General features: G+C 70.8%; 47 protein-coding genes, 1 pseudogene and 1 riboswitch (2 of these 49 only partly in view). Of the genes and pseudogenes, 30 read left to right on the top strand and 18 right to left on the bottom strand.

All coding sequences use genetic code 11. From position 1 onward, the window contains the following. On the bottom strand, nt 1–35 hold the beginning of the coding sequence (locus MFF64_RS11195) for a protealysin inhibitor emfourin (RefSeq protein ID WP_133123049.1). 295 nt of this gene lie to the left of the window's left edge; only the first 35 of its 330 coding nucleotides appear in the window; the start codon lies at nt 33–35; its stop codon lies off the left edge, out of view. Nucleotides 36–45: 10 nt separating this feature from the next. Then, the gene (locus MFF64_RS11190; RefSeq protein WP_238190782.1) at nt 46–1,323 is read right to left on the bottom strand and encodes a M4 family metallopeptidase; all 1,278 of its coding nucleotides are present in this window, start codon (nt 1,321–1,323) and stop codon (nt 46–48) included. A gap of 533 nt (nt 1,324–1,856) precedes the next feature. Here MFF64_RS11190 and nudC point away from each other — a divergent pair. Genes nudC through MFF64_RS11175 form a run of 3 tightly spaced genes read left to right on the top strand, consistent with a single transcriptional unit; the run spans nt 1,857 to nt 4,533 of the window. After that, the gene (gene nudC / locus MFF64_RS11185; protein WP_438823064.1) at nt 1,857–2,771 is read left to right on the top strand and encodes an NAD(+) diphosphatase; all 915 of its coding nucleotides are present in this window, start codon (nt 1,857–1,859) and stop codon (nt 2,769–2,771) included. Between the two features lie 2 nt (nt 2,772–2,773). Further along, on the top strand, nt 2,774–3,673 hold the full coding sequence (locus MFF64_RS11180) for a dihydrodipicolinate synthase family protein (RefSeq protein WP_238190780.1): 900 nt from the start codon (nt 2,774–2,776) through the stop codon (nt 3,671–3,673). A 53-nt stretch (nt 3,674–3,726) separates the two neighbouring features. Next, nucleotides 3,727–4,533 carry an inositol monophosphatase family protein gene (locus MFF64_RS11175; RefSeq protein WP_099903809.1) on the top strand — a complete coding sequence of 269 codons (807 nt, stop codon included), beginning with the start codon at nt 3,727–3,729 and terminating at the stop codon, nt 4,531–4,533. Nucleotides 4,534–4,541: 8 nt separating this feature from the next. Here the strand turns inward: MFF64_RS11175 and MFF64_RS11170 are convergent, their stop codons facing one another. From MFF64_RS11170 to MFF64_RS11140, 7 genes are all read right to left on the bottom strand, one after another. After that, nucleotides 4,542–4,877 carry a DUF3325 domain-containing protein gene (locus MFF64_RS11170; RefSeq protein WP_099903807.1) on the bottom strand — a complete coding sequence of 112 codons (336 nt, stop codon included), beginning with the start codon at nt 4,875–4,877 and terminating at the stop codon, nt 4,542–4,544. After that, nucleotides 4,874–6,433 (bottom strand): PepSY-associated TM helix domain-containing protein, encoded by a 1,560-nt coding sequence (locus MFF64_RS11165; protein WP_099903805.1) that lies wholly within the window; start codon nt 6,431–6,433, stop codon nt 4,874–4,876. The genes MFF64_RS11170 and MFF64_RS11165 overlap by 4 nt, the downstream gene beginning before the upstream one ends. Continuing rightward, nucleotides 6,430–6,753: an iron transporter gene (locus MFF64_RS11160; protein ID WP_099903803.1), complete on the bottom strand. Its 324-nt coding sequence runs from the start codon at nt 6,751–6,753 to the stop codon at nt 6,430–6,432. Before MFF64_RS11160 ends, MFF64_RS11165 begins: the two co-directional genes overlap by 4 nt. 9 nt (nt 6,754–6,762) lie before the next feature. After that, complete coding sequence (locus MFF64_RS11155) at nt 6,763–9,123, bottom strand: TonB-dependent siderophore receptor (RefSeq protein ID WP_438823063.1); 2,361 nt, start codon at nt 9,121–9,123, stop codon at nt 6,763–6,765. A gap of 632 nt (nt 9,124–9,755) precedes the next feature. Next, nucleotides 9,756–11,489: a ubiquinone-dependent pyruvate dehydrogenase gene (gene poxB, locus MFF64_RS11150; protein ID WP_099898687.1), complete on the bottom strand. Its 1,734-nt coding sequence runs from the start codon at nt 11,487–11,489 to the stop codon at nt 9,756–9,758. 457 nt (nt 11,490–11,946) lie between these two features. Continuing rightward, on the bottom strand, nt 11,947–12,222 hold the full coding sequence (locus MFF64_RS11145) for an adenylosuccinate synthase (RefSeq protein ID WP_099898685.1): 276 nt from the start codon (nt 12,220–12,222) through the stop codon (nt 11,947–11,949). Nucleotides 12,223–12,236: 14 nt separating this feature from the next. After that, nucleotides 12,237–12,491 (bottom strand): hypothetical protein, encoded by a 255-nt coding sequence (locus tag MFF64_RS11140; RefSeq protein WP_099898683.1) that lies wholly within the window; start codon nt 12,489–12,491, stop codon nt 12,237–12,239. 265 nt (nt 12,492–12,756) lie between these two features. Here MFF64_RS11140 and MFF64_RS11135 point away from each other — a divergent pair, with 265 nt between their 5' ends. Beyond that, nucleotides 12,757–13,134 carry a hypothetical protein gene (locus MFF64_RS11135; RefSeq protein WP_133122949.1) on the top strand — a complete coding sequence of 126 codons (378 nt, stop codon included), beginning with the start codon at nt 12,757–12,759 and terminating at the stop codon, nt 13,132–13,134. Between the two features lie 64 nt (nt 13,135–13,198). Here the strand turns inward: MFF64_RS11135 and MFF64_RS11130 are convergent, their stop codons facing one another. Then, on the bottom strand, nt 13,199–15,313 hold the full coding sequence (locus tag MFF64_RS11130) for an ATP-binding protein (RefSeq protein WP_238190779.1): 2,115 nt from the start codon (nt 15,311–15,313) through the stop codon (nt 13,199–13,201). 630 nt (nt 15,314–15,943) lie between these two features. Between MFF64_RS11130 and MFF64_RS11125 the strand changes: the two genes are divergently transcribed. The 3 genes from MFF64_RS11125 (at nt 15,944) to MFF64_RS11115 (ending at nt 19,762) form a co-directional block, all read left to right on the top strand. Further along, on the top strand, nt 15,944–16,873 hold the full coding sequence (locus MFF64_RS11125) for an AEC family transporter (protein WP_099898681.1): 930 nt from the start codon (nt 15,944–15,946) through the stop codon (nt 16,871–16,873). Nucleotides 16,874–17,048: 175 nt separating this feature from the next. Further along, nucleotides 17,049–18,884 (top strand): aminopeptidase P family protein, encoded by a 1,836-nt coding sequence (locus MFF64_RS11120; RefSeq protein WP_099898679.1) that lies wholly within the window; start codon nt 17,049–17,051, stop codon nt 18,882–18,884. 371 nt (nt 18,885–19,255) lie between these two features. Continuing rightward, nucleotides 19,256–19,762: an SgcJ/EcaC family oxidoreductase gene (locus MFF64_RS11115; RefSeq protein ID WP_099898677.1), complete on the top strand. Its 507-nt coding sequence runs from the start codon at nt 19,256–19,258 to the stop codon at nt 19,760–19,762. A 37-nt stretch (nt 19,763–19,799) separates the two neighbouring features. Here the strand turns inward: MFF64_RS11115 and MFF64_RS11110 are convergent, their stop codons facing one another. After that, entirely contained in the window at nt 19,800–19,970 is a 171-nt protein-coding gene (locus MFF64_RS11110) for a hypothetical protein (RefSeq protein ID WP_165795485.1), read from the bottom strand. A 505-nt stretch (nt 19,971–20,475) separates the two neighbouring features. Here MFF64_RS11110 and acmB point away from each other — a divergent pair. Beyond that, nucleotides 20,476–21,690, top strand: a complete 1,215-nt coding sequence (gene acmB, locus MFF64_RS11105) for a methyl acetate hydrolase AcmB (protein ID WP_099898675.1) — start codon at nt 20,476–20,478, stop codon at nt 21,688–21,690. On the opposite strand, the gene MFF64_RS11100 is transcribed toward acmB, so the two are convergent. Further along, on the bottom strand, nt 21,677–22,927 hold the full coding sequence (locus MFF64_RS11100; protein ID WP_099898673.1) for a NupC/NupG family nucleoside CNT transporter: 1,251 nt from the start codon (nt 22,925–22,927) through the stop codon (nt 21,677–21,679). The genes acmB and MFF64_RS11100 overlap by 14 nt on opposite strands. 154 nt (nt 22,928–23,081) lie before the next feature. Here MFF64_RS11100 and MFF64_RS11095 point away from each other — a divergent pair, with 154 nt between their 5' ends. Then, nucleotides 23,082–25,460 (top strand): caspase family protein, encoded by a 2,379-nt coding sequence (locus MFF64_RS11095; RefSeq protein WP_238190778.1) that lies wholly within the window; start codon nt 23,082–23,084, stop codon nt 25,458–25,460. A 170-nt stretch (nt 25,461–25,630) separates the two neighbouring features. On the opposite strand, the gene prfB is transcribed toward MFF64_RS11095, so the two are convergent. The 4 genes from prfB to MFF64_RS11075 all read right to left on the bottom strand — a co-directional run bounded on the left by prfB (nt 25,631) and on the right by MFF64_RS11075 (nt 33,159). Continuing rightward, a protein-coding gene (prfB, locus tag MFF64_RS11090) for a peptide chain release factor 2 (protein ID WP_238190777.1) occupies nt 25,631–26,759 on the bottom strand; the annotation gives its coding sequence in 2 pieces (ribosomal slippage) (nt 25,631–26,689 and nt 26,691–26,759; 1,128 coding nt in all). A 90-nt stretch (nt 26,760–26,849) separates the two neighbouring features. After that, the gene (locus MFF64_RS11085) at nt 26,850–29,108 is read right to left on the bottom strand and encodes an HAD-IIIC family phosphatase (RefSeq protein ID WP_238190811.1); all 2,259 of its coding nucleotides are present in this window, start codon (nt 29,106–29,108) and stop codon (nt 26,850–26,852) included. 100 nt (nt 29,109–29,208) lie between these two features. After that, nucleotides 29,209–31,635 (bottom strand): penicillin-binding protein 1A, encoded by a 2,427-nt coding sequence (locus MFF64_RS11080; protein WP_099903830.1) that lies wholly within the window; start codon nt 31,633–31,635, stop codon nt 29,209–29,211. A gap of 192 nt (nt 31,636–31,827) precedes the next feature. Next, nucleotides 31,828–33,159 (bottom strand): N-acetylmuramoyl-L-alanine amidase, encoded by a 1,332-nt coding sequence (locus tag MFF64_RS11075; RefSeq protein ID WP_238190776.1) that lies wholly within the window; start codon nt 33,157–33,159, stop codon nt 31,828–31,830. Nucleotides 33,160–33,929: 770 nt separating this feature from the next. On the opposite strand from MFF64_RS11075, the gene MFF64_RS11070 reads away from it, so the two are divergent. The 7 genes from MFF64_RS11070 to MFF64_RS11040 all read left to right on the top strand — a co-directional run bounded on the left by MFF64_RS11070 (nt 33,930) and on the right by MFF64_RS11040 (nt 42,113). Further along, nucleotides 33,930–37,196, top strand: coding sequence for an Rne/Rng family ribonuclease (locus MFF64_RS11070; RefSeq protein WP_238190775.1), 3,267 nt, complete (start codon nt 33,930–33,932; stop codon nt 37,194–37,196). Nucleotides 37,197–37,500: 304 nt separating this feature from the next. Beyond that, a complete protein-coding gene (locus tag MFF64_RS11065; RefSeq protein WP_099905227.1) occupies nt 37,501–38,820 on the top strand; it encodes a methyl-accepting chemotaxis protein in 1,320 nt (439 codons plus the stop codon). A gap of 101 nt (nt 38,821–38,921) precedes the next feature. Further along, nucleotides 38,922–39,317, top strand: coding sequence for a YciI family protein (locus MFF64_RS11060; RefSeq protein WP_099905229.1), 396 nt, complete (start codon nt 38,922–38,924; stop codon nt 39,315–39,317). Continuing rightward, on the top strand, nt 39,318–40,589 hold the full coding sequence (locus MFF64_RS11055; protein WP_238190774.1) for an RNA polymerase sigma factor: 1,272 nt from the start codon (nt 39,318–39,320) through the stop codon (nt 40,587–40,589). A gap of 82 nt (nt 40,590–40,671) precedes the next feature. After that, nucleotides 40,672–41,097, top strand: a complete 426-nt coding sequence (locus tag MFF64_RS11050; RefSeq protein WP_238190773.1) for a VOC family protein — start codon at nt 40,672–40,674, stop codon at nt 41,095–41,097. Nucleotides 41,098–41,153: 56 nt separating this feature from the next. Next, nucleotides 41,154–41,618, top strand: a complete 465-nt coding sequence (locus MFF64_RS11045; RefSeq protein ID WP_238190772.1) for an SRPBCC family protein — start codon at nt 41,154–41,156, stop codon at nt 41,616–41,618. A gap of 18 nt (nt 41,619–41,636) precedes the next feature. Then, nucleotides 41,637–42,113 carry a VOC family protein gene (locus MFF64_RS11040; RefSeq protein WP_238190771.1) on the top strand — a complete coding sequence of 159 codons (477 nt, stop codon included), beginning with the start codon at nt 41,637–41,639 and terminating at the stop codon, nt 42,111–42,113. A 6-nt stretch (nt 42,114–42,119) separates the two neighbouring features. On the opposite strand, the gene MFF64_RS11035 is transcribed toward MFF64_RS11040, so the two are convergent. Then, nucleotides 42,120–42,470: a gamma-glutamyl-gamma-aminobutyrate hydrolase family protein gene (locus MFF64_RS11035; RefSeq protein WP_238190770.1), complete on the bottom strand. Its 351-nt coding sequence runs from the start codon at nt 42,468–42,470 to the stop codon at nt 42,120–42,122. Nucleotides 42,471–42,523: 53 nt separating this feature from the next. Between MFF64_RS11035 and MFF64_RS11030 the strand changes: the two are divergent. The 8 genes and pseudogenes from MFF64_RS11030 to MFF64_RS10995 all read left to right on the top strand — a co-directional run. Beyond that, nucleotides 42,524–43,022 (top strand): annotated as a pseudogene (locus MFF64_RS11030) (helix-turn-helix domain-containing protein); the annotation flags it as partial. Nucleotides 43,023–43,105: 83 nt separating this feature from the next. Then, the gene (locus tag MFF64_RS11025) at nt 43,106–44,521 is read left to right on the top strand and encodes a sulfatase family protein (RefSeq protein WP_099905319.1); all 1,416 of its coding nucleotides are present in this window, start codon (nt 43,106–43,108) and stop codon (nt 44,519–44,521) included. A gap of 139 nt (nt 44,522–44,660) precedes the next feature. Continuing rightward, a riboswitch (TPP riboswitch) is annotated at nt 44,661–44,759 on the top strand. Nucleotides 44,760–44,856: 97 nt separating this feature from the next. Continuing rightward, the gene (locus MFF64_RS11020) at nt 44,857–45,933 is read left to right on the top strand and encodes a LuxE/PaaK family acyltransferase (RefSeq protein WP_099905326.1); all 1,077 of its coding nucleotides are present in this window, start codon (nt 44,857–44,859) and stop codon (nt 45,931–45,933) included. Nucleotides 45,934–45,938: 5 nt separating this feature from the next. Next, nucleotides 45,939–47,384, top strand: a complete 1,446-nt coding sequence (locus tag MFF64_RS11015; RefSeq protein ID WP_207768175.1) for an acyl-CoA reductase — start codon at nt 45,939–45,941, stop codon at nt 47,382–47,384. Further along, complete coding sequence (locus MFF64_RS11010) at nt 47,374–48,165, top strand: ABC transporter ATP-binding protein (protein ID WP_238190769.1); 792 nt, start codon at nt 47,374–47,376, stop codon at nt 48,163–48,165. Before MFF64_RS11015 ends, MFF64_RS11010 begins: the two co-directional genes overlap by 11 nt. Continuing rightward, the gene (locus MFF64_RS11005; RefSeq protein ID WP_238190767.1) at nt 48,162–48,911 is read left to right on the top strand and encodes an ABC transporter permease; all 750 of its coding nucleotides are present in this window, start codon (nt 48,162–48,164) and stop codon (nt 48,909–48,911) included. Before MFF64_RS11010 ends, MFF64_RS11005 begins: the two co-directional genes overlap by 4 nt. A gap of 7 nt (nt 48,912–48,918) precedes the next feature. Beyond that, entirely contained in the window at nt 48,919–49,908 is a 990-nt protein-coding gene (locus MFF64_RS11000; protein WP_099904564.1) for an ABC transporter substrate-binding protein, read from the top strand. After that, on the top strand, nt 49,905–50,672 hold the full coding sequence (locus MFF64_RS10995) for an SDR family oxidoreductase (RefSeq protein WP_099904562.1): 768 nt from the start codon (nt 49,905–49,907) through the stop codon (nt 50,670–50,672). Before MFF64_RS11000 ends, MFF64_RS10995 begins: the two co-directional genes overlap by 4 nt. Nucleotides 50,673–50,816: 144 nt before the next feature. Here MFF64_RS10995 and MFF64_RS10990 read toward each other — a convergent pair whose 3' ends face one another. After that, on the bottom strand, nt 50,817–51,725 hold the full coding sequence (locus MFF64_RS10990; protein WP_099904560.1) for a LysR family transcriptional regulator: 909 nt from the start codon (nt 51,723–51,725) through the stop codon (nt 50,817–50,819). Between the two features lie 241 nt (nt 51,726–51,966). Here MFF64_RS10990 and benA point away from each other — a divergent pair, with 241 nt between their 5' ends. From benA to MFF64_RS10960, 6 genes are all read left to right on the top strand, one after another. Continuing rightward, the gene (gene benA, locus MFF64_RS10985; RefSeq protein WP_099904558.1) at nt 51,967–53,295 is read left to right on the top strand and encodes a benzoate 1,2-dioxygenase large subunit; all 1,329 of its coding nucleotides are present in this window, start codon (nt 51,967–51,969) and stop codon (nt 53,293–53,295) included. 129 nt (nt 53,296–53,424) lie between these two features. Then, nucleotides 53,425–53,916 carry a benzoate 1,2-dioxygenase small subunit gene (benB, locus tag MFF64_RS10980; protein ID WP_099901284.1) on the top strand — a complete coding sequence of 164 codons (492 nt, stop codon included), beginning with the start codon at nt 53,425–53,427 and terminating at the stop codon, nt 53,914–53,916. A 22-nt stretch (nt 53,917–53,938) separates the two neighbouring features. Next, nucleotides 53,939–54,952, top strand: coding sequence for a benzoate 1,2-dioxygenase electron transfer component BenC (gene benC / locus MFF64_RS10975; protein ID WP_099901286.1), 1,014 nt, complete (start codon nt 53,939–53,941; stop codon nt 54,950–54,952). After that, nucleotides 54,949–55,743, top strand: coding sequence for a 1,6-dihydroxycyclohexa-2,4-diene-1-carboxylate dehydrogenase (locus MFF64_RS10970; RefSeq protein ID WP_238190765.1), 795 nt, complete (start codon nt 54,949–54,951; stop codon nt 55,741–55,743). The genes benC and MFF64_RS10970 overlap by 4 nt, the downstream gene beginning before the upstream one ends. 33 nt (nt 55,744–55,776) lie before the next feature. Next, nucleotides 55,777–56,733, top strand: a complete 957-nt coding sequence (gene catA, locus MFF64_RS10965; protein ID WP_099901413.1) for a catechol 1,2-dioxygenase — start codon at nt 55,777–55,779, stop codon at nt 56,731–56,733. A gap of 275 nt (nt 56,734–57,008) precedes the next feature. Then, nucleotides 57,009–57,505 carry the 5' portion of a muconate/chloromuconate family cycloisomerase gene (locus tag MFF64_RS10960; protein WP_099901076.1) on the top strand. 673 nt of this gene lie beyond the right edge of the window, so the window shows 497 of its 1,170 coding nt (coding positions 1–497); its start codon is at nt 57,009–57,011; its stop codon lies beyond the right edge, outside the window.

The raw sequence follows: 57,505 nt of genomic DNA, 5'->3' as shown, positions 1-57,505 counted from the left end.
GCACCTGTGGATAGTCTCTCGAGGGTGATGCGCATCACATCTCCATCATCGGCCTGAACCATTGGACGTGCTCGAACTTGCATCGCCGTCACGTCCACCACGTTGTGCTTCGAACATGCGCGCAGGTTGTCGGCTGGATCTGGTCGTCACGGCTCTCGTCGTCTTCGGAGCAACCTTTTCCAAAACGCCCACCTCGGCCCAGGCCTCGGCGATGGCTTTCTGCTCGATGGGACCGCAGCCGGGAGTCCGCAACGCGGTCGCGACGGTGAGGTTAGCGAATTCCTTGAACTTCGTGTCCTGCTTGACCCGCTTGCTCCTTATCGTCTCGTACCACACGCGCCCGATCTTCTCCCAGGCGTAGCCACCGACCGAGGTGGCGGCGAGGTAGAAAGCCCGGTTCGGTATTCCTGAATTAATGTGAACGCCACCGTTGTCGGCATAAGTTTCTTCGTAATCATCCATATGGCCTGGCTGAGGATCTCTTCCCAGCACCGGATCGTCGAAGGCGCTTCCAGGTTTCTTCATGGAGCGCAACGCTTGTCCCTTCACGCCATCGGCCAGCAGGCCGGCACCGATCAGCCAATCTGCCTGATCCGATGTCTGTCTGAGATACCATTGCTTGATCAACGAACCCCACACGTCAGAGAGATGTTCGTTCAATGCGCCCGATTGGAAGAGATACACCAAGCCGGTTTCATCCTCGGTGACGCCGTGCCCGAGTTCGTGACCGATCACGTCGAGCGCGATCGTGAAGCGATTGAACAGTTCCCCGTCGCCGTCACCGAAGACCATCCGCTGGCCGTTCCAGAACGCATTGCTGTATCTGGGCCCGTAATGAACGGTGGCGTTGAGCGGCATCCCCTCGTCGTCGATGGAATTCCGGTCGAAGATCTCCGAGAAGAAATCGAAGGTGTGACCGAGGCCGTCGTATGCCTCATCAACCGCGACGTCGCCGGATGGTCCGGCCCCCTCGGTGCGAACCGCCTTTCCGGGGAGCGTCTCGACGTTGTCGGCTGTGTAGATGGTTCGCTGTTTGGACTGGGCAGGTCCCAGAACCCTCCGCTCCCTCTGTGCCGGCGAGACGGCCGCCGTCAGGTTGAGCCGAACGGACCGGAAGGTGCTGTCGACCGACAGCGTGTTGATCGCGGCCTCAACCTGCTCCTTCGAGCCGTTCTTCTGAATCGATTTGAGGATGTAGGGCGGCAGGACGCAGAAAATCGAGTGACGGTGCCGACACGTACACATGGCGCAATCCTCCAGCCAGGTTTGACTGTGATCTGCATGGTTACCATGAATTTTGATTAATGCACAGATTTCAGCCATTTGCAAGATTTAAGTACAACAAAGGAGGCAGCATAGTATCAAATATCAATTAGGAATAAAAATTCAAAGATAAATCAAATACAATGCAAAACTCGAACGATCGTCGAAACCAATGATTTTTTTCCTTGTACCTCTGGCGCTTCACATGTCATTCTTGAGATCGCAGCTGTAAGACCGCCAAAATCATCCTCGTTCAGTCTGTGGAGAACCGGCCGATTTTCTTGGCGCCGCCCCCTCCCTGACACGTCGTCCGCGAGAGTTCTGCAGCACGGCACGAGGACACCATCACATCTCCAGACATCATCGATGTCCGGACAATCCCGGTGAGCACGCGACCATACGCGCAGGCGGAAGCGGATCAGGTTCCCACGTGGCAGTCGAAGGAGTGCCGGATCCGAGCGGCGCAAATGCGCCGAGAGCAACCCGCGTCCCCCACCCGCCGCCTTGCTTTTGCATCATTTTGCCTGCCCATGCTCCCTTCGACGCGAGGGGCCGCGCCGGGCTCCGCACGATGATGCATGAGGATCCCCGCCTTGCCCTCCTCCCTCGATCGCCTCGGCTACGCCCAGAGCCTGCTCGAGCGCCACTCCGCCGAGCGCAGCGGCCCGACCCCGACGCTGGCGGACACCCCCGACGCCAGCCTGCTGCTTTTCTGCGGCGACGTGCCGGTGCTGCGGATGACGGAGGGCGGGGCCACCTGCCTGCTGGCACCCGAGGATGCGGCCCGGGCCGGCCAGCCTTCGCCCGAGCTCTTCCTCGGCCGGGTCGGCGGGCGGCCCGCCTTCGCGGGGGCGCTGCCGGCGGATGCGGCGGCCCTGTACCGGGACGATCCGGCCTACCGGGTGCTCGATGCCCGCGCCGTCGCGGTCGAGGGGGCGGTGCCGGCACCCGAGATGGGGGTGCTCGCCACCGCCAAGTCGCTGCTCGGCTGGCACGCCCGGCACGGCTTCTGCGCCAATTGCGGCAACCCCACCACCCTCTCCTGCGGCGGCTTCCGGCGCGATTGCGGGTCTTGCGGTACCGAGCATTTCCCGCGCACCGACCCGGTGGTGATCATGCTGGTGACGAACGGCGACCGCTGCCTGCTCGGCCGCCAGGCCCGGTTCGCGCCCGGCGTCTATTCCTGCCTCGCCGGCTTCCTGGAGCCCGGCGAGACCATCGAGGACGCGGTGCGGCGCGAGACCTTCGAGGAGGCCGGCGTGCGGGTCGGCGCGGTGCGCTACCACCTCTCCCAGCCCTGGCCGTTCCCGTCCTCGCTGATGATCGGCTGCGAGGGCGAGGCGGAGGGCGACGCCCTGGTGCTCGACCGGACCGAGCTGGAGGATGCCCGCTGGTTCACCCGCGACGAGGTGCGGCAGATGCTAGAGCGCCGCCACCCGGACGGCCTGATGACCCCGCCGCCGATGGCGATCGCGAACGCCCTGGTCCGCAGCTTCGCGGAGCGGTGACGATGGCGCGGTTCGAGGGCATCATCCCCTACCTCGTCACCCCGCTCGATCCGGAAGGGCGGGTCGAGGCCGGGGTGATGGCGTCGCTCTGCGACGACCTGATCGCCGCCGGCGTGCACGGCCTGACGCCGCTCGGCAGCACCGGCGAGTTCGCCTATCTCGACGAGGCGCAGAAGCGCGAGACCGTAGCGGCGGTGGTCGCCGCCGCCGCGGGCCGGGTGCCGGTGCTGCCGGGCGTCGCCTCGACCGCCATCCGCGGTGCAGTGGCCCAGGCCAGGGCCTGCCGGGCGGCGGGGGCGGACGGGATCGTGCTGATCCTCGACGCCTATTTCCCGCTGACGGAAGGCGAGATCGAGCGGTACTTCCTGACCGTGGCGGACGCCACCGACCTGCCGATCATCCTCTACACCAACCCGAACTTCCAGCGCGCCGACCTCTCGGTCGCCTCCATCGCGCGGCTTTCCCGGCACCCGAACATCGTCGGCATCAAGGACGCCTCGACCAATACCGGGCGCCTGCTCTCGATCCTGAACCGCGTCGGCGGCGACCTCGACGTCTTCGCCGCCTCCTCGCACATCGCCGCGAGCGTGATGATGCTCGGCGGCAAGGGCTGGTTCGCCGGCCCCGCCTGCGTCATCCCGCGGGAATGCCTGGCGCTCTACCAGCTGTGCCGGGAGGAGCGATGGGGCGAGGCGGTGGCGTTGCAGAAGCGGGTCTGGGCCTTCAACGAGGTTTTTGCCCGCTATAACCTCGCCGCCTGCGTCAAGGCGGCGCTGCAGATGCAGGGCTACGCCGTCGGCGATCCGGTGCCGCCGCAGAGCCCGGCCTCGCCGGAAGCCCGGGCCGCCATCGCGGCGGCGCTCGCCGACGTCACCGGCGTAGGCATCACGTCGCACAGCTGAGACAACCGGCCGTGTAGGACGGCCGCCGCCATCCGTTCGAGGAAGTCACCGTCATGACCACCGACACCACCCGGGCCGCGCGCGCGCGCCGCGACCACGCCCTCGCGATCGCCCGCGCCGCCGGCGAGACCGCCCTCGGGTACTTCAACGCCCGCGACGAGCTGGTGATCGAGCAGAAGAGCGGCGCGCAGGACCTCGTCTCGCAGGCCGACCGCGAGGTCGAGCTCCTGATCCGCGCCCGCATCGCGGAAACCTTTCCGGAGGACGGGGTGATCGGCGAGGAGCACGATCCGGTCCCGAGCCGGTCGGGCTATACCTGGGTGGTCGATCCGATCGACGGCACCAGCCCGTTCCTCAACGGCCAGCCGAACTGGTGCGTGTCGATCGGCGTGCGCGGACCCGAGGGGCTGGTCGCCGGCGTGATCGAGGCGCCGGTCCTGCGCGAGACCTATGCGGGGTTGGCGGGCGAGGGCGCGACCGTGAACGGCCGGCCCCTGCGCATCGATTCCGCGACGGTGCTCACCTCGGCCAATATCGGCTTCGGCGCCACCCAGAAGACCCCCGCCGCGGAGGCCGCCGCCTTCGTGCACGGCCTCTACCGCGAGGGTGGGGTGCTGTTCCGCAACGGCTCCGGCGCCCTGATGCTCGCCTACGTCGCGGCCGGGCGGCTCGCCGGCTACTACGATCCCGGCCTCAATGCCTGGGATTGCTATGCCGGCCTCCTCCTCGTTAGCGAAGCCGGCGGCGTCGCCGAGTATCTCGGCTCCGACGACATGCTCACCGGCGGGCTGCTCTATGCCGGCACGCCGGCGGTGGTGGCGGACCTGCGCCGGCTGGGGGAGGCGTCGCGGCGGGGGTGACGCCGCCCTCAAACAAGCGACCCGAGCGCGGCCACGAGGGCGATCGCGGCCGCGACCGGGGTCATCCAGAGGAGCGCCCGCGGCCGGTACGACTGGACGACGATCAGGAGGAGACCGGCCCCGATCAGCGATCCGAGCCAGTCGACCGGGCCGACATTCCAGCCGTCGAACCGGATCGCGGCGGCGAGGGACAGGGCGATCAGCCCCCAGCCGGCGGCGCGCAGGGTGAGCGTGCGGTGCCGGTCCGGCGGGCCCGACCACACAGCCTGGTGGTGCCGGGCCATGCTCAGGCACAGTGCGGCGAACCCGAGGAAGCTCACGCCCAAGCTGACGAGGAGCGTCATGCCCGTCCCATCTGTGGCGCGGCAGCGGGCGCCTCCATGACCCGGCGCATCCGGCGCGGGGCTGCGAAGCGGGCGACCTTGTGCGAGACGAGGGCGAAGCCGGCGGCGAGCGCCAGCAGCGCGGCGTCGAAGCCGAGGAACCAGGCCGGATCGTCCCACAGGGCCCGGGCGGTCGCGACGTCGACGATCACCACCGCGACGAACAGGGCCGCGACGAGGGCGAGCGCCCCCCGCCAGGCCCGGCGCGGCGCGGGCCACAGCCCGACCAGAGCCACCGCGAGCCAGGCGCCGAAGAACACCCAGACCTCGCGCTCCGCTCGGGCTCCAAGGTCGAGGGGGAGCAGCCGGTTGGCGAGGAAGTAGGCCGCGATGCCCGCCGGCAGGCCCGCGATCGTGCCGAGATTGAGGGCGTGGACGAGGCGCCAGCCGAATCCCGTTGCGACCCCGGCCTTCGGCAGCCGCGCCACGGTCCAGAGCACCAGCCCGCTCCCCACCATGGCGCAGCCCATCAGCCCGCACAGGAAGAACAGCACCCGCAAGGCCGCCCCGGCGAAATGCGCCTCGTGCAGGCCGACCATGGTGGTGAAGGTCTTGGCGGCGGGTTTCAGCCCACCGGACAGAACCTCGACGACGTCGCCGCTGGTGCCCGCGAAGGCGACCTGCGGGTGCTCGTGCGAGAGGCCGTGCGGCTCCTCGAACACCGCCACCACGGTGGAGTTCGCGTCGCGCGGGTTGACGATGGTGAGCCGTTCGAGCGGTTCGGGGATGGTCGCGAGCGCACGGCCGACCATCGGCCCGACCGGGGCGAGAGTGCCGGGCTGGCCGGCGGCCGGGCGGGCTTTCGTGATCTGCCCGGTCTCGGCGAAGTAGGCGAACTGGTCGCCCTTGTAGGCCGCAGTGACGCCCCAGGGCATGTACATCAGCGCGAGCGTCACGACGCCCGTATAGGTGATCATCAGGTGGAACGGCAGCGCCAGCACGCCGCTGACGTTGTGGGCATCGAGCCAGCCGCGCTGCGCCGCCTTGTCCCGACGCAGGGTGAAGAAGTCGGCGAAGATGCGCCGGTGGGTGATGACCCCGCTCACCAGGGCCACCAGCATCACCATCGCGCAGATCCCGACGATCCAGCGGCCCCAGAGCGGGGCTAGGTTCAGCTCGAAGTGGAAGCGGTAGAAGAAGTCGCCGCCGCGGGTGGCCCGCATCGCGGCGGGCGCGCCGGTCTGTGGATCGAGCAGGACGTGGCCCGGCGGCGTGCCGGGCTTGTTGCGCCAGAACAGCTCGACGAGGGGCCGTTCCGGCGTCGGCAGGGTGACGAACCAGGTCCGCGCCGCCCCCGCATGGGTCTGAAGGTGGACGACCGCGAGGTCGGCGGCAGCCGCCAGGGCCTCGGGAGTGACCTGCGCCTCGCGCTTCAGCTCCGGCTGCATCCAGCGCGAGATCTCGGCCCGGTAATAGCTCGCGGTGCCGGTGACGAAGACGGCGAACAGCACCCAGCCGACGACGAGGCCGGACCAGGTGTGCAGCCAGGCCATGGACTGGCGGAAACCCTGCTTCATGGGGAAGGTCCGATTGGCGACGATCCGATGGAGAGCGATCCGGTGACGAACCAGAGCGCGACGCCGAGCACGAGGGCGAGGCCCCCGATGATCGCGGCGGCGCGCCCGAGCGAGCGGGCCGCGAAGACCACGACCACGATGCCCACCATGACGGCGAAGCTCAGGAGCGTCGCCGTCGTCACGGCCTCCGCCCGGGGCATCGGCAGGGTCAGCGACAGGAGGGCGGTGGCGAGGCCGGCGACCGCGTAGCCCCCGCCGGCGGCGAGGACGACGCGGCCCGCCACCGCGGCGCGGACCTGAAGCGTGGGCGCGCGGGTCATGTCGCCCCCTTACCAGCGGTACCGCAGGGTCGCATAGACCGTGCGCGGCAGGCCGTAGAAGCAGGTCGCGTAGGAAAAGCAGCCGGTCACGGTGCGGTCGTCGAGGAGGTTCTGGGCGTTGACCTGGAGGTTGAAGCCCTCGAAATTCGGGTTCAGGTGCTTGAGCTCGTAGCTCGCCACCGCGTCGACCAGCACGGCCTCGGGCACCCGGAAGGTGTTGGCCGGATCGCCCCAAGAGCCGCCGAGGTAGCGCACGCCGCCCCCGAGGCTGAGGCCGAGCAGCGGGCCGGACTGGAAGCGGTAATCGACGAACAGCGAGGCGGTGCGATCCGGGATCGCGGTCGGACGCAGGCCGACGATCGGCACCTGCTGGCCCGTGACCTGGTTGAAGGTCGTGGCGGTGTCGCGGGTGTTGCGCACGTCCAGGAACGACACGCCGCCGATCAGGTTCAGCCCCTCGGCGAGGTTGGCGCGGGCCTCGAACTCGACGCCCTGCACGCCGATCTCGCCGGTCTGGAGACTGAAGGTCGGCCCGTTCACCGGGTCGGCCGTTAGGGTGTTCGAGCGCTTGATGTCGAAGGCCGCGGCGGTGAGCAGGATGTCGGTGCCCGGCGGCTGATACTTGACGCCGGCCTCGTACTGGCGGCTCGAGATCGGGTCGGGGATGCGCCCGGTCGAGCCGAAGGCCGGATCGTAGATGCGCCCGTTGGTGATCGGCTCGAACGCCTCGCTGTAGGAGACGTAAGGTGCCACGCCGCTGTCGAACAGGTAGAGCAGGCTCGCCCGGTAGGTCAGGGCATCGGAGGGCACGTCCTGGAAGGTGACGGCGCCGGTGGCGAGCGTCCGGGTTGGCCCGGTCTGCCGCGCGGTGTCGTAGCGCCCGCCCAGCGTCAGGACGAGGCGGTCGAACTTGATCTGGTCCTGAAGGTAGACGCCGGTTTGCTGGGCGGTGATGCGGGCATTGCTGGTGAAGCCCGGAACCGCGATGTTCATGTCGTAGTTCGGCGCCAGCGCGTTGAGGTCGGGCGCGGCGGGGAACGGGGTCGCGAGCGTCCGGGTCTTGAGCGTCTGGTGATCGACGCCGAACAGGGCCGTGTGGGCGAAGGGGCCAGTGTCGAACTTCGCCTCGAAGTAATTGTCCATCGTGTAGGCGTCGATCGCCACGTCGGTGGCGATGCGCGAGCGGTTGATCAACAGCCCGGAGGTCAGCGCCGAGAGCGTCGAGATCGGCGTGGTGGAGCTGAAGGCGCCGTAGACGCTGCGGTACTGCCCTTCTGTTCGCAGGAAGCGGCCGGAGGAGTGAAACCGGAAGGCGTCGTCGAAGCGGTGGTCGAGGATGTAGGTGACCGCGGCTTGCGTGCGGTCGGATTGCTCGAAGTTGCGGTCGCCGTCGTAGAAGTCGACCGGCAGGCGCCCGACGATGCCGTTGCCGAAATTGCGCGGGAAGACCGTGCCGAAAGCCGGGAAGCCGCCGTAGAAGCCGGAGAACGGGTCGCGCTGGTAGAGGCCGAGCACGGTGAGCGAGGTGTCGGCGGAGGGCCGCCAGGTCAGGCTCGGCTGGATGAAGGCGCGCTCGACCCGGGTCGTCACCGCCGGCCCGTCGCCGTTCCATCCCAAGCCCGTCACCCGGAAGGCGAATTGCTCCGTCCCCGGCACCGTGGTCTCGGAGGTGATCGGCCCGCCGACGTCGAAGCCGCCCCGGACCTCGCTGAAGCCGCCGCCCTGGACGAAGACCTCGCCGTGGCGGACGAATTGCGGCATTTTCGACGTCAGGTTGACGATACCGCCGGGACCCGACTGCCCGTAGAGCACCGAGGCCGGGCCCTTGATGATGTCGATGCGCTCGATCCGGTAGGGATCGACCGACGGGAAGGCGTCGCGGGAGGTCGGCAGGCGCATCCCGTCCAGGAAGAGCGGCGCGGTGAAGCCGCGGATCGAGAACTGCTCCAGCCTGGTTCCGCCGGCGCCGCCGCGCTGCTCGGTCGTCACGCTCGGGCTGTAGCGCAGGGCCTGGTTGATGGTGAGCGCGTTCTGGTCCTCGATCTGCTCGCGGCCGATGACGGTGATCGATTGCGCGGTCTCGAGGATCGGCGTGTCGGTCTTGGTCGCCACCACGCTGCGCGAGGCGACGTAGCCCGGCACCGGCCCGCGGGCGCCGCCCGGCTGCGTGCCAGCGGCCGTTGCGGTGACCGGGCGGGCGGCGCCCTCGATGTTGATGGTGTCGAGGGCGATCTCGGCGCCGTCCTGGGCGCGCACGCCCGCGGCCATGCCGGCGGACAGCACCACGCCCGACAGCAACGACCAGGTCAACCGACGCCGTCGCCCCACGAGCGAGAGGTGGGGAACGCGACGCGACGACGGGACAGACATGACGGGATCCAGGGCGAGCGGGAAGGCTGATCGCGGCCAGTACAACGTGGGTCAGATCACGGCTGGCCGCGGCTGGAAACCGAATGGCAAAATCGATGAGCCCTAACAAGCGCTATGTTTTATAGCTATTATAATGAAAGTATTGTCGGTCGCCCGGTCTCGATCGCTGCGAAAATCTATGGGGGCAGCCGTTTGTCGGAGTCAAGTTTGCGCAATCAAACTTGAGGACGGCCGTCAGAGACGGGCGTCGAGGAACTGTCGCAGGCCCTTCCTCGACGCAGGGTCATGCCAGATCCCATCCGAAGAGATTAGGCCGAACGATATATGGATTGCACCGTCCGTGCGTGCCGCCGGTCCGATCAGGGGACGGAACACCCGCTGATCGGTCCAGGAGGATCGGCGCGGTCCTCCATCCGAGCAAACAGGGTGTCGTCCCGCGTCACGGATGCGACGGAACCCACCCGCCGATCCCGCTCTCCTGCCAAGCCGATTGTTCACTCTTCGCGGAGCCGCCCGGGATTATTGCCAAGGCTCCGGTCGACTGCCGCTCTCGGTGACCGCCCGGTCGATGACCTCGTCGTGTGGATGAGGGACGGCGCGCCGGCGCCGCCCCGGTCTCCCAGCGGAATCGCTCACCGGATCAGGTTGGACTTGGCGAGGTCGAGGATCTCGTCGCCGCGGCCGTTCATCACCGCCCGCATCACGTAGAGGCTGAAGCCCTTCACCTGTTCGGCCTGGATCCGGGGCGGCATGGCGAGCTCCTGGCGGTTCGTCACCACGTCGAGGAGGGCCGGGCCGTCATGGGCCAGCATCTCGGCAAGCGCCCCCTCCAGCTCGCCCGGATCCTCGACCCGGCGGCCGTGCAGGCCGGCGGCGCGGGCGATGGCGGAAAAGTCGGGGTTCTGGAGCGCGACACCGGTATCGAGATAGCCGGCGGCCTTCATCTCCATCTCGACGAAGCCCAGGGTGCCGTTGTTGAACACCACGACCTTCACCGGCAGCTTCTCCTGCACCAGCGTGAGGAGGTCGCCCATCAGCATGGTGAAGCCGCCGTCGCCCGCGAGCGCGATCACCTGACGGCCCGGCTGCGACGCCTGCAGCCCGATCGCGTGCGCCATGGCGTTGGCCATCGAGCCGTGCGCCCAGGAGCCGATCAGCCGCCGGCCTTGGGACATCCTGAGGTAGCGCGCCGCCCAGATCGTCGGCGTGCCGACATCGGCCGTGAACACCGCGTCGGGGCTCGCCGCCTCGCTGACCAGCCGGGTCAGGTATTGCGGGTGGATCGGCTTGCGGCCGGGCTTGCCGGTGGCGAGGTCGTCGAGGCCCTCGCGGGCCTTGGCGTAGTGCTTCAGGCAGCGCTCCAGATGGCTCGAATCCCGGCTGCCCTTCAGCCGCGGCAGCAGGCCCGCGATGGTCACCGCGACGTCGCCGACGAGGCCGAGATCGAGCCGGCAGCGGCGGCCGAGATTCTCCGGCCGGATGTCGATCTGGGCGATCTTCGCTGTCTCGGGATAGAATTGGCGATAGGGAAAGTCGGTGCCGAGCAGGACCAGGGCGTCGCAGGCCTCCATCGCGGCGTAGCCGGAGGAGAAGCCGATCAGCCCGGTCATGCCGACGTCGTAGGGGTTGTCGCTCTCGACGTGCTCCTTGCCGCCGAGCGCGTGCACCACCGGCGCCTGCAGGGCCTCGGCGAGGCGGATCACCTGGTCCCGCGCCCCGGCGCAGCCGCGGCCGCAGAACAACGTCACCTTCTCGGTCCCATTGAGGAGATCGGCCAGCGCATCGAGCTCGTCCGCCGGCGGCAGGACGATCGGCGGCTTCGGGGCCAGGGTCTTGGGCGCGGCGAGCGCCCGCTCGGGCGCCTCCTTCAGCGCGACGTCGCCCGGGATCACCACCACCGCGACGCCGCCCTTTCCGATCGCGGTGCGGATCGCGATCTCGAGGACGTAAGGCAGCTGCGCCGGATCGGAGACCAGCTCGCAATAGTGGCTGCACTCCCGGAACAGCTCCTCGGGATGGGTGGCCTGGAAGTAGTTGGTGCCGATCTCCGCCGAGGGGATGTGCGCGGCGATCGCCAGCACCGGCGTGCGGGAGCGGTGGGCGTCGTAGAGGCCGTTGATGAGGTGGAGATGGCCCGGCCCGCAGGAGCCGGCGCAGACGGCGAGCCCGCCCGTTCCTTGCGATTCGGCGGAGGCCGCGAAGGCCGCCACCTCCTCGTGGCGCACATGCACCCAGCGGATCTTTCCCCGGGCCCGGATCGCCTCGGTGAGACCGTTCAGGCTGTCGCCGACGACGCCGTAGACGCGTTCCACGCCGGCATGTTCCAGGGTCTCGATGCAGAGATCGGCAACGGTGCGGCCCGACATGACAAGCTCCTGCGTGCTGCGCCGCCGCGGCTCGGCCGCTGCGGGCGAGGAAAAGATCTCTCTTCGAGGCGCCCCATCCCGGAGCCTGATCTAGGGCGCGCTCCCCGAAAGGGGACTTCCTTTAAAGCTAAGTTGGGGATCGTTGCCATTGCGGCAGGGCCGGTCGGCATCAGCGGCCGGCTGCTCGCAATCGGCCGCAGCCATGTCCTCACCGGGGCGCACGCATCCCAGCCGAGGGGCGTCAAGAAACAACAAGCAAACGGAGCGCCGAAAAGAAAAAAGGCCACCCTTGCGGGCGGCCCAAAGTCTAGGGAGGAAACGCCCAAGAGGGCTGGCAAGTCCGCGACGCCATCGCGTCCTTGCGTGAGACGTGTATCCCATGCTTTTTCGCACTGCACAATCCGGAATCCGTGCAGGCTGTCATGTGCCCGGCGCATGACGCTCGGTCTCGTCGCGGTCAGGCCGGTGCGATCTCGAACTCCATTCCGCGCCCGGGACCCTGGTCGGCGTAGTCGACGAGGGTGTAGCCGCGCTCCGACAGAGCTGACTCCAGGTCGTCGCGGTGCCGGCGGAACATCTGCCCGATCGCCAGCGGCGTCAGGCGCGGGCTCGCCCGCCGGAGTTCGTCGACGCCGATCTGGACCGGCGCGCCCTCCCGGTCCGCGATCCGGATCAGGATCGCGGCCAGCTCCGCCGCCTTGGTCTCGGCCGCGGATTTCGCCTTGAAGGCCATGGTTCTCTCCTCTCCTAGCCGCCGCTGACCTGCTCGGCGAAGTCGTCCGGGATCTCGCCGAACTGGCCGAGAATCGTCACGCTCTCGAGTTCGCCGGTCTCGTCGTCGGCGACGATGCGCAGGGCCGCCGCGCCTGGCATCCGGCCGGCGATCGCCTCGGCGCGCTTGAGCGCCCCGCTCTCCGTCGGCGCCACGTCCCGCGCGCCGGGCCGCAACCGCTTCCGGTGCACCTCGAACGTCTGCACCATGAAGGTCGTCCGCATCGCCATCCTGTGTCTCCCGTCGCCACGCCGGCAACCTCAGGCGCGGCCGTAAACCGCCGGCCCACCTGTTCTTTTTTCGTTCTAGAGCATCGCCCGGCGCGGCTCCACCGCGCCGTCGTCGCGGCTGGCGCGACGAGGGGAACGGATCGAAGCGGCCAGCCAAGCATGCAAGGTTACCGGATTTCCGGCACCAAGCCCCGATCGGCTCGGCGATGCGAGGGGCTATGTCCGGTCCGTTGCGGAAACAGGCGTGCCATCCGAAACAGCGCGCATGGCCGATCCGTCAAAACCCGCCATCGACGCCGTCCTTCGCATTCCCGACGTGACAGTGTCACGAACGTCACTGGAGATCGCTGTCGGCCACCTCGATCGGTTCGAAGCGTCCGCCGCGAATGGCACCAGCTACGCTCAGATCGATGCCCCCGAAGAGTGCATCTGGGCAGACGTGCTCGCTCTCATGGAGAGGGTTGGCCCGGTCTTGCTAAGTTACTTTGGACGAGGAGAAATTGGACGGCCATCCCTGGATGTGGGCCTCTTCATCGAGGGTGATCGCACGAGCGTTTCACTGCTCGTGCCGAACGACGTGGTTGTGGCGGCAGGCCGCTTCGGCTTCGATTTGGAGGCATCGGCCTATCTCGCAACGGATTGATGGGCCGCCTCCCACCACGAGCGGCCGCTCCGTTTGCCAGCAGCCTGCGCAACCCTGCCCGAAATCAGCGCGCGATCATCTCGCGGATGCGGGCCGCCAGGGCATCGACGGCGAAGGGCTTGGTCAGGACCGCCATGCCGGGGTCGAGCTGGCCGTTGGTGAGCAGGGCGTTCTCGGCGTAGCCGGTGATGAACAGCACCTTGAGGTCCGGACGGGCCGCCCGCGCCGCATCCGCCATCTGGCGGCCGTTCAGGCCGCCGGGCAGCCCCACATCGGTAACGAGGAGGTCGATGCGCGCACCGGATTGAAGGACCTTGAGTCCGCCGGCCCCGTCGGCCGCCTCCACGGCGGTGTAGCCGAGTTCGCCGAGGACGTCCGTGACCAGCATGCGCACGCTGGGCTCGTCGTCCACGACCAGCACCGTCTCGCCGGCCTCGGCGACCGGGAGCAGGCCGCCTTGCGGCAGCGCCTCGTCGCGCTCCGCCTCGCCCCGGTGGCGGGGCAGGTAGATGCTGACCGTCGTGCCCTCCCCCACCCGGGAATGGATGCGGACCTGGCCGCCCGACTGCTTGGCGAAGCCGTAGATCATCGACAGGCCCAAGCCCGTGCCCTGGCCGAGCGGCTTGGTCGTGAAGAACGGGTCGAACGCCTTGGCGACCACCTCGGGCGCCATGCCGGTGCCGGTATCGGCGACGCTGAGCGACAGGTACTCGCCTTCCGGCATGTCCTGCCGTCGGGCCGCGTGCGGGTCGATCCGGCGGTTGGCGGTCTCGATGATGATGTGCCCTCCATCCGGCATCGCGTCGCGCGCGTTGATGCAGAGGTTGAGGAGGGCGTTCTCCAGCTGGGACGGGTCCACCAGGGCGGGCCAGAGATCGTCCGGACCGACCATCTCGAGCTGCACCCCGGGTCCGACCGTGCGCTGGATCAGGTCGAGCATGCCGCCGACCAGGGCGTTCACGTCCGTCCCCTTCGGGGCGAGCGTCTGCCGGCGCGAGAAGGCCAGGAGACGGTGGGTCAGCGCCGCCGCCCGCTTCGTCGCCCCTTGCGCGGCGACCATGTACTTGTCGACCTCCCTGAGGCGGCCCTGGGTGATGCGGGCGTTCATCAGCTCCAGGCTGCCGGAGATGCCGGCGAGCAGGTTGTTGAAGTCGTGCGCGAGGCCCCCGGTCAGCTGGCCGACCGCCTCCATCTTCTGCGATTGGCGGAGCTGCTCCTCGGCGTGCATCAGCTCGGCCGTGCGCTCGCCGACGCGCTGCTCCAGGGTCTCGGTCAGGGCGCGCAGCTGGGCGATGGCCCGGTCGCGCTCCTGCTCGACGGCGCGGCGCTCCTCGACGTCGAGGAGCACCCCAGGAAAGCTCAGCGGCATACCGTCCGGCCCGTGATCGACCCGGCCGTTGGCCTCGATCCAGTAGTAGCGTCCGTCCGCCCGGCGCACCCGGTACTGGTGCGCGTAGGCACCACCCCGGGCGACGACCGCGTCGATCGCGGCGGCCAACCCCGCCTGGTCGTCCGGATGCACGGTCGCGACGATCTTGGCGAGGGGGATGCCGTCGCGGCCGAGCGCCGGATCGAGCCCGAAGCTGCGGGCGAACCCGTCATCGACCGTGAACCGATCGGTGGGCAGGTCCCAGTGCCACGTTCCGATGATGGCACCAGCCTCAAGTGCCAGTTGCACGCGCTCGATGTTGGCGCGCGCGAGGGCCTCGCTGGCGCGCAGCCGCTCCTCCGCCTCGCGCCGTGCGGTCACGTCGTTGAAGATGATGGCGATCTGCCGGTCGACTGGCTCTCCGACCGGCACCGCCCGCACGTCGAACCAGCGCGAGAACGCCTTGGCGTAGCTCTCGAAGTTCGCCGGCTCCCGGGTCTTGGCGACGCGCCCGTAGGTCTCGAACCAGAACCGCTCGAGTTCCGGCGCGAACTCGGTGACCCACTTGCCGCGCAGGTTGACCCCGGCCTCGCGCTCGAAAGCGGGGTTGGCCTCCAGGAATCGGTAATCCACCGGCCGGTCGTCGGCATCGAACTTGACCTGGACGATGGCGAAGGCCGCATCGACCGTCTCCAGGATCGTCCGGAACCGCTCCTCGCTGACGCGCAGGGCGGCCTCTGTCGTGCGCAGGCGCAGGACCTCGGCCTCGAGTTCCTCGCGGGAGAGGGATTTCAGAACGGCCGCCGACACGAACGATACCTTCTTGATGCTGACCGCTCACCTAAGGGGACCGCGTGAGCAATGAAAGCGGCGGTGGCCCCCGTCCGGATCGTCGAGGTCCGTGACGGCGCGTGCCGCGTCAGTGCCGGCTCCCGGGTGCGAGCGCCGTGCGACCTTGGCTGGAAGCGGGACGCGCAGGCCGTACCGGCCCGCGAGTTCCTGGCGATGTCCTGCGGCACGATTGCGGGCAATTTGCGGGTGCTCGGCCGCGAAGGTTACGCGTCGCGCCGGCCGTTCGCGCGGATCTCCGCTTGGGAGAAGGCCGCCGAATGTCGGCTTTCGGGCACCGAGTCAACGACGGCCGACCGCCGTTCCCGGGCCAAGCCGACGGATTCTGATGCTGGAAGCGAGGACGGCGACGGTTGGGGATCGGGTTCGGCGTTCCGGGGCGCCGCCGGTCCATCCGACGGAAAGCCGGCAGGCGACGCACCCGACGACCGGGATCGGCGCGCCTCCGACCCACCTCCGCTGCCGCCCCGTCCCGCCGGGGGCGCAGACCTCCCGCCGGGGGCACAGACCTCCCGCCCTTGCGCCGCCCGGCAAGCTGGACCAAAGCGGGCCTCGCCGGCGCTCCGCCCGGTCCCGGCGCCGTCCCCCCCGATGCAGGCCGTCCTCAACGCCGCCCTTCCCATCTTCGCGCTGATCCTGGCGGGCTTCCTGTCTGGCCGCACCGCCCTGTTCGGGCCGGCCGCCGCCGACAGCCTGAACCGGTTCGCGATCTACCTCGCCCTGCCGGCGCTGATGTTCGGCGCGATGGCGAAGATCACGCCGGACCAGGTCGCCCAGGTCGGGTTCGCGGCGGCCTTCGCAGGCGGCATCGCGGCGGCCTTCGCGGTGGCGTACCTGCTCGGGCTCGGGCGGGGTTTGCGCGGGGCCCAGGCCTGCATCGAGGGGCTGGATGCCGGCTACAGCAATGTCGGCTTCATGGGCATCCCGCTCTGCCTCCTGGTCTTCGGGCCGGCGAGCCTGCCGGCGGCGGTGATCGCGACGTTGTTCACCGCCTGCGTGCTGTTCCTGTCCGCGATCGTGCTGATCGAGCTCGATCTTCAGAAAGGGGCAGGGTCCGGCACCGCCCGCAAGGTGGTGCTGGCGCTGGTGCGCAACCCGCTGCTGATCGCGCCGCTCGCCGGCCTCGCGGTCGGCCTCACCGGCCTCACGGTGCCGGGTCCGGTCGAGCGCTTCGCGGCGCTCCTCGGCGGCGCGGCCTCGCCCTGCGCGCTGGTCTGCATCGGGCTCTTCCTCGCGCAGGAGCGGGTGGGCTTCACGGAGGTCCGCCCGATGGCCGTCCTCGTCGTCCTCAAGCTGGTGCTGCAACCGACGGTGACGGCCCTCCTCGTCTACAAGGTCTTCGCGGTGCCGGACCTGTGGGCGCGGGCGGCCGTGCTGCTCAGCGCCCTGCCGATCGGCTCGGGGCCGTTCACGCTGGCCAAGCTCTACGGACTCGAGGCCGGCGTGACCTCGGGGGCGATCCTCCTGTCGCACCTCGCTTCGGTCGTCACCGTGTCGCTGCTCGTCGCCTGGCTGGCCTGACGCCCTGTGACCGTGCGGCCGCCTGCGGCGGGCGAATGGCTGTCCTACCGGCGACCGGTGCTCCCTGCCTCCGCGCCGTCATTCTTTCATGGAGATCAACCGCCGCCGGCGAAACCCGCGGCCGGCCCGACGGCGGCGGTTGCCGCCCCGCCCTCGGCGTCGTACCCCAGGGGGCATGAGCCAGACCGCCCGCTTCCAGAGCTTCGAGGATCCCAGCCACCGGGAGGGCGCGGCGCGGATCGCCGCGCTCCGGGCCGCGATGGCGCAGAGAGGCTTGTCCGGCTTCGTCGTGCCGCGGGCCGACGAGCACCAGTCGGAATACGTGCCCCCCAACGCCGAGCGGCTGGCCTGGCTCACCGGCTTCACCGGGTCGGCCGGCACGGCGGTCGTGCTCGCGGACAAGGCCGCCCTGGTGGTGGACGGGCGCTACACCCTCCAGGCCGCCGAGCAGGTCGATACCGCAATCGTCACCCCGGTGCCGCTGGCCGAGACCAGCGTCGAGGCCTGGATCGAGGCCAACCTGCCGGCGGGCGGAGTGCTGGCCTACGATCCCTGGCTGCACACCCCGGACGGGCTCGCCCGGCTGGAGCGCGCCGCCAAGACCGCGGGCGGACGCGTCGAGGCCACCCCCCTCAACCTCGTCGATCTGGTCTGGATCGACCGTCCGAGCGCCCCGCGGGCGCCGGTGGTGCCGCATCCGGAGAACCTGGCCGGCGAGGCGGCGGCGGTGAAGCTCGGGCGGGTGCGCGAGGCGCTGGCGAAGGCGCGGCTCGACGCGCTGGTCGTGTCGGACCCGCACAACCTCGCCTGGGTGTTCAACCTGCGCGGCAGCGACGTGGCCCACACCCCCCTCCCCCTCGGCTACGCGGTGATCCCGCGGGAGGGCGCGCCGCGCCTCTTCCTCGACCCCGAGAAGGTGACGGAGGAGGCTGCGGGTGTCCTCGACGGCCTCGCCGAGCGGGACGAGCCGGGGGCGCTGCCGGCGGCCCTCGACGGCCTGGGCGCCGCCAAGGCCCGGGTGCGGGTCGATGCCGCCACCGGCGCCGTGGCGCTCGGCCGGCGGATCACGACGGCCGGCGGCACGATCGATGTCGGGCCCGACCCGATCACCGCCATGAAGGCGGTGAAGAACGCGGCCGAGATCGCCGGCTCCCGCGCCGCGCATGTCCGCGACGGCGCCGCGGTGACCCGCTTCCTCGCCTGGCTCGCCCGGGAGGCCCCGGGCGGCGCCGTGTCGGAGATCGACGCGGTGGTGCGGCTCGAGGCGTTCCGCGCCGAGGCCAACTCCTTGCGGGAGATCGCCTTCCCGACCATCTCGGGGTCCGGGCCGAACGGCGCCATCGTGCATTACCGCGTCACCCGCGGCACCGACCGGCGGGTGCAGCCGGGCGAGCTGTTCCTGATCGATTCCGGTGCGCAATACGGCGACGGCACCACCGACATCACCCGCACGGTGGCGGTCGGCACGCCGAGCCCGGAGATGCGCGACCGCTTCACCCGGGTGCTGAAGGGCCACATCGCCATCGCCACCGCGGTCTTCCCCCGCGGCACCACGGGCGCGCAGATCGATGCCTTCGCCCGCCGCCCGCTCTGGGAGGCCGGCCTCGACTTCGATCACGGCACCGGCCACGGCGTCGGCGCCTTCCTGTCGGTGCACGAGGGGCCGCAGCGCATCGCCAAGACCGGCACGGTGGCGCTGCAACCCGGCATGATCGTCTCGAACGAGCCGGGCTACTACAAAACCCGTGCCTACGGCATCCGGATCGAGAACCTGGTCCTGGTCGAGGAGCGGGACGTGACGGGCGCCGAGCGCCCGATGCTCGGCTTCGAGACCCTGACCCTCGCGCCGATCGACCTCGCGCTGGTGAAGCCGGAGCTGCTCACCCAGGAGGAGACCGCCTGGCTCGACGCCTACCACGCCCGGGTGCGCGCGGCGCTGTCGGATCTGGTCGATCCGCAGACCCGCCAGTGGCTCATCGCGGCGACGCAGCCGGTCGCTTCCTTTACTTGAGATCGACTGACTTGCACCGGCAGTATTCAAACTCTCCGCGTCATTCCGGGACCGCGAAAGCGGAACCCGGAATCCGCAAGCTTCAGAATAGAGCGGGACGCAAGTGCCTCGTTCGACATCACCTCAGCATCCGGCTGCCGGGCTCCGCTGCACGGCCCCGGAACGGCCTAGAGCGCGTCGGCCCCACGAGGGCCGATCCGACAAATCGTGGACCAGATTTTAACTGTTTAATAGCAGATCAGTTAGTTCTATATATTTCGATCTAGATCGCAAGATTTGAATACCTGTACGGAACCGTGCGCATTCTTATCGATTGCGGAGCATCGCCGCTGTATTGTCCGGTTGCCGATCGCGGCAGGGGAAAACCGGATATGAAGACGACGATGCTCGCGGCCCTGGCCGCCGGAGTGATGATGCTCGCCGCCGCGCCGGCGCGGGCCGAGGCGATGGATTGTACCGCGGTGAGCGAGCGCCAGATCGAGGACCTGTTCGAACGCTGGAACAAGTCGCTGGCAACGCTCGATCCGGCGAAGGTCACGGCGAACTACGCGCCCGACGCCGTGCTGCTGCCGACGGTGTCCAACACGCCGCGCACCGACCGGGCGATGATCCAGGACTACTTCGTGCACTTCCTGGCGAAGCACCCGCAGGGCATCATCAACACGCACACGATCCGGGTCGGCTGCAACCTGGCGACCGATGTCGGCACCTACACCTTCCTGCTCGACGGGAAGAACCCGGGCGAGCAGGTGGTCGTGCCGGCGCGCTACAGCTTCGTCTACGTGCTGAAGGACGGCGAGTGGCTGATCGCGCACCACCATTCCTCGGCGATGCCGGAGCCGGTCGTCACCGTCACCGCCGCCGCCAAGGAGCATTGAGCAGGGAAAGCGAGAATGGCGGCGATGCGACGCCGCCTCAATTCGCGTCGCAAGGGTCGGCATCCTCGAGATGCGCGCGCAGCGTGATCTCGCGGGTGTCGATGCCGATCCCGGGCCGGGCCTCGCTGGTCGGCGGGCGGGTCAGCATCGTGCCCCAGAACAGCCCGGTGGCGAGGGCGAGGGCGCAGAGAGCGGTCAAAACACGCATGTCGGCCTCCTGCGGCCCATTCCGGAGGGCCGGGCTGGTCTTCGGCGGTCTTCGAGCGAATCTGCGGCACCGGCCGGCCCGCTCACGATGTCGCGGGCCGACGAGGGCCGCGCCTCTCCGACGTTCGCTCCGTTTGCGCGCGATGGGATGCTTGGTCCGGCGCGCCGAAGACCCGTGATCGTCTCACCACCGAAGCAGAGGCCCGGCGGAGCACGTTCAAGACTGCTTCTCTATTCCCGACTGGCGTAGAGATCGAAGCGGGTGCCGTCATCCCTCATTCTGATGAGAGGGTGGCGTCACGCATGCGGCATCGACGCGATGTCCGGCCTCCCGTTCGGGTCGCGATGCCCGAACTCGCGCTCGTCCGTCGATCCGGCCCGAAGGCGGCGCGAGGGCGTACCCATGCGACGCTCGCGACGGGGTGATCGGCCGTTGCCCGGGCCTGACACGACGACGCCCGGCGCGGTAGGCTGCGACAGCCGAGAACAGAGCCGGGAGGATGCCGATGGGCGACGATCTCAAGGGCGCGGCGGACGCGGTCCTGCGGCGCGGGGTGGATCAAGCCCCTCGCCTGACCGGCGTGACGGGACAGAGGCCGGGCTTGCCCGGCGTGGTGGCCATGGCGACCGACCGGGAGCGGACGCTCTATGCCGGCGCCGCCGGGCAGCGGGGCGAGGATGCGCCGATGACCACCGACACGGTGATGGCGATCTTCTCCACCACCAAGGCGGTCACCGCCACTGCCGTGCTGCAGCTCGCCGAGGAGGGAAGGCTCGACCTCGACGCGCCGGCCTCCGCCTACGTGCCGGCCCTCGACGAGATCCAGGTGCTCGAGGGCTTCGCCGAGGACGGCTCCCTGCGCCTGCGCCCGCCGGCGCGCCCGATCACCACCCGGATGCTGCTGCTGCACACGGCCGGCTTCGGATACGACATCTTCAACGCGTCTTACGCCCGGCTCCTGCGCGAGAGCAAACGGCCGAGCGTGACCACCGGCACCCGCGCCTCGCTGATGACGCCGCTGCTGTTCGATCCCGGCGAATCCTGGGAGTACGGCAGCAACATCGACTGGGCCGGGCAGGTGGTCGAGGCGGTGACGGGGCAGCGCCTCGGCGCCGTGATGCGGGAGCGGATCTTCTCCCCCCTCGGCATGGACTCGACCGGCTTCACGCTGACGCCCGCCATGCGCGGCCGCCTCGCCCGGATGCACCAGCGAGCCGAGGACGGCAGCCTCACGGTCGTCGCCGGCTTCGAGCTGCCGCAGGAGCCGGAGGTCGAGATGGGTGGTCACGGGCTCTACTCGACCGCCGAGGACTACCTGCGCTTCGTCCGGATGTGGCTCAACGACGGCGCTGGTCCGCACGGGCCGGTGCTGCGGCCGGAGACCGTCGCCATGGCGGCGACGAACGGCCTCGGGCCGACGCTCAAGATCCGCGCCCTGCCGGGGGTGAAGCGTCACCTCTCGCACGACGCCGAGTTCTTCCCCGGGATGCCGAAATCCTGGGGCCTGAGCTTCATGATCAACGACGAGGCGGCGCCGACCGGGCGCTCGGCGGGCTCGCTCGCCTGGGCCGGGCTCGCCAACCTCTACTTCTGGATCGACCGGAATGCGGGGGTCGGGGGCTTCTGGGGCACGCAACTCTTCCCCTTCGCCGATCCGGCCTCGGTCGCGAACTACCTCGATTTCGAGAGCGCAGTCTACGCGAGCGTCAGGCCCCGATAAACACCCCCGCAATGGCCGCGCTGGTCAGGTTCGACAGCGTGCCCGCCAGGATCGCCCGCAGCCCGTAGGAGGCCACCTCCGCCCGGCGCTCGGGCACCAGGCTGCCGAAGCTTGCGAGCTGGATCGCGATCGACGACAGGTTGGCGAAGCCGCACAGGGCAAAGCACAGGATCGCGGTGCTGCGGGGCCCGAGCTCGCCGCTCTTCAGCACCGGCGAGAGATTGGCGTAGGCCAGGAACTCGTTGAAGGCGAGCTTCTGGCCGATGGCGCCGCCGACGAGCGTCGCCTGGTCCCACGGCACGCCGAGAAGCCAGGCGAGCGGCGCCAGCGCCCACCCGAGCAGTCCCTCGATCGAGGCGCCGGGCATTCCGACGAGGCCGCCTGCATAGGCGACGATGCCATTGACGAGGGCGATCAGCCCGACGAACGCGATCAGCATCGCGCCGACCGCCACCGCCACCGCGAGGCCCTTCTGGGTGCCGTCGGCGGCGGCCTCGATCACGTTGACGGCCTGGGTCTCGCCGAAGGTGACCCGCATGGTCTTGACCCGGCTCGGCTCGGTCGAGGGCACCAGGATCTTGGCGTAGAGGAGCCCGCCGGGGATCGCCATGAACGAGGCGGCGATCAGGTAGGGCATCGGCACGCCGAGCGCCGCGTAGCCGGCGAGGATCGAGCCGGCGGTGGAGGCCGCCCCGCTCGTCATCACGGCGAACAGCTCGGCCCCGGTGAGGAGCGCCAGGAACGGCCGCAACGCCACGGCGATCTCGCTCTGCCCGATGAAGATGGTGATGACCGCCGCGAAGGTCTCGATCCGCGAGGTGCCGAGCACCCGCTGGAGCGCGGCGCCGAGCCCCCGGGCGAGCGCCTGCATCACGCCGAAATGATACAGCACCGCGATCAGTGCGGAGACGTAGATGATCGGCGGCAGCACGCGGAGCGCCAGCACGAAGCCGCCGCTGCCGAACAACTCGAACATCTTCGGCTCGACGAGGCCGCCGAACAGGAAGGCCACGCCCTTGTCGCCGTAGGACAGGACCGCCTGGACCGCGCCGGCGAGGCCCCCGAGCACGGCATGGCCCGCGGGCCAGAACAGCACCAGGGCGCCGATGCCGACCTGGACGCCGAGGGCCGACACGACCAGCCGCGGCCGGATCGCGCGGCGGTTGGTGGAGAACAGGATCGCGATCGCGATCAAGAGCGCGATGCTGGCGGCGGCGTGGATCAGGCGGTCCGGCATTCAGGCTTCCTCACCGGCAGGTTCTCACTCTCGGGCCGGATCCAGCTGGGCAGGTCCCAGCAAGGCTGATGCCGCGTCGTTCAGTGCCCGTTCAAACGCGACGGTTCGAGATGGGGGACGCCCCCGACCCCCACCGTCACGGGAGGGCCAAGCCATGCCGCCGCTCCGATACCTGCTTCTCGCCCTCGCGGCCCTGGCGGGCTTCGTCGCCACCGCCCTCCCGGCGGCCGCGGCCGAGCGGCGGATCGCCCTCGTCGTCGGCAACGGCGCCTACGCGGCAGGCGCGATCCCGACCGCCGCCAACGATGCCGGCCTCGTCGCCCAGACCTTGCAGGCGGCGGGGTTCGACGTCGTCGGCGCCCGCGACCTCGACGAGGAATCCCTGCGGCGCAGCTTGCGCGACTTCACCGACAAGGCCGCGGCGGCGGGACCGGACGCGGTGGCGTTCCTGTACCTCTCCGGCTACGGCCTGCAGCTCGAGAACGAGGCCTATTTCGCGCCGGTCGACGCCCGGATCGAGACCGCCTCCGACGTGCCGCTCCAGGCCCTGCGGGTCTCGGATTACGTCAAGCGCCTCGCCGCCCTGCCGCTCAAGGCCCGCTTCGTGGTGCTCGACGCCGCCCGGACGGCGCCGTTCCGCCTGCGCGGCGATCCCCTGGCCGGCGGCCTGCCGCTCGTCGAGGCCGAGCCCGGCAGCCTGATCGCGACCAACGCCGCCCCCGGCACCGTCGGCCCGGTGGAAACCGGCCCCTACGGCGCCTACGCGCTGGCGCTCGTCGAGATGATCCGCGAAGGCGGGCTCACGCCCGCCGCCCTGTTCGAGCGGGTGCGCCTGCGGGTGGCCGAGGCGACCCGCGGGGCTGAAGTGCCGTGGAGCGCCTCGCGCATCGAGGCGCCGTTCGTGTTCCTGGAGCGGGAGGCCGGGGCCCCGGCGCTGGCCGGGTTCGAGCCGCCGGCAAAGCCGCTCGGCGAGATCGGCGCGCGCGAGGCCTACGCCGCCTGCCTCGGCCGCGACACCCTGGCGGGTTACGAGGAGTTCGTCGCCGCCTATCCGCGCGACCCACTGGCCAAGCGCGTGCGGGCGATCATCGCGGCCCGGCGCGAGGCCCTGACCTGGCGGCGCAGCGCGCTCGCCAACACGCCGGAGGCCTACTGGTCCTATCTCGGCCGCTATCCGCGCGGGCCCCATGCCTGGGACGCGCGCCGACGCCTCTCGGCACTCGCCGCCGCCGTCGCGCCACCGCCGGATTACCGCGCACTCGCCTACGACGTGCCGCCGCCACCACCCGATGAGGTGCTCTACGTCGAGCGGCCGGCGCTCTTCCTCGACGATCCGGCCTACGCCCTGCCGCCGCCGCCCGTCGCCTTCCTGCCGCCGCGGCCGGCCGTGCTGGTCGAGCTGGCCCCGCCCCCGCCGCCGGTCGAGGCCTACATCCTGCCGGTCCCGACCTACGTCCCGGTTCCCACTTACGTCGTGGCGCCCCCGGCCGTGGTGCCGCCGCCGAACCCGGTGCTGTTCCAGAACCTGCACGTCCAGACCACCACGGTCGTGCTCGAGCATGGTCCCGAGCCGGCGCCGCCCGGAGCGCCCGGCCTCGGGCCGGTGGCCGGCGCGGTCGCAGGGGCGGCGCTCGGCGCGGCGGCGGCCAGGGTCGCCCTGCCGCCGGCCCTCGCCCGGAAGGCGACGCTGCGGCCGGACCCGCAGGGCGCGCCGGGCCAGATCCCGCGTGCCAACGGGCCGGTGGGCGGACCGCCTCCCGGCGCGACCGCCCTGCGGCCGAGCCTGCCCGGCCAGATCACGCCGCAGGCCCCGGCCGGGCCTCACCCGAATCCTGCGCAGCCGCTGCCCGGTGCGGGCGGCATCCCGCGGCCGGCCGTCGCCGGACGGCCCGCCGGACCGCAGCCGGGTGGGCGGCCCGTCGGGCTTGGCCAGATTCCAGGCCCAATTCAGAGTCATGACCCGCCGCCCGCCGCGCAACCCGCGGGGCAATCCCCGGCCGCGGGTCGTCCGGGACAACCCGCCCTCGCTGCCCGCCCCCCACAGGGACCGGCCGCTGCTGCGCCGCCGCAGGGGCTGCAGCCCCAGGGCGTGCGGCCACCGATCGTGCCCTCGCGCCCGGTCCAGCCGCCGCGTCTGGTCGCCCCCGCGCAAGCCCCGCGACCGGTCATGCAACCTCCGGCGGCGCAGCCGCCCCGCTTGGCCGCCCCTGCCCGAGCGCCGCGGCCGGAAGACGGGATGCAGCGGATGCGGATGGAGCAGGCGGCGCGCCAGCAGGCGATCCAGCGTCAGCAGGCGGTGCAGGCACAAGGACGTCAGCGCTCCGAAGCCCAGCAGATGATGCAGCGCCAGCAGCAGGAGATGCAGGACGCGATGCGGCGCCAGCAGGCCCAGGCCCTGCGCCAGCCGCAGATGATGGCGCCGCGGCCCCAGCCGATGCAGCCGCACCCGTCGCAAGCCGCGCCGCGCCCGACCCCCCACGCCCCGCCGCCGGGGCGCGGCTGCGGACACCCGGGTGGGCCGCCCTGCCGGTAGTATCGTCGCCGTCGACCTCTCGCCGCTCGCCGCTCGTCGCTCGTGAAATCCACCGTGTCATTGACTGTTGGGAGTGTTCGGAACGCCCAAGCCAAGAGAAAGGGGCGCGGTGCCTCCCCCAGATCGGAGGAGGCACCGCGCCCCCTTTCGTCATCGAAGGCCCTGAACCCTCAGTCGATGTCCTCGACGGCCTCGGCCCCGCCATAGACACGGTGGGCCAGCGAGGCCTCGATCAAGTCGTCGATGTCGCCATCGAGGACGTCGTCGGGGCTGGTCGACTGGGCGCCGGTGCGCAGGTCCTTCACCAGCTGGTAGGGCTGGAGCACGTAGGAGCGGATCTGATGGCCCCAGCCGATATCGGTCTTCGAGGCCGCCTCGGCATTGGCCTTCTCCTCGCGCTTCTTCAGCTCGAGCTCGTAGAGGCGGGCGCGCAGCATGTTCCAGGCGGTGGCGCGGTTCTTGTGCTGCGAGCGCTCCTGCTGGCACGCCACCACGATCCCGGTCGGGTTGTGGGTGATGCGCACCGCCGAATCGGTGGTGTTGACGTGCTGGCCGCCGGCGCCGGACGAGCGGTAGGTGTCGATCCGGCAATCCGATTCCTTGATCTCGATCGTGATCCGGTCGTCGATCACCGGATAGACCCAGACGCTGGCGAAGCTGGTATGCCGCCGGGCATTGGAATCGTAGGGGGAGATCCGCACCAGGCGGTGCACGCCCGATTCGGTCTTCAGCCAGCCATAGGCGTTGTGGCCCTTGATCAGCAGCGTGGCGCCCTTGATCCCGGCCTCTTCGCCGTCCGACCACTCGACGATGTCGACCTTGTACTTCCGGCGCTCGGCCCAGCGGGAATACATGCGCTGGAGCATGTTGGCCCAGTCCTGGCTCTCGGTGCCGCCGGCGCCGGCATGGACCTCGAGATAGGTGTCGTTGCCGTCGGCCTCGCCCGAGAGCAGGGTCTCGATCTGGCGGCGCGCGGCTTCCGCCTGCACGGCGCGGATCTGCTCCTCGCCCTCGCGGATGCTGGCGGCATCATCCTCCATCTCGCCGAGCTCGATCAGCGTCGCGCCGTCCTCCAGCCCCTGCTCGAGGCGCCGGATCGCCGTGACGGCGTCGTCGAGCTGCGTGCGCTCGCGCATGACCTTCTGGGCCTCCTCCGGATCGTTCCAGAGCGAGGGGTCCTCCGAGCGGGCGTTCAGCTCCGCGAGGCGCTTGTCAACGGTATCCCAGTCAAAGATGCCTCCTCAGCAGTCCGATCGACTGCTTGGCGGCATCCGAGAGTTGCTCGATCTCGGCGCGCATCTGGTGTGGGTTCACTCGCGTGAGGGTGGGGCCAGGGTGATAGCGCCGGGGGCGGCGGGTGTAAACGGCGCTTGCCCAGTGGGCAATGCCCTACCGCCGCCCGAGGCCGAACAGGCGCTTGGTCCATCCCAGGCCGCCGGCCCGGGCCGCGCGCGCGGCCGGGCCCAAGGCGTCGTTCGCCGCGCGCTTCAACCCGATCTCCGGCGTCACCGCGACGTGGGCCGGCGCGACCACGTCCTGGTCCGGGGCGAGCCGGAAGGCGAGGCCGTCGCCGTCGGCCGCAGCCCGCGCGAAACCGGCGCGCGCGAACACCTCGCGGCAGGGCCCGTTCGCCGGCGTCTCGACCAGGAGGCCGGTGATGGCGGAAGCAGGCCTGCGCTCGCGGATCCGGGCGCAGAGATAGGCGAGCGCCGCCTTCTCGACCTCCATGCCGAGCACCCGGCAGCTCATCACGAACTGCACGACGTCCGCGCCCTTGGCGTAGAGGATGCCGACGAGGCCGTATTCCGAGAACCGGTCCTTGACCCGGAAGGCGTGGATCTCGCCGCCCTCGCCCAGGAAGGCCAGGATCTCGGGATGGGTCCAGCGCTTGCCTGTCGTGTTGAACTGGTTGGTCTTGTTGGTGAGTTCGAGGATGCGGGGGAATTCCGGCTGCTCGGGCCCGGTGACGCGGGTGAACTCCACCGCGCAGCCGAGTCCGGCCAGGAACTCCTCGCGGCTGAGCTTCGCCCGGGTCTCCTCGCGGGCGGCCTGGTTGCGGATCGAGGTCTCGCGCAAGGTGGCTTCGGCCGAGAGCCGGGGCAGCTGGAGCTCAGGCGCCCAGAGCAGGATGCGCCGGGTCAGGTAGGGGTTCGAGCCGATGGTGCGGATCTCCGGCAGGGCGTGGCGCACCGCCTCCCGCTCGACCGGGTTGTCGTCGACGAACAGTACGCTCTTCGGCGTCAGGTTGAAGGCGCGGCAGATCTCGGCGACGTTCTCGGCCTTCGGCTGCCAGTTGATCTTCGCCAGCGCGAAGTCTGACAGCTTCAGGAACGGCGGATCGACGACGTTGTCCCAATGCGCCTCGACGATGTGGTGGTCGTTCTTGGAGCAGACCGCGACCAGGATGCCGCGGGCGCGCAGGTGCTGGATCGCCTCCCAGATCCCGTTCTGCCAGCCGCCGCGCGGCCAGGGGAAGCGGTCGGGGTGGAAATCCTCGGCGATGAGGCCGCGCCACAGAGTGTTGTCGAGGTCGAAGATCACCGCCTTGACCTGGTCCATCTGCCGGACCGTGCGGTAGGTCGCCACCGCCTGCTCGTAGACCGCGAGCAGGAATTCGCGCTGGCGCGACTCGTAGAAGGTGTTGAGGAGCGGCACCGGCTCGATCCGGGCCGCGGGCATCAGGTCGACCCCGTCCTGCTGGACGTTGGAGCCGTGGGTGTAGAAGCCGGTGATGTCGTCGAGGAAGTAGCGCTTGCCAAGGCTGGAGGCGACCGCATCGACGTCGCACAGGAAGACGTTCTTATAGGGCTTGATGGCCTGCGCGATGTAGTGGTTCAGGCGCCGGATCAGGAAGGCGATATCGCCGTCGGCGAGTCGCCGGTCGAGGCCGGCGACGATGTCGAGCTGCGGCACGATGAAGGTCGACACGAAGGTCAGCAGCCCGTGCGCCCGGTTATAGGCGAGCCCGGCCTCCAGCATCGCGTCGATCATCATGCAGCCGTCGCGATAGGTCTGATCGAGGAAGGCCGGATCGAAGATGCGCCCGCCGGTGATGATCCGGTCGGTCAGCACGGTGCGCAGCGGGATCTGCAGGTACTGGAAATCGTAGGAACCGACCGGGTGGGGCGGGGTCGCGGGCAGGTCGCTGGCGCTGTTGAACAGCACGTAGTCGAAGGCGACCTCGGGGATCGCCTGCACGTAGGTGCGGTGATAGAGTTCGGTCAGGCACGAGCCGACGAGCAGGACCCGGGTGAGGCCGGTCGGCGTGACCTGCAGGTCGCGGGGGAACAGGAACTCGCCCGCAGGCAGCCCGGCCTGGCCGCCGAAGCCCAGATGCCCGTCGGGCGTGCACTCGTAGAGCAGCGCCTCCCGGCTCGGATCCTCGACCCCGCGCAGCGAGACATGCAGGCTGCCGTCCCGGACGTAGAGGTGATCGGCGCGCCACGAATCCTGCCCCTTGGTCGAGGACAGACGAAACTCCTCGCCCTCGATCGACCAGCGGTCGCCACCGAGCGGGCTGTCGCCGGCGATCGCCCCGTCAGGCGCGAAGTGGACATTCGCCGAGAGCGGATGCCCCTCGGCGGTGGCGAAGGCCCAGCGCGTCGCCACGAGCTTCTGGGGCGGGAGGCTCTTGCCAAGATGCAGCATCACGTGGGTCGTCCGTCTCGCGGCGGGGCTCCCCGTGCCGATCGCCGCACGATGGCCCTCACGCCGGCATGCGTTTCCAAATGGCGAGGCGGCGCACCCGTCAGTAGAGTCCGCCGGCCTGCGCTGCCCGGTCCGCATCGGCCGGAACCGCCGCCGGGGCGGCCGGCTGGGCGCTCGGCGGGGCCGAGTAGCTGTCGGGCGGGGCGGTGCCGGGCTTGAACGCTTCGAGCAGCCCGCCCTCCGAGCCGCCGGCGCGCGTGCCGGTAGCGGCGTTGACGCGGATCAGCTTGATGCCCGGGGGCACGCGGAACGGCGTCGGCGGCTTGTCCTTGAGCGCGGCCTTGAGGAAGTCGCGGGCGATCGGGGCGGCGAGGCCGCCGCCGGTGGCGCGGTCGCCGAGGGAGCGCGGCTTGTCGTAGCCGATATAGATGCCCACCGCGAGATCCGGCGAGAAGCCGACGAACCAGGCGTCCTTGGCGTCGTTGGTGGTGCCGGTCTTGCCGGCGAGCGGCTTGCCGATCTCCTTCAGGATGGTGGCGGTGCCGCGCTGGACCACGCCCTCCATGATCGAGACGATCTGGTAGGCGGTGAGCGGGTCGAGGACCTGCTCGGAATCGTCCACCAGCTTCGGCTCGTCCTGGCCCGACCACTTCTCGGCGTCGCAGCCGATGCACTTGCGATTGTCGTGGCGGTAGATGGTCTCGCCGTTGCGGTCCTGGATCCGGTCGATCAGGGTCGGGCGGATGCGCCGGCCGCCATTGTCGAGCATCGAGTAGGCGGTGACCATCCGCATCACGGTGGTCTCGCCGGCCCCGAGCGACATCGGCAGCACGGGCAACATGTCGTCGTAGACGCCGAAGCGGCGGGCATACTCGGCGATCAGCGGCATGCCGACATCCTTGGCGAGCCGCACCGTCATCAGGTTCTTCGAGTGCTCGATGCCGTAGCGCAGGGTGTGCGGACCGCCGGACTTGCCGTCGTAGTTCGAGGGCGACCACGCCTCCTGGCCCGGGCCGGCCTCAATGGTGATCGGGGTGTCCAGCACGATCGAGGACGGGGTGTAGCCGTTGTCGAGCGCCGCCGAGTAGACGATCGGCTTGAACGACGAGCCGGGCTGGCGCATCGCCTGGGTGGCGCGGTTGAACTCGCTCTCGTCGTAGGAGAAGCCGCCGACCATCGCGTGGACGCGGCCGGTATAGGGATCCATGGCGACGATGGCCCCGGAGACCTCCGGGATCTGCCGCAGGCGGTAGGCGTTGCCGTTGCCTTCCATCCGCTCGACATAGACCACGTCGCCGGCGTTCAGCGCCGCCGCGACGCCGCGGCCGGTCCAGCGCACGCCCTCCGCCGTGATGATCCCGGTCTCGCGGTCCTTCGAGACCTGGCCCGAGCTCTCGCGCTTCGGCTGCAGGCCGATCGTGGCCCGGCCGCCGGAGGTGTCGAGCACCACCGCGAGCCGCCAGGGCTGCACGTCGCCGAGCGCCGGCACCTCGGCCACCGCCATGCCCCAGTCGCGGCCGGCGAGATCGACCCGGCTCTTCGGCCCGCGCCAGCCGCGGGCCTGGTCGTAGCGCACCAGACCGTCGACGAGGGCGCGGCGGGCCATCGCCTGCATCTTCGGATCGAGGGTGGTGCGCACCGACAGGCCGCCCTCGTAGAGCTTCTTCTCGCCGTAGCGCTCGGAGATCTCGCGCCGGACCTCCTCGGCGAAGTAGTTCGCGTTGGCAGTGTTGGGCGAGACGTTGCGCGGGTTGACGCCGAGCGGCAGCTTGCGCTCCGATTCGGCCTCCTCCTTCGTGATGTACCCGTTCTGGGCCATCAGGCCGATGATCTCGTTGCGACGCGCCAGCGCCTGCTGGGTGCGGCGATACGGGTGATAATTGTTCGGGCCCTTCGGCAGGGCGGCGAGATAGGCCGCCTCGTGGATCGTCAGCTCGTGCACCGACTTGCCGAAATAGTCGAGCGCGGCGGCCGCGATGCCGTGCAGGTTGCGGCCCGGCACGATCGTGCCGAGGAAGATCTCGTTGAGGTAGAGCTCGAGGATCTTGTCCTTCGAGTAGGTCGATTCGATGCGCAGCGCGATCAGCGCCTCGCGGACCTTGCGGTCGAGGGTCTGCTCGGAGGAGAGCAGGAAGTTCTTGGCGACCTGCTGGGTGATCGTCGAGGCGCCCTGCTTCTTGCCGCTCGAGGCGTTGGTGACGATCGCCCGGACGATGCCCTCGGGGTCGATGCCGCCATGCTTGTAGAAGTTCTTGTCCTCGGCCGACAGGAAGGCCGCGATGACGATCTTCGGCATCGCCTGGATCGGCAGGTAGAGCCGGCGTTCGCGGGCGTACTCGGCGAGCAGGCTGCCGTCGGCGGCGTGGACGCGGGTCATCACCGGCGGCTCGTAATTGGCGAGCGCGGCGTGGTCGGGCAGGTCGCGCGAGTACTTCCAGTAGAAGTAGCCGCCCGCTGCCGCACCGACGACGAAGAGCATCGCCGCGATGCTGAACAGGAAGCCGAAGAAGCGGAGGATGAAGCGCATCGAAACCCGATCCGTCGATGATGCCGCGCGGCCCGAGTGGGCCCGAAACTCAAGCCCGAGGCAACGCCCAGGCACGGCTCCTCACGGGAACGCGACAGCCATGGCGACGCGGGACGCCGCCCCGCGCTTAGCGGAAGAGGCACGCGAAAGCCAGGACAGCGAGGGGCCGACGGGGCCCTATCGACACGGGATCTATGGTGAAACTGGGGCGGGTCCGATCTGGGCGGGAGCGATCTGGGCGGCCTTGCCGATCCGGGGCGCCTCCGCCCCGCGGGCGGTGACGGCGGGCGGCAGGCGGGCGGCGAAGAACGCCTCGATCGCCCCGGCCATCTGGCCGGTGACGTTGGTCCGCCACTCGTCGGAGAGCAGAAGGTCGAGGTCGCGCTTGCTCGACAGGTAGCCGAGCTCGACCAGGACCGAGGGCACGTCGGGCGAGCGCAGCACCCGGAACCCCGCCTCGCGGTGGGGCTTCACGCTCATCTCCATCACCCCGGAGAGACGCGTCAGCAGGCCCTTGGCGAACCGGGCCGAGAAGCCGCGGGTCTCGCGCAGGGTGAGTTCCTGGAGGATGTCGGCGACGTCCCCCGGGCCGTCGCCCTGGTCGGCGCCGGCCGTGGCGTCGGCCTTGTTCTCGCGGTCGGCGAGCCGGGCCGATTCGGCGTCTGTCGCCTTCTCCGAGCCGGTATAGATGGTGGCGCCCCGCACCTGCGGGGCGGCCGAGATCGAATCGGCGTGGATCGACACGAACAGGTCGGCGCGGGCGTCGCGAGCGATGCGGACCCGCTCGGCGAGCGGCACGAACACGTCGCGGTCGCGGGTCATCTGCACCCGGATCCGGCCGCCGGCCTCCAGGCGCTGCACCAGCCCCTGGGCGACCCCGAACACGATGTCCTTCTCGTAGACGCCGTTGCCCGCGATCGCACCGGGATCGATGCCGCCATGGCCGGCATCGACGATGACGAGGGGACGGGAGTCGATCCCCTCGCCGGTGGGCGGGTTCGCCGCCCGGGCGGGCTCGGGCGGCTGGGCGGCGCGGCGGAAGGCCTCGCGGTCGCTGCGGGACAGGTCGATGGTGAGGAGCGTCGCCCCGTCCCGCGGGCGCGTCGACGTCGCGACCCGCGCGACTGTCGCGGCCTGCGCGAGGTCGATGACGATGCGCGAGCGCCCGGGCGCGAACAGGCCGTAGCGGTAGGAGGCGACGAGGCCGTCGCGCTTGCGCCCGGCCTCGGGAGGCAGCTGGAAGTTGACTTCGGGCAGGTCGACGATCGCCCGGTCCGGCCGCTCCATCACGAAGGCCCGCGCCTCGACCGGCCGCGACAGCACCACGGTCAGGCGGGTGCCGCCCTCCGGGATGGCCCCGGTCTCGGCGGCGATCGCCACGGCGGGCCGCTCGGCGGCAGGACGCTCCACGGCGGCGCGGTCCGGCACCGACGGGGTGGCGCCGACGGCGGCCGGCGCGAGAAGGCCCGCGGCCAGCAGGCTGGCGCGGACGAGAAGGCGGATCGGACGTGCGCGTGTCGGCATGGTCTCGCGGCGACCTCAGGCGGCATCCCGGTTACGCGATAACCGCGCCATGGTTAACGCATCGCGAAGGTCTTCGGATCGCCAGCGTGAAGCTGTGGCCGCCAGGGTACAGGGGGCATGGCGGGCCCGCCGGCCTCAACCCCCGTGATCCCGGTGATGAAGCTTGCAAATTCCGCCGGACACTCTGTAATGATGATGACCCCTGCCCGTTGCCGCCGGCTTTTCGCCGCGGACCACGGGCTCGCCCGGGCGCTCCCGCAGCGGCTTCGGCGCTGGCCGGCCGCCGGCGGATCGTCCGACGATCTCGCGAGCCGGGCAGGTGTCGCTGATCCGCGACGGCGTTCGTGAACGTCGTCGCCCGTTTTTACCGGCGGCCGGACCCTCGCGTCCCGGCGCCTCGATTCGAAAGGTCGGTGGGAGTATGCGTGGACGCACAGCCTCGGATTTCGAAGCTGCCGTCCCCGGCGCACGCGTCCGGCGTCGCGCCCGTCCGCGTCCCCTGCCCCCGGCCATCGTCAACCCCTCGCGCGCGTGGATGCGCGCAGCGGCGATTGACGGCACACCCCGCACGACATCATCCGCCGCGCCCGACCGGGCACGGCACGGGAGAGCCCTCCCGGCGCAGGTCTTCGCGCCCGGGGCGGCACCGGACTACGGAGGCTCGTCCTCCCGCGCACGGCCAGGATCCCCGAGGTTTCCATCCTCGGGGTCCGTTCCCGGATGCCCCCGTCCAGCGGCGCTGCCGTTGATCGCCATGCCGAAAGTTCGTCATGGCCAACAAGATGCTCATCGATGCCGCCCACCCGGAAGAGACCCGGGTGGTGACGGTCAAGGGTTCGAAGGTCGAGGAATTCGACTTCGAGTCCGCTAGCCGCCGCCAGCTGCGGGGCAACATCTATCTCGCCAAGGTCACGCGGGTCGAGCCGTCGCTGCAGGCCGCCTTCGTCGAGTACGGGGGCAACCGCCACGGCTTCCTCGCCTTCAGCGAGATCCATCCCGACTACTACCAGATCCCGATCGCCGACCGGATGGCGCTCCTTGAGGAGGAGGCGCGGGCCGAGCGCGAGCACGAGGAGCGCCCCGAGCGCCAGGAGCGCGGCGAGCAGCCCCGCCGCCGGCGCCGCCGCGGCCGCCGGGCCGAGGCCTCGTCGCGCTCGACCGACGCCGTGGTGAGCGCCCCCGCCGAGGACGGGCAGGTGACCGACGCGCCGGCCTCCCAGGCGCAGGAAACCGGCACCGAGGAGACCGGAACCGAGGCGACCGACTGGCAGGACGCGCACCCCCGGGAGACGCTCGAGCAGGAGACGTTTGCGCAGGAGGCCCCGCGGCCGGAGGGCTTCGAGCCCGAAGGCGCCGAGCGCCCGGCACAGGAGACCGCCTCGGCCGGCGAAGCCCAGCCGGCCGAGGCGCAAGGTTCCGTAGAGGCTCCGCCCGAGGCCCAGGCCGGCGACGCCGTCGCACAGGACGGCCTGCTTCAGAAGACCCCGGCCCCGGAAGCGCCCGCCGCCGAGCACTACGCGGTCGAGGCGCCCGCCGCCGAGGCCGCCCCGATACCGGGCGAGGCCGGTGTCGAGATCCCGGCAGCGATCGCCGCCGCCGTGTCGGCAGAGCCCGCCCGCGTCGAGGCGACCACCGACGAGGCGCCGGCCGAGACCTCCGAGGCGAACGCGCCCGTCGCGGCCGCGGCCGAGGAGATCACCCTGCCCCAGCCCGTCGCCGCCTCGCAGCCGGTCGACGCGGCCGAGGTCGAAGCCGACGAGGATGCGGACGAGGACGACGAGGACGAGGACGACGACTCGGAGGATGAAACCGACGACGAGGACGATGACGAGGACGGGGAAGACGACGAGGACGACGAGGACCACGAGGAAGTGGTCGTCGAGCAGGTCGGCGGCCGCGGCGACGCGCTGGCCGAGATCCCCGAGCGGCCCCGCACCCCGCGCCGGCACTACAAGATCCAGGAGGTGATCAAGCGCCGGCAGGTCATCCTGGTCCAGGTCGTCAAGGAGGAGCGCGGCACCAAGGGCGCGGCGCTCACCACCTACCTGTCGCTGGCCGGCCGCTACTCGGTGCTGATGCCGAACACCGGCCGGGGTGGCGGCATCTCGCGCAAGATCACCAGCGCGGCCGACCGCAAGCGCCTGAAGGAGATCGCGACCGACCTCGAGGTGCCCGAGGGGATGGGCGTCATCCTGCGCACGGCCGGCGCCTCGCGCACCAAGCCGGAGATCAAGCGCGACTTCGAGTACCTGATGCGGCTGTGGGAGAGCGTGCGCGAGCTGACGCTGTCCTCCGCCGCGCCGGCGCTGGTCTACGAGGAGGGCTCGCTGATCAAGCGCGCCATCCGCGACCTCTACAACAAGGACATCGACGAGGTTCTGGTCGCGGGCGAGGACGCCTACCGCGAGGCCAAGGACTTCATGCGGATGCTGATGCCGACGCAGTCGAAGGTGGTGAAGCCCTACCGCGACCCGGTCCCGGTCTTCGCCCGCTTCGGCATCGAGCAGCAGCTCGACGCGATGTTCTCCAACCACGTCTCCCTGCGCTCGGGCGGCTACCTCGTCATCAACCCGACCGAGGCCCTCGTCTCGATCGACGTGAATTCGGGGCGGGCTACCCGCGAGCACGACATCGAGGACACCGCGTTCAAGACGAACCTGGAGGCCGCCGAGGAGGTGGCGCGCCAGCTGCGCCTGCGCGACCTCGCCGGCCTCATCGTCATCGACTTCATCGACATGGAGGAGAAGCGGAACAACCGCGCCGTCGAGAAGAAGCTGAACGAGTGCCTGAAGAACGACCGCGCCCGCATCCAGGTCGGCCGGATCTCGCCCTTCGGCCTGCTCGAGATGTCGCGTCAGCGCATCCGCACCGGCGTGCTCGAATCCTCCTCGGTGCCCTGCCCGCATTGCGGCGGCTCGGGGTTCGTGCGGGCGACCGCCTCGGTGGCCCTGCTGATCCTGCGGGCAATCGAGGAAGCGCTGATCAAGTCGAACAGCCACAACCTGGTGCTGCGCACCCGGACCGAAGTGGCGCTCTACATTCTCAACCAGAAGCGCGCCCACCTGCACGAGCTCGAGGCGCGGTTCGGCGTCACGATCATCATCGCGGCCGACGAGCGGCTCTCCGCGACCTCGGCCTTCCACCTCGAGCGCGGCGATCTCGCCCAGCGGATCGAGCCGCGCCCCGTCACCAGCATCCGGGCCGAGGCGGTGCTGCCGCCGCCGCTGGAGGAAGAGGACGAGGACGAGGAGATCGTCGAGGAAGCCGAGACCGAGGGCGAGGCCGATTCGGAGGCCGAGGCCGAGGGTGATGCCGATGCGGAGACCGCCGAGGGTGCGTCGGGCGAGGACGAGAGCGGGGGCAAGCGCCGCCGCCGCCGCCGCCGCCGGCGGGGCCGGGGCGAGCGCGGCGCCGACGAGGCCGAGGGCGGCGAGACGGACGAGGGCGCCGGCGAGGCGGTCCGGGCCTCGGGCGAGCCGGGCTCCGAGGTGGTGTCGATCCCGATCACCGAGGACGGCGCGGCGGCCGAGCGCGAGAGTCGCGAGGAGGCCCTGAGCCGGCGCCGCCGGCGCGGACGCCGCGGCGGCCGCGGGCGCGACCGCTTCGAAGAGACCGTCGGCACGATCGGCGACGAGGTCGTGGCCGGAGCCGAGCCGGGCGAGACCGGGGGTAGCCTGGTGCAGGACGCCCTCGCCGAGGAGATCGTCGCCCTCGACGAGATCGCCGGCCCGGCGCCCGAGGCGGTCGGCAGCCCGGTGGCGGCGCCGGACCTTCCGGCCCCGGATCTCCCGGCAGTGGAGCGCGAGGCCCTGACCGCCGAGGCGATCGAGGCCCCGGCCCCCGTCGGGGAGGCCGAACACGCCCGGGCCGCGGACACCGCGCCGGCGCCCGAGCCCGTCGCCGAGGCGGCGGTCGAGGCCCCTGCCCCCGCGCCGGAGCCGGAGCCGGTGGCGGTCGTGCTCACCCCCCCCGATCCGGACCGTCCGAAGCGGGCCGGCTGGTGGTCCCGAACCAAGGCGGCGATCGAGGGCGAGTGACCGGTTCCGGGACGGGCGTGCAGCCCGTCCCGCACACGGCATGACGCGTCACGGCGGGCCGCGCTCCGGAAGGGGCGCGGCCCGCCTTGTTTCAGTCCATGGTTGCCTGTCTGCGCGCGCGATGCCGGGCTGGGACGGTCGCGGCCAATAGGGAAGCATTGTGCAACATTGAGACGCGCCTTACCGTTAGATCGCATTGTTAACCCAAGGTCATACAGGGTGCGGACCACGGATTCCGACCGGTGTTAACGAAACCGATACGGTGCTCACGGGAAATCAACCTGTTCCCTCGTGAGTCGCCACCATGTTCCGTTCCCGCTCCACCGCCGCGCCCGCTCCCGTCGAGACGCCCGACATGATCGAGGATCGGCTCGCCGGCCTGGTCGACCGGGCAGGCGTCGGTGCCGAACTCGGAAGCGGTCGGCTGGCGAGTGCGCTGACGCGCCTCGTCGGCCAGATGCGCGGGGTCGCCGCGGAGGATCTCGGCAGCACCGCCCGCGTCGCCGCGGAGGCCTCGGAGGCTGCCACGGTTCTGGGCTGGATGACGCACGATGCCGGCGAGATCGCCGGGCAGACCCGCGCCATGGCGGCGGCGGTCGAGGAAGTCGCGGCCTCGACCCGCGAGCTCGCCGGCCGCTCGCAGTCCAGCGCCGACGTCGCCGAGCAGGCGAGCGGCGGGATCGCGGCCTGCGCGGCCGACATGCGCGAGGCGAGCCGCACCATGGCGGCAATCGAGACCCATGCGGGGCAGATCGAGCAGCGCCTGACCGGCTTCGAGGGCGCGGCCCTCCAGATCCAAGAGATGGCCGGTACGATCGAGGCGATCTCGAGCCAGACCAACCTTCTCGCCCTCAACGCGACGATCGAGGCGGCGCGGGCCGGCGAGGCGGGCCGCGGCTTCGCGGTGGTGGCGGCCGAGGTCAAGCAGCTCTCCGGCCAGACGGCGCGGGCCACCGAGCAGATCCGCGGCCGCCTGGCGGTACTGCTGCAGGAGCTGGCCGCCATCCAGGCCGCCGTGGCCGAGAGCCGCCACGCCGTGGCGAGCGGCACCGCCGCGGTCGCCCGGGTCGAGGCCCGGGTGGCGCAGGAGGGGCAGGCCGTCGCCCGCTCGGCGGAGGGTATCCGGGCGCTCGCCGAGGTCTTGAGCCAGCAGGAGGCCGCGACCGCCGAGATCTCCGCCGGCGTGCAGCAGGTCGCCGGCAAGGCGCAGAAGACCCGCACCGAGATCGACGGGCTGATGGCGATCCTGGTGCGGGCCGAGACGGCGGCGCAGGACGCGCTCAAGGCCGGCGCGGCCCGCTTCCTGCCAGCCTACGCGCTGGTGCGCCTGCCGGCCGATATGGGGATGTGGAAGCGCCGCCTCGCGGCGGCCCTGGTCGGGCTCGGGCCGGTCGGCGCGGCGGTGCCGCCCTTCGGCGACGCCGCGGCGGATCTCGGGATCGACGCCGCCGACCCCGCCGCCGCCCGGCTGCTCGCGGCGGCGGCGGAGGCCCGCCGCCACGCCGACGCGATGGCCGACGCGCTGGGGCGGGGCGCCTGGGACAAGGCGATCCCGGCCTTCCAGGCATTCGAGACCGCCGCCAAGGCGGTGGTGGCCGCCGCCGAGGGCATGGCGCGGCGCTGACGGGGCGCGAAGCCGGGCCGGTTCGCGGCCCGGGACTTTTTCAGCGATCCTGGTCGGATCCGGGCCGCGTCGCGCGTCCTTGCGATGAGGGAGGATCGATCATGCTCTACGCTATCCTGTGCTACAAGGACGAGGACGTCGTCGCCGCCTGGAGCGCGGCGGAGGACGCCGCCGTGATGGAGCGGCTCGGCCAGGTGCACGAGCGGCTGGAGCGGCGGGGCAAGCTCGGGCCCTCACTGCGGCTCCTGCCGACGACCGCCGCCACGACCCTGCGCAAGGCGAGCGAGCCGCCGCTCGTGATCGACGGCCCCTTCGCCGAGACCAAGGAGCAGCTGCTCGGCTTCTACGTCGTCGACGTCGCCGACCTCGACGAGGCCTTGGGCATCGCCCGCGACCTCGCCGCCGCCAATCCGGGCGGCGCCTACGAGCTGCGCCCCGTCCTGCTCTACAATCCCGACCCTCGCCCGGCCCTGGCCCGACCCGCGGCGGGCAAGTAAGTGAGCGAGGCCTCGCCCGACGCCGCCTGGCTCGCCTCCGCCCTCGCGGCGGCGAGGCCGCGGGTGGTCGCCGCCCTGCTGCGGGTGTTCCGCGATCTCGACGCCGCCGAGGAGGCCTTCCAGGAGGCGAGCCTGCGGGCCCTGCGCACCTGGCCCCGCACCGGCCCGCCGCGGGACGTGGCGGCCTGGCTGATCCTGGTCGGGCGCAACGCCGCCCTCGACGGCCGGCGCCGCCTCGCCCGCCAGACACCGCTGCCCGAAGACGACGCGCTGTCGGATCTCGACGACGCCGAGACGCCGCTCGCCGAGGCGATCGACGCCAAGGCCTACCGGGACGACATCCTGCGGCTCCTGTTCATCTGCTGCCATCCGGACCTGCCGGCGACGCAGCAGATCGCGCTGGCCTTGCGCGTCGTCTCGGGATTGTCCGTCGCGCGCATCGCCCGTGCCTTCCTGGTCTCGGAGGCGGCGATGGAGCAGCGCCTCACCCGCGCCAAGGCCCGCATCGCCCGCAGCCCGGTGCCGTACGGGGCGCCGGGACCGGCCGAGCGGGCGGAGCGGCTCTCCGCCGTCGCGGCGATGCTCTACCTCGTCTTCAATGCCGGCTACTCGGCCGCGACCGGCTCGGAGCGGGCGGCTTTGAGCGACGAGGCGATCCGCCTCGGCCGCCTGCTCCTGCGCCTGTTCACCACCGATCCGGAAGTGATGGGGCTCCTCGCCCTGATGCTGCTCCAGCACGCCCGCGCGCCGGCGCGCTTCGACGCCGACGGCGAGATCATCTTGCTGGAGGACCAGGATCGCGGGCTCTGGCGCCGCCCGATGATCGCCGAGGGGCTGGCCCTCGTCGACAAGGCGATGCGCCACCGCACCCCCGGCCCCTACCAGGTCCAGGCGGCGATCGCCGCGCTGCATGCCCGCGCGGGCCGGCCCGGGGACACCGACTGGGCGGGGATCGACGCGCTCTACGCAGGCCTCGAGCGGATGCAGCCCTCGCCGGTCGTGACGCTCAACCGGGCCGTCGCGACCGCCAAGGTCGGCGGCCCTGCGGCCGGGCTCGCCCTGGTCGAGCCCCTGGCCGGGCCACTCGGCGGCTACTTCCACTTCCACGGCCTGCGCGGCGCCCTGCTGATGCAGCTCGGCCGGAATACGGAGGCGCGGGAGGCGATGAACCGGGCGATCGCGCTCGCCGGCACCCCGGCCGAGGCCGCCCATATCCGCCGCCAGCTCGACCGGCTGGCCGGGGACGGACTCGCGGATCGCGAAAAAATCTGAAGCGGGGCTGTCGGGACGCGGCCGGACCGCCCGTCCTTGCAGCGAGGCCGCATCGACGACCGGCCCGACCGAGGAGAGGACCATGAGCGACGAAACCCCCACGATCCCGTCCGACACGGTCGCCCCGGTGAGGGGCGGCCTCGTCACCTACCTGACGGTGGACGGCGCCCTGAAGGCGGCCGAGTTCTACACCCGCGCCTTCGGCGCCGAAACCGTCGCCGCCCTGCCGGCGGACGAGCAGGGACGGACCTGCCACGTCCATCTCCACGTCAACGGCACCTCGCTGATGCTGTGCGATGCCTTCCCGGAGCACGGCCACCCGCTTCAGCCGCCCCAGAGCTTCACCTTGACCCTGATGGTCGAGGATATCGACGCCCGCTACGCCCACGCCGTCGAGGCGGGCGCCACCGCCGTGATGCCGCCGGCCGAGATGTTCTGGGGCGACCGCTACGGCCAGCTGCGCGACCCGTTCGGGGTGGTCTGGGCGATGAACCAGCAGAAGCGCTGACCTCGAAGCCGGGACCGGCACGGCCGGTCCCCCTCCCCTCGCGCGGAGCGCAACCGATGACCGACCTGAGCGGACGCGATCTCGTCCTCACCCGCCTCATCCCCGCCCCGCCGGCCGCGCTCTACCGAGCCTGGACCGAGCCGGAATTGCTCAAGCAGTGGTTCGCCCCGAAGCCCTTCACGGTCGCGGAAGCCGAGACGGAGCTTCGCCCCGGCGGCACGACCCGCATCGTCATGCGCGGCCCGGACGGGACCGAGTTCGCCAGCAGCGGCGTCTATCTCGAACTGGTCGAGAACGCCCGCATCGTCTTCACCGACGCCTATACCCGCGCCTGGGAGCCGGCGGCCAAGCCGTTCTTCACCGGCATCATCACCTTCGCGCCCGAGGGTGGGGCTACGCGCTACACCGCCCTGGCCCGGCACTGGACGGACGAGGACCGTGCCGCGCACGAGGCGATGGGGTTTCACGACGGCTGGGGCCGCTGCGCCGACCAGCTCGCCGACCTCGCCGCCCGGCTCTGACCCGACAGGAGACGCAGCATGGCACACATCAGCACCTGCCTGTGGTTCGAGCGCGACGCCGAGGAGGCCGTGCGGACCTACGTCTCCCTCGTCCCGGGCTCGCTTCTCGGGCCGATCCTGCGCGCGCCGGGGCCCTGGCCCGGGGGCGAGCCCGGCGACGCGATCCTGGTGAGCTTCACCCTCGGCGGACAGAGCTTCCAGGCGCTGAACGGCGGCATGAAGGCCGAGTACGGCACCGCCGCCTCGATCGCCGTCGCCTGCCCGGACCAGGCCGAGGTCGACCGGCTCTGGGGCGCGCTGCTCGCCGGGGGCGGCAGCGAGATCCAGTGCGGCTGGCTGCGCGACCGCTGGGGCGTGCCCTGGCAGATCTTTCCCGAGATCCTGCCGCGCCTGCTCGCCGATCCGGACCCGGCCGTCGCCGCCCGGGTTTTTTCCGCGATGCAGGACATGGTCCGGATCGACGCCGCGGCGCTGGAGCGGGCGGCCGCGGGCTGAGAGCGGTCAGATGAACACCACCTCGCGGCGCGGCGTACCCGGCAGGGTGTGCGGCGGCCCGCCGGCGTAGAGGGCGCTGCGCTCCACGAAGGCGCGCAGGATTGCCCGGTCGAAGGCGCTCTGGCCGTATTCGGGATGCCACTGCACTCCGAGGCAGAACACCTCCGTCATCGCCTCCACGGCCTCGATGACGCCGTCCGGGGCGCGGGCCGTCACCCGGACGCGGCCGGTACCGGTGAGCGCGTGCCGGTGCAGGCTGTTCACCTCGGCCGAAGCCCCGCCGAGGAGCGCGGCGGGCAGGCTGCCGGGATCGATCCTGATCGTGTACGCGGCCCGGCCCGGAACCGGGCCCGGCATATGGTCGATCGCGGCGTCGCCGCGGTCCGGCAGCTGGGTCGTCAGGGTGCCGCCGAGCCGCGGCCGAGTCGGGCGTGCCGGTGATCGGCGCCTGCACCGGCGCCTTCGTGCCGGCGCAGGAGGGACTGCTCGCCGGGCGGCAGGCGGGGATCCACCCGTCAGACGCGCGTGAGCGCCTTCGACCGGGAGCGGGCGTCGTCGTTCCGCGCGGTGGGCGATCCCTGCGTGCAGCGCGCCGTCGTCCTCATCGAGAGCCGGAAGGGCCGCGACGTGTCGCCCGAGCAGGCCGTAGCCTCGGTCGGCCTGTCGCCGCGCCAGTTCGGGCGGCTGTTCCAGCTCCAGATGGGCATGACGCCGAAGCACTTCATCCTGGAGACGCGCCTGCGCTACGTGCGCTTCCTCCTGGAGAACAGCAGCCTGGCGATCACCGCGATCGCGCATGAGACCGGGTTCTCGGATTCGGCGCATCTCGCCACCGCCTTCCGCAAGAAGCACCAGACCTCCCCGAGCACGCTCCGGTCGCGGCCCCGAATCGTGCCGTCCCCCGCGTGACCGCCTCCGGCCGGGCGGGACCGGTTGCCCGCCGGCCCGCCGGGCCGTAGCGTGGCCGCGAAGAGCGGACAGGGAGGACGGGCATGGCGGGCGTGACGCGCAGGCGCGTGCTGGGCAGCGCGGCCGTCGGGGCGGCGGCGCTCGCCGGGCCGCGGCCGGCCCGGGCGGCCGATCGGCCGAACATCGTCTTCATCATGGCCGACGACCTCGGCTATGCCGACGTCGCCTGTTACGGCCGGCCCGACCTCGCCACCCCGCACATCGACCGGATCGCCGCTCGGGGTGTCCGCTTCACGCAAGCCTACGCCAATTCGGCGGTATGCTCGGCCACCCGCACGGCGCTGATCACCGGGCGCTATCAGTACCGTCTGCCGGTCGGGCTCGAGGAGCCGGTCACGACCCGCTTCACCGGCGGGTTGCCGGCCGACCATCCGACCCTGCCGGGGCTCCTGCGGCAGGCCGGCTACCGCACGGCGCTCGTCGGCAAGTGGCACCTCGGCAGCGTGCAGGACTACGGGCCGCTGCAGCGCGGCTACGACGCGTTCTGGGGCTTTCGCGGTGGCACCATCGATTACTTCAGCCACCGCGGCACCGACGACAAGCCGGATCTGTGGGACGGCGACGTACGGATCGAGGAGGTCGGCTACGCCACCCATCTCTTGGGTAAGCGGGCAGTGGAGACGATCGCGGCCTCCGCGAAGGCCGGACGCCCGTTCTTCCTCAGCCTGCACTTCAACGCGCCGCACTGGCCGTGGGAGACCCCCGACGACGAGGCCGAGTCGCGCCGCATCGCGGGGAGCAACCTGCGCCACTTCGACGGCGGCACTCAAGCAACCTACCGGCGCATCGTCGCCGAGATGGACGCCCAGATCGGCCGCGTCCTCGACGCACTGGAGGCGAGCGGGATCGCCGAGGACACGATCGTGGTGTTCACGAGCGACAATGGCGGCGAGCGCTTCTCCGACACCTGGCCCTTCACCGGCCGCAAGACCGAACTCCTGGAGGGCGGCCTGCGCATCCCGGCGATCGTCTCGTGGCCGCGGCGTCTGAAGGCGGGTCAGGTCTCGCAGCAGCCGATGATCACCATGGACTGGCTGCCGACGCTGCTCGCCGCCGCCGGCACGGCGCCGGATCCGGCCTGCCCCTCCGACGGCATCGACCTCCTGCCGATCCTGACCGGGCAGGCGCCCGAGCGCCCGCGCACCTTCCACTGGCGCTACCGCGCCAACGCGCAGGAAGCGATGCGCGACGGCGACCTCAAGTACCTCAAGATCCGCGGCGAGACCTTCCTGTTCGACGTGGTCGCCGATCCGCTGGAGCGGGCGAACCTCAAGGCCCGGCGCCCGGAGGAGTTTGCCCGGCTCCAGTCGGCCTGGGCCGCCTGGAGCGCCACCATGCTGCCGGAGCGGGCCGACAGCTTCTCGGAGACCTATACGGGGGGGCAGCTGGCGGATCATTTCGGGGCCGGGACGCCGCGGCCGGGAGAGGGACCACGGTAGGAATGTGCAAGATCCTGCGGCGTCTTGCGATCGTCCGATTCGCGCCGTCATCCCGAGGGGACGCGGAACGCGGCCGAGCAGGCTCGCCGGCGGCGTAACTTGACACCCGCTCCCGCACCCCCCACTGTCCCCGGCTCCCAGGGGAGCCTCGCGAGGAGGCTGAGATTCCGCCGGCCTGGACCCGTCCGGGCGCCGCGGTGACCCTATGAACCTGATCCGGGTCATGCCGGCGTAGGGATGCGGGACCGGCGCGGCGTGAAGCCGACACAGCCGTCTTTTCGCGCATGATCTCCGCCGCCATGGCCGTCGCCCGGGATGGGCGCGAGGTGGCCGTCATGTCGCAAACGGAGATCATCGGGATCCTTCTCGACTTCATCGGGCGGCCGGGCGCGACCGATGCGGAATTCGAGGCGCTGGCCCTGCGGCTCTTCGCCTACCAGTTCGCCCATAACGCGCCCTACCGCCGCTTCGCGCAACAGCGCGGGCGCACGCCGCTCACGGTGCGGCGATGGCGCGACATCCCGGCGGTGCCGATCAAGGCGTTCAAGGACCTCACCTTGAGCTGCTGCCCGCCGGACGACGCCGAGCGGGTGTTCATGACGAGCGGCACGACCGGGAGCGGCCGCGGCCGCAGCTATCACCCGACGCTCGCAGTCTACGACGCCTCGATGCTCACGGGTTTCGCCGCGCGGATCATGCGCGGGCGGGACACGATCCGGATGGGCATCCTGTTCCCGGACGAGGCGGCGCTCCCGAACTCCTCCCTCGCCCATTACCTGGCGCTGGCGAAGGACAGGTTCGGCACGGAGGACAGCGCGGTCTTCGTCGGCCCCGGCGGGCTCGACCTCGACGCGCTGCTGACATTCCTCGCCGAGGCCGAGACCTCGGGCGAGCCCGCTGCGCTCCTCGGCGCGACCTACGCCTTCGTGCCGGTGATGGACGCGCTGACGGAGCGGGGCCGCCGCTTCGCCCTGCCGGCCGGGAGCTTCCTCTTCGACACCGGCGGCTTCAAGGGCCAGTCGCGCGAGATCGAGCCGGACGCCTTCTACGACGGACTCTCGGACGCCTTCGGCGTCCCGCGCGAGGCCTGCCTCAACATGTACGGCATGACCGAGCTGAGCACCCAGTTCTACGACGACGGCAACGCGGTCTGCCCCCCGGTGAAGTCCGGCCCGCACTGGATCCGCAGCCGCGTCGTCGATCCGCTCACCGGAGTGGATGTGCCCGAGGGCGAGACCGGCGTCCTGGTCCACCACGACCTCGCGCACTTCAATTCCGTCTCGGCGATCCTGACCGAGGATGCCGGGGTGATCGCGCCCGGCGGATTCCGGCTGCTCGGCCGGGTCGAGGGCTCGGCGTCGCGCGGCTGCTCGGTCGCGGTGGCCGAGTTCCTGGCCGCCGCGCAGGGATGAGTAGCGTGGAGCAGGCCGGGCACCTCCCGGGTCTCCCAGACGAGGCGATCGGCCGGCGCATCGTCGAGCACCGGGCCTGGGGCGAGACCGTCGCGGTGGCGCTGCCGTCCTTGAGCGAGGATCAGGCGCGGGCCCTGTGCGGGCACGTCCGCACCCGCGCCCGCGAGACCCTGCGGCGCATGGAAACGGCCCGGATCGTCGAGGCGATCGACCGGGCGAGCGCCTGCCTGCTCGACCGCGCCCACCCGTTGCGCCGCAAGGCGGAGACGCTGCTGCCGGTCGTCACCGGCTACGACCGCGAGACGGTGCGGCTCGGCCTGACGAGCTACCTCAAGACCTTCCGGCGGCCGCAGCTCCTGCGCTTCCTCGCCGAGGATTTTTCCAATCCGGGCGTGCTCGACGGCTTCCAGCCGGCGGTGAAGGGCGGGTTCGTGCGGGCGCGGGGACCCGACCTGCTGCTGCATGTCTGGGCCGGCAACGTCCCGGCCCTGCCGCTGTGGAGCCTCGTCGCGGGGTTGCTGGTCAAGGCCGGCACGATCGGCAAGCTCGCCTCCGCCGAGCCGCTCACCGCCGGCTGGTTCGCGCGCCTGATCGGGGAAGCCGATCCCGAGCTCGGCGAGTGCCTGGCCGTCACCTGGTGGAAGGGCGGCGAAGGCGGGCCCGAGGCGGTCTTCCTCGCGCAGGCCGAGTGCGTGATGGCCTATGGCGGCAACGACACCCTGGCGGCTTTGCGCGCCAAGGTGCCGGTCACCACCCGGTTCCTGCCGCACGGCCACCGCATCGGCTTCGCGATGATCGCCCGGGAGGCCCTGAACAGCCGCCGCGCCGGCCCTCTCGCCCGCCTCGCCGCCCACGATATCGTGCGCTACGAGCAGCAGGGCTGCTACGCGCCGCAGATGCTGTTCGTCGAGCGCGGCGGTCCGGTGGCGCCGGACGAGTTCGCCCGCCACCTCGCCCACGAGCTCGCCGCGCTGGCGAGCCGCCACCCGCGCCGGCGCCTCGATCCGGGCGAGGCCTCTTCCATTGCGGCCTGGCGCAGCGTCCACGAGATGCGGGCTCTCGACGGCGGCGCCGTGCTCCTCGGCGATCCGGCCGATCCGTGGAGCGTCGTCCTGCTCGATCCCGCCACGGGCTTGAGCCCGTCCGGCCTCAACCGCAGCGTGGCCGTGGTGGCGGTCGATGCGCTCTCGGACGTGCCGGCCCTGGTCGCGCCCCACCGCGCCTATCTCCAGAGCGCCGGGATTGCGGCGGCCCCCGCCACGCTGTTTCGCCTCGCGGAGGATCTGGCGGCGGTCGGCGTCACCCGGATCAGCGCCATCGGCCGCATGACCGCGCCGGAGGCCGGCTGGCACCATGACGGCCGCTTCAGCCTGCTCGATCTCGTCACGATGACGGAGATCGAGGCCAGCGCCGAGGCCGCGGCGGAAGGCTTCGCGCCCTATGCCGATTGACGCCCATCTCGCCCTCGACGGGGTGCGCTACCGCTTCCCCGGCGATCCCGCCGAGACCGTCGCGGGCGTCGACTGGGCGATCCCCCGCGGGGCGATCCACTGCCTGCTCGGGCGCAGCGGCTGCGGCAAGACCACCCTGCTCAAGCTCGCCGCCGGGCTCCTGGCGCCGGATGCCGGCACGGTCCGGATCGACGGAACTCCGGTGAGCGGCCCGCGCCTGAGCGTCGGCTTCGTGTTCCAGGCCCCGACCCTGCTCGCCTGGCTGTCCGCCCTCGACAACGTGCTGCTGCCGGTCTCCCTCAAGCGCCGGCCTCAGCCTTCTGACCGGGAGGCCGCCCGCGACCTCCTCGCCTCCATGGGCCTCGGCGACCTGACCGAGCGCCGCCCCGCCGCCCTGTCGGGCGGCCAGCAGAGCCGGGTCGCGATGGCCCGGGCGCTGCTGACGGAGCCGAGCCTCTTGCTCCTCGACGAGCCCTTCGCCGCCCTCGACGCGCTGACCCGCGAGGAGCTGCAGGACGATCTCCTGCGGCTGTGCGCTTCCCGCGGCACCGCGGCGCTCTTCGTGACCCACGACATCGCCGAGGCGGTCTATCTCGGCGACCGGGTCGGCGTGATGGCAGCCGGGCGCCTGGTGCACGAGGGCGCGATCCCGCTGCCGCGGCCCCGGCCGCCGGGCATCCGCTACGAGGCGGCCTTCGGGGCGGTCTGCCGGTCTCTGCGCGCGATCATGGACGGGGCCCCCTCGAATGGCCCGTCTCCTGCGATCGGGCGGGCGGCGTGAGGACGCGCCTCGCCTCCGCCCTGCTGCTGGCGGCCCTGCTCACCGCCTGGGAGGCGTGGTGCCGCTCAGGCGCGGTCTCGCCCCTCGTGCTGCCGGCGCCCTCCGCCGTCGCCGCGACGCTGTGGGGCGAGGTGGCCTCCGGCCGGCTCTGGCCGCACCTGCGGGTCACCGTGACGGAGATGGTGCTCGGCCTCCTCGCGGGCACGGCCCTGGGTCTCGGCGCCGGCATCCTGCTCTCGGAATGGCCGGCGCTCCATCGGGTGCTGCGCCCCTACGTGCTGGCGAGCCAGCTTGTGCCGAAGCTGGCGCTGGGTCCGCTGCTGATCCTGTGGTTCGGGTTCGGCCTGACGCCGACCGTGGTGATCACGGCGCTGATCTGCTTCTTCCCGCTGTTCGAAAATACCCTCACCGGCCTCGGTCAGGTCGAGCCCGGCCAGCGCGAACTCTTCCGGATGCTCGGGGCGGGCCGGACCCGGACCCTGCTGCGCCTGAAGCTGCCCACGGCCCTGCCGGTGATCCTCGCGGGGTTCCGTGTCGCCATCGTGCTCGCCCTGGTGGGAGCGGTGGTGGGCGAGTTCGTCGGCGGGCGCCAGGGCCTCGGCGCCTCGATCATCGCCGCGCAGAGCGTGATGGATTCGAGCCTGATCGTGGCGCTGTTCGTCGTCATCACCGCCCTCGGGATGGCCGTCTACGAGGCCGCGCGGGGGCTCGAGGCCCTGATCCTGCGCCGATACGCCAGAGGTTGATCCCCCTATGCGCTCCTTACGCCTGCTGCTCGTCCTCGCCCTCGCCTGGCTCAGCCCCCCGGCCCTGGCGCAGACCCTCGACAAGGTGACCGTCGGGGGCTGGAGCCAGCCGATCAGCGAGATCACCAACCTGCTCGCCGAGCCGGACCACGGGTTGTTCAAGGCCCGCGGCATCGCCCTCGACTACGTGCCGGGCAATGGCGGCGGCTCGGCGATCCAGGCGCTGCTCTCGGGGCAAGCCGATATCGCCTTCACCGATCCGGCCTCTTTCTACCTCGCCCTCGACAAGGGCGCGGACCTGGTGGCGATCTACAACATCTACCCGCAGAACGTGTTCAACGTCGTCTCGCCCAAGGCGCGCGGCATCCGCTCGGTGGCCGATCTCAAGGGCAAGCGCGTCGGCGTCTACAGCCTGGCGAGCGGGACGCGCCAGCACCTGCTCCTGCTGCTCGCCGGTGCCGGGCTGAAGGAGACCGACGTGACGGTCGAGGTCACCGGCCTCCTCAACTTCGCCCCCCTGATCCAGGGCCAGGTCGACGCGACGGCCGCCACCGATACCGGGCTGCTCGTCGGTCGCGCCAAGGGCCTCGGCGAGGTCGACGTGATCGAGGTGCGCGACCACCTGAATCTCCCGAGCGACATCTTCGTGGTGACGCGCAAGGACTACGAGAGCAGGAAGCCGATCTTGAAGCGCTTCCTCGCCGCCTACCGCGACTCCGCCGCCTGGATGATCGCCAAGCCCGACGAGGCGGCGCGGCTTGCCGTCACGCGGGCGATCAACGGGCGCGACGAGGCGATCAACCGCGAGGTGATCCGCCTGCGCAACCTCTCGAGCGTGTCGCCCACCACCGAGCGCGAGGGCCTGGGCCATTTCGATCCTCCGGTCCTGCAGCAGGGCGCCGACCAATTTCGCAGCCTCGGCCTCGTCACCCGCGCCCTCGACATGGGCCAGGTGGTGAAGAGCGATCTGATCCCGGTGAAGGAGGCCACGCCGTGAGGTTCCGCGACCGCGCGATCCTGGTCACCGGCGGCAGTCGCGGCATCGGCGCGGCGATCGCCACGGCTTTCGCCACGGAAGGCGGCCTCGTCGTCGTCAATTACCGCGAGAACGCGGCCGCCGCCGAGGCGGTGGCGGAACGGTGCCGCGCGCTCGGCGGGCAGGCGCTCACGGTCGCGGCCGACGTGACCGACCCGGCGGCGGTGGCGGGGCTCGCCGCGCAGATCACCGAGGAGGTCGGCCGCCTCGACGCGATCGTCAACAACGCCTTCGCGCCCTACCGCTTCGACCCGGACCACCGCGTCCGCTTTCGCGATGTGCCGTGGGAGGCCTACCAGCGCCAGTTCGACGGCGCGGTGCGGGCGACCTACACCGTGGTTCAGGCGCTGCTGCCGCTCATGACCCGGCGCAGCGGAGCCGCCATCGTCAACCTGGCGAGCGACCTCGTCGCGCGCCCGAGCATCCCCTACCACGATTACACCACCGCCAAGGCGGCGCTGATCGGCTTCAGCCGCAACCTTGCGGCGGAGTTGGGACCGATCGGGGTGCGGGTCAATTGCGTGGCGCCGGGGCTGGTCTATCCGACGGATGCGAGCCGGGACACGCCCGAGGAGGTGCGCGAGGCGCTGATCGCCCAGACCCCCCTGCGCCGCCTCGCGACGCCAGAGGATGTGGCCGGCCCGGTGCTCTTCCTCGCCGGGGAGGAGAGCCGGTTCGTCACCGGACAGGTGCTGACCGTGGATGGTGGGTTGGTGATGGCGTGAGAGCCTGAAATCGCCGGGCTGTGCCACCTGCGCGACTTGCGGAGAGGCGCTTTTCTCCTCTCCCCGCCCGCGGGGAGAGGGAGAATGCACACGACCGCGATTGACACTGAGCAACCGGATGCCAGCAAAAGCCGCCGCTGACCTTCACACCCCGAACCGCAACCCCTCCCGCTCGTAATCCTCCTTCACGCACTGCAAGATCAACCCGATCTCCGGAGAGGGATCGTTCTTGCGGTAGCTCATGATCACCGGGATCAGCGCCCGCTCCTCGTCGAGCGGCCGGTAGGCGACGCCGTCGCGGCGCAAGCGCTCGATCGAGGCCGGCACCACGCACACCCCCGCCTCCGCCGCGACGAGGCCGAGCGCGGTCTGGAGCTCGCGCACCTCGTGGATCACGGCTGGGCGCACGCCGTGCTCGCGAAAGAGCGCCAGGATCCGGTCGGCGTTGTTGGGCCGGGCGCTCTTCGGGTAGAGGATCAGCGCCGTGTCGGCGAGATCGCGCAGCTTCAGGGGGCCCGGCGGGCGTTCGGCGTCCCAGGCCATCGGCACGGCGACGATCAGCCTCTCGTTGCGCAGGAGCACCCGGGCGATCGCCGGGTCCTCGATCTCGACCCGGCCGAAGCCGACATCGATCCGGCCCTCCTTCAGCGCCGCGATCTGCTCGAGGGTCAGGAGTTCGAGCAGCGTCATGTCGACGTCCGGGCGCTTCATCCGGTAGCCGCGCAGGATCTCCGGCAGGCGTCCGTAGAGCGTCGAGGCGACGAATCCGATGCGGAAGCTGTTGCGCTCGGCGACGCGCAGGCGCCGGCCGGTCTCGCGCAGGTCGTCGACCCGCTCCAGGATCTGCAGCGCCTGCTCGTAGATCACCCGGCCCGGCTCGGTCAGCCGCACCGGCCGCGAGCCGCGCTCGATCAGCGCCAGGCCGAACTCCTCCTCGAATTGCTGCACCTGCTTGCTCAGGGCCGGCTGGGCGACGTGCATCGCCTCCGCCGCGCGGGTGAAGCTCTGCTCGCGCGCGACGGCCACGAAGTAGCGCAGGTGGCGCAGCTCCAATCATTCCTCCCAGGAATGGTTTTGTTCCCAATCGGTCTTGGACCTCGGTATGCCCGTTCCTTAGAACTGGAGAAAGAGGAAACGCTCAGGGAGCGAGCGGGGCTCGGGACGAGACAGTCCATGGCGAGCACCCTGCCACCCTGCGTGAAGACGAGAGACAGTTCAGAGCCGGCCACGCACCCCGTGGATCGGCAACGACCTCCCTCGTCACAAGAACAGCCGGCGCGACAGGGAGAGCATCATGCTGGACGATCTGCATCAGATGGTCGAGGGCGCAGTCGAGGAGAACCCGGAGACCGGAATCTATCGCTGCCGGCGGGACATCTTCACCGACCCCGACATCTTCGAATTGGAGATGCAGCACATCTTCGAGGGCAACTGGATCTACATGGCCCACGAGAGCCAGATCCCGAACCCGAACGACTACTTCACCACCTTCATGGGCCGCCAGCCGGTGGTCATCACCCGCAACCGCAAGGGCGAGTTGCAGGCCTTCGTCAATGCGTGCAGCCACCGCGGCGCGATGGTGTGCCGGCACAAGCGCGGCAACAAGGCGACCTTCACCTGCCCGTTCCACGGCTGGACCTTCAGCAACGGGGGCAAGCTCCTCAAGGTCAAGGATCCGGACGGCGCCGGCTATCCCGAGAGCTTCAACCGCGACGGCTCGCACGACCTGACCAAGGTCGCCCGGTTCGAGAATTACCGCGGCTTCCTGTTCGGCAGCCTCAACCCCGACGTGAAGCCGCTGACCGAGCATCTCGGCGAGGCGACGCGGATCATCGACATGATCGTCGACCAGTCGCCGGACGGGCTCGAGGTGCTGCGCGGCTCCTCGACCTACGTCTTCGACGGCAACTGGAAGCTCCAGACCGAGAACGGCGCCGACGGCTACCACGTCAGCGCGACGCACTGGAACTACGCCGCCACCACCAGCCGGCGCAAGGAATCGCACGTCGTCGACAAGACCCGTGCCATGGATGCGGGCGGCTGGGCCAAGCAGGGCGGCGGGTTCTACTCGTTCGAGCACGGCCACCTCCTGCTCTGGACCACCTGGTCGAACCCGGAGGACCGCCCGAACTGGGACCGGCGCGGGGAGCTGGCGGAGCGGCACGGGCAGGCGATGGCGGATTGGATGATCAACCGCTCGCGCAATCTCTGCCTCTATCCGAACGTCTACCTGATGGACCAGTTCTCGTCGCAGATCCGCACCTACCGGCCGATCGCGGTCGATAAGACCGAGGTGACGATCTACTGCATCGCGCCGAAGGGCGAGGGCGCGGAAGCGCGGGCCCGGCGCATCCGCCAGTACGAGGACTTCTTCAACGCCAGCGGCATGGCGACCCCGGACGACCTGGAAGAGTTCCGCGCCTGCCAGATCGGCTATCGCGGCCGCGCGGCGCAGTGGAACGACCTCTGCCGCGGCGCCAAGCACTGGATCGAGGGCGCGGACGAGGGCGCGCGGGCGATCGGGCTGAAGCCGCTCCTGAGTGGCGCCAAGACCGAGGACGAGGGCCTGTTCGCGATCCAGCACCGCTACTGGATGGACACGATGCGGCGGCACCTGCCGTAGCGCAACGCCCTCTCCCTTGTGGGGAGGGGAAGGCGGCTCATCCGCGAACCAACCCTTCCAATCCATGTCGACGGCGCCGCCCCCGACCGGGGCGCCGAGCGCCCCCGCACGCCCTCAAGGAGCCCTCCGATGCCCCTGACCCTGGAGCAGGTGCAGCAATTCCTCTACCGCGAGGCCCGCTTCCTCGACGACCGCGACTTCGACGCCTGGCTGGCGCTCTACGCCCCCGACGTCGAGTTCTGGATGCCGTCCTGGGACGACGACGACCAGCTCGTCACCGATCCTCAAGCCGACGTCTCGCTGATCTACTACGACAGCCGCAGCGGCCTGGAGGATCGGGTCTTCCGCATCCGCACCGAGCGCTCCAGCGCCACCAGCCTGCCGGAGCCGCGCACCTCGCACAACATCTCCAACGTCGAGATCCTGGAGCAGGATGACGCCACCTGCAAGCTGCGCTTCAACTGGCTCACCTTCAACTACCGCTACAAGACGGTGGATACGCATTTCGGCACGTCGTTCTATACGCTCGATACCAGCCGGGAGACCCCCCTGATCAAGAACAAGAAGGTCATCCTCAAGAACGACTACATCCACCACGTCATCGACGTTTATCACATCTAGGGAGAGCGCCGTGAGCATCGGTCTGAACAACGTCGCGCTCAATTTCGAGGACGGAGTCACCCGGTTCATCGCCTGCCGGCCGGGCGAGACGGTGGCGGACGCCTCCTACCGCCTCGGCATCAACATCCCGCTCGACTGCCGGGACGGCGCCTGCGGCACCTGCCGGGTCCACTGCGAATCCGGCCGGTTCGACCCGGGCCACTACATCGAGGACGCGCTCTCCGACGAGGAGGCGGCGCAAGGCTACGGCCTCGCCTGCCAGATGCGGCCCGAGACCGACCTGGTGCTGGCGGTGGCCGCCTCCTCGGAGGTCTGCAAGACCAGGGCGGCCGCCCTCAAGGGCAGGGTCGCTTCGGTCCGTCGGCTGTCCGACACCACCTTCGGGCTCAGCGTCGAGACCGAGGAGCCGGTCGGCTTCCTGCCGGGGCAGTACGTCAACATCGCGGTGCCGGGGAGCGCGCAGGCACGCTCCTACTCGTTCAGCTCGGCCCCGGGCAGCGCCCGCGCCGAGTTCCTGATCCGCAACATCCCGGGCGGGCTGATGAGCACCTTCCTCTCGGAGGGCGCGCGGGAGGGCGACGACCTCGACCTGACGGGTCCTTCCGGCAGCTTCTACCTGCGCGAGATCCGCCGCCCGGTGCTGATGCTCGCCGGCGGCACCGGCCTGGCGCCGTTCCTGTCGATGCTGGGCAAGCTCGCGGAGACCGGATCCGATCAGCCGATCCATCTCGTCTACGGCGTGACGCACGATGCCGACCTCGTCGAGACCGACGCGCTCGAAGACGCCGCGGCGAAGATCCCGGGCTTCAGCTTCGAGACCTGCGTGGCCTCCTCGGAGAGCCGGCATCCGAAGCGGGGCTACGTCACCGAGCATCTGGCCGACGCGCACCTGCATGGCGGCGACGTCGACACCTATCTCTGCGGCCCGCCCGCGATGGTCGACGCGGTCCGCCGGACCTTCGCCGAGCGAGCTTTGAGCCCGGCGAGCTTCCACTTCGAAAAGTTCGCGGCGAGCGGCGCCGGAGGCGTGGCATGAGCGGCTTCGTCTCGCCCGGGCGCTTCTCGGCCAAGGTCGCGGTGGTGACCGGCGCCGCGCAGGGCATCGGCCGCGAGGTCGCCCTGCGCCTCGCCCGGGAGGGCGCCGCCCTCCTCCTCACCGACCGCTCGGAGATCGTCGAGGAGACGGCAGCCGCCTGCCGCGACCTCGGCGCGACGACGGCGGTGCAGCTTGCCGACGTCGAGACGTTCGAAGGCAGCGAGGGCGTCATGGCGGCGGCGGTCGCGCGGTTCGGCCGGCTCGACGTGCTGGTCAACAATGTCGGCGGCTCGATCTGGTTCAAGCCGTTCGCCCATTACGCCCCGCACGAGGTCGAGGCCGAGATCCGGCGATCGCTCTTCCCGACCCTGTGGTGCTGCCGGGCGGCGCTGCCGCACCTGCTGGCGCAGGGGAGCGGCAGCATCGTCAACGTCTCGTCGGTGGCGACGCGCGGCGTCAACCGCGTTCCCTACGCCGCCGCCAAGGGCGGGGTGAACGCGCTCACCGCCTGCTTGGCTTTCGAATATGCCGAGCACGGCATCCGGGTGAACGCGGTGGCGCCCGGCGGCACCGAGGCGCCGCCCCGGCGCATCGCCCGCAACCCGACTCCGCCGAGCGACCAGGAGCGGACCTGGATCGCCGAGGTGGTGGCCCAGACCACGGCGTCGAGCCTGATGCACCGCTACGGCACCGCCGCCGAGCAGGCCGCCGCGATCCTGTTTCTCGCCTCCGACGAGGCCTCCTACGTCACCGGGGTCACCCTGCCGGTGGCCGGCGGCGACCTCGGCTGAACCCATCCCAACCAAGCAAGAGAGGAAACGCCCATGTCCACGATCACACATTCCAAGATCACACATTCCACGATCGCCGATTCCGCCGAGGCTCAAGCCCTGTTCGACAAGGTCGCGGGTCTCTCGACCGAGACCGGCAACCCGCGCATCAAGCAGATCGTGCGCCGCGTCGTCGAGGATGCCTGCCGGATCGTCGAGGAGCTCGACGTCACGCCGAGCGAGTTCTGGACCGCGATGAGCTACCTGACCGAGACCGGCCAGGCCAACGAGTTCGGCCTGCTGATGCCGGGCCTCGGCATCGAGCACTTCATCGACCTGTGCATCGACGCCAAGGAGCGGGCGGCCGGAATCGAGGGCGGCACGCCGCGCACCATCGAGGGCCCGCTCTACGTCGCCGGGGCGCCGCTGGCGAAGGGCGAGGCGCGCCTCGACGACGACCCGGAGGACGGCGAGGTGCTAATCGTCGAGGGTCAGGTGACGGGCCGGGGCGGCGCGCCGGTGGCGAACGCCATCGTCGACGTCTGGCACGCCAACACGCTCGGCAACTACTCGGTGTTCGACAAGAGCCAGAGCACCTGGAACCTGCGCCGGCGCATCGAAACCGATGAGGAGGGCCGCTATCGCTTCCGCAGCATCCTGCCGAAGGGCTACGGCTGCCCGCCGCAGGGCCAGACCCAGAAGCTCCTCGACCAGCTCGGCCGCCACGGCCAGCGCCCGGCCCATATCCACTTCTTCGTCTCCGGCCCCGGCCACCGGCAGCTGACGACGCAGATCAACCTCTCGGACGATCCCTACCTCCACGACGACTTCGCCTTCGCCACCCGCGACGGGCTGATCGCCGAGGTTTCGCGCGTCACCGACCCGGCGGCGCTCGCGGCGGCGGGCTTGAACGAGCCGTACTCGGCGATCCGCTTCGACTTCGCGCTCAACCCGGAGGTGGCCCACGGCCCGGATCCGGTGGTGGTGCGGCCGCACGCGGAAGCGGCCTGAAGCACACCGAGCGCAACGGATCGCGCGCGAACCCTCCCCCCTCTGCGGGGAAGGTGGCGAGCTAGGCGGAGGGACGCCGCTCCCGGACAGGTCGCGGCCGTGATGACGGGCGCCCCATCCTTGCGCCGTCGCGCTCCCCTCTCCCGCCCCACTCCATGGGGCCCCCTCCCCCGCAGAGGGGGGAGGGTCGGGACCGCGCCGCGGCACGATCCGGTGGCCCGGCCTCGACGTCCATTCTCCGGCTCACGCCGCCCCATCACACTCCCGAGACCCCCATGCTCGCGAAGACCCAGCTCCACGATGCCGTGCGCCACGCGCCCGCCCGAGACCTCACGGTCACGGAGATCCGCACCACGATCGTGGACGTGCCGACGGTGCGAAAGCACAAGCTCTCCCAGACCTCCGTCACCGCGCAGAGCTACGTCATCGTCCAGCTCCGCCTCGCCAACGGCGTCGAGGGCATCGGCGAGGCCGCGACCCTCGGCGGGCCGCGCTGGAGCGAGGAGAGCGTCGAGGGCATCAAGGCCACCATCGACACCTACCTCGCCCCGGCCATGACCGGGCAGCCGGCCGACCGCTTCGTGACGGCCGGCGAGCGCCTGGACGCCGCGGCCAAGCGCAACAACGCCGCCAAGGCGGCGCTCGAGACCGCCCTGTTCGACGCAGTCGGCAAGAGTCTCGACCTTCCGGTGGCCGCGCTCCTGGGCGGCGCGGTGCGCACGAGCTTCCCGGTGCTGTGGACGCTGGCCTCCGGCGACCCCGACCAGGAGAT

The organism is Methylobacterium frigidaeris (assembly GCF_022179185.1).
GTDB lineage: Bacteria > Pseudomonadota > Alphaproteobacteria > Rhizobiales > Beijerinckiaceae > Methylobacterium > Methylobacterium frigidaeris.
The sequence above is the reverse complement of the archived record's forward strand: the minus strand, read 5'-3'. Positions and strand labels throughout refer to the sequence as shown.

Coding starts and splice junctions, on each gene's coding strand:
- MFF64_RS11190 (WP_238190782.1), bottom strand. CDS start 1,323: ATGGCTGAAATCTGTGCATTAATCAAAATTCATGGTAACCATGCAGAT.
- MFF64_RS11180 (WP_238190780.1), top strand. CDS start 2,774: ATGGCGCGGTTCGAGGGCATCATCCCCTACCTCGTCACCCCGCTCGAT.
- MFF64_RS11175 (WP_099903809.1), top strand. CDS start 3,727: ATGACCACCGACACCACCCGGGCCGCGCGCGCGCGCCGCGACCACGCC.
- MFF64_RS11170 (WP_099903807.1), bottom strand. CDS start 4,877: ATGACGCTCCTCGTCAGCTTGGGCGTGAGCTTCCTCGGGTTCGCCGCA.
- MFF64_RS11165 (WP_099903805.1), bottom strand. CDS start 6,433: ATGAAGCAGGGTTTCCGCCAGTCCATGGCCTGGCTGCACACCTGGTCC.
- MFF64_RS11160 (WP_099903803.1), bottom strand. CDS start 6,753: ATGACCCGCGCGCCCACGCTTCAGGTCCGCGCCGCGGTGGCGGGCCGC.
- MFF64_RS11155 (WP_438823063.1), bottom strand. CDS start 9,123: ATGTCTGTCCCGTCGTCGCGTCGCGTTCCCCACCTCTCGCTCGTGGGG.
- poxB (WP_099898687.1), bottom strand. CDS start 11,489: ATGTCGGGCCGCACCGTTGCCGATCTCTGCATCGAGACCCTGGAACAT.
- MFF64_RS11145 (WP_099898685.1), bottom strand. CDS start 12,222: ATGGCCTTCAAGGCGAAATCCGCGGCCGAGACCAAGGCGGCGGAGCTG.
- MFF64_RS11140 (WP_099898683.1), bottom strand. CDS start 12,491: ATGGCGATGCGGACGACCTTCATGGTGCAGACGTTCGAGGTGCACCGG.
- MFF64_RS11135 (WP_133122949.1), top strand. CDS start 12,757: ATGGCCGATCCGTCAAAACCCGCCATCGACGCCGTCCTTCGCATTCCC.
- MFF64_RS11125 (WP_099898681.1), top strand. CDS start 15,944: ATGCAGGCCGTCCTCAACGCCGCCCTTCCCATCTTCGCGCTGATCCTG.
- MFF64_RS11120 (WP_099898679.1), top strand. CDS start 17,049: ATGAGCCAGACCGCCCGCTTCCAGAGCTTCGAGGATCCCAGCCACCGG.
- MFF64_RS11115 (WP_099898677.1), top strand. CDS start 19,256: ATGAAGACGACGATGCTCGCGGCCCTGGCCGCCGGAGTGATGATGCTC.
- MFF64_RS11110 (WP_165795485.1), bottom strand. CDS start 19,970: ATGCGTGTTTTGACCGCTCTCTGCGCCCTCGCCCTCGCCACCGGGCTG.
- acmB (WP_099898675.1), top strand. CDS start 20,476: ATGGGCGACGATCTCAAGGGCGCGGCGGACGCGGTCCTGCGGCGCGGG.
- MFF64_RS11100 (WP_099898673.1), bottom strand. CDS start 22,927: ATGCCGGACCGCCTGATCCACGCCGCCGCCAGCATCGCGCTCTTGATC.
- MFF64_RS11095 (WP_238190778.1), top strand. CDS start 23,082: ATGCCGCCGCTCCGATACCTGCTTCTCGCCCTCGCGGCCCTGGCGGGC.
- MFF64_RS11085 (WP_238190811.1), bottom strand. CDS start 29,108: ATGCTGCATCTTGGCAAGAGCCTCCCGCCCCAGAAGCTCGTGGCGACG.
- MFF64_RS11080 (WP_099903830.1), bottom strand. CDS start 31,635: ATGCGCTTCATCCTCCGCTTCTTCGGCTTCCTGTTCAGCATCGCGGCG.
- MFF64_RS11075 (WP_238190776.1), bottom strand. CDS start 33,159: ATGCCGACACGCGCACGTCCGATCCGCCTTCTCGTCCGCGCCAGCCTG.
- MFF64_RS11070 (WP_238190775.1), top strand. CDS start 33,930: ATGGCCAACAAGATGCTCATCGATGCCGCCCACCCGGAAGAGACCCGG.
- MFF64_RS11065 (WP_099905227.1), top strand. CDS start 37,501: ATGTTCCGTTCCCGCTCCACCGCCGCGCCCGCTCCCGTCGAGACGCCC.
- MFF64_RS11060 (WP_099905229.1), top strand. CDS start 38,922: ATGCTCTACGCTATCCTGTGCTACAAGGACGAGGACGTCGTCGCCGCC.
- MFF64_RS11050 (WP_238190773.1), top strand. CDS start 40,672: ATGAGCGACGAAACCCCCACGATCCCGTCCGACACGGTCGCCCCGGTG.
- MFF64_RS11045 (WP_238190772.1), top strand. CDS start 41,154: ATGACCGACCTGAGCGGACGCGATCTCGTCCTCACCCGCCTCATCCCC.
- MFF64_RS11040 (WP_238190771.1), top strand. CDS start 41,637: ATGGCACACATCAGCACCTGCCTGTGGTTCGAGCGCGACGCCGAGGAG.
- MFF64_RS11035 (WP_238190770.1), bottom strand. CDS start 42,470: ATGCCGGGCCCGGTTCCGGGCCGGGCCGCGTACACGATCAGGATCGAT.
- MFF64_RS11025 (WP_099905319.1), top strand. CDS start 43,106: ATGGCGGGCGTGACGCGCAGGCGCGTGCTGGGCAGCGCGGCCGTCGGG.
- MFF64_RS11020 (WP_099905326.1), top strand. CDS start 44,857: ATGTCGCAAACGGAGATCATCGGGATCCTTCTCGACTTCATCGGGCGG.
- MFF64_RS11010 (WP_238190769.1), top strand. CDS start 47,374: ATGCCGATTGACGCCCATCTCGCCCTCGACGGGGTGCGCTACCGCTTC.
- MFF64_RS11000 (WP_099904564.1), top strand. CDS start 48,919: ATGCGCTCCTTACGCCTGCTGCTCGTCCTCGCCCTCGCCTGGCTCAGC.
- benA (WP_099904558.1), top strand. CDS start 51,967: ATGCTGGACGATCTGCATCAGATGGTCGAGGGCGCAGTCGAGGAGAAC.
- benB (WP_099901284.1), top strand. CDS start 53,425: ATGCCCCTGACCCTGGAGCAGGTGCAGCAATTCCTCTACCGCGAGGCC.
- MFF64_RS10970 (WP_238190765.1), top strand. CDS start 54,949: ATGAGCGGCTTCGTCTCGCCCGGGCGCTTCTCGGCCAAGGTCGCGGTG.
- catA (WP_099901413.1), top strand. CDS start 55,777: ATGTCCACGATCACACATTCCAAGATCACACATTCCACGATCGCCGAT.